We start from the raw sequence: 54,787 nt of genomic DNA, 5'->3' as shown, positions 1-54,787 counted from the left end.
TCGCGGTTGAAGGTCTCGAAGTACTCGGTGTCGATCGGCGGCCGCTTGGTGGCGAAGGGATGGTCCTTCGGCGTCAGCATCTCCGCCACGCGCGGATCGCGGACGATGGTGCGGATCTTGGCGCGGATGAAGTCGGAGGCCGTGTCGTTGGCCGCCTTGTTGGTCAGGAGATCGCGGAAGGCGGCCCGGAAGCGCAGCCCGCCCCTCTCCCACGCCGCCTCGTAGCGCGCCAGCCGCGCCGGCTCGTCCAGATCGAGCGGGGAATCCTCGGCGATGTCGAAGGGATGGCCGTTCGTGGAGCCGCGGGCCTTCTCCCGGATGGCGGCGTAGTTGGCCTTGATCTCGCGCAGCTCCTCCGGGCCCACCGGGCCGTTGCGGGCGGGGATGCTGTAATTCGCGGTGCGCTGGAACACGGTGAGATGCGCCGCCTGCGCCGCGATCACCGGCGCCGCCTGGATGCCGGTCGAGCCGGTGCCGATCAGGCCGACCCGCTTGCCGGTGAAGTCGACGCCCTCCTGCGGCCAACGGCCGGTGTGGTACCACTGGCCGGAGAACCGCTCGAGGCCCGCGATGTTCGGGATATTGGCCGAGGAGAGGCATCCCACGGCGGTGATCAGGAAGCGGGCGGAGAGGCTCTCGCCGGCCTCCGTCCGCAGCCGCCAGAGATTCGCCGCCGCATCATACTCGGCGCTGGCGACACGGGTGTTGAACTGGATGTCGCGCTTCAGGTCGAACTTGTCGGCGACGAAGTTGAGGTAGCGGCGGATCTCGCCATGCTCCGGATAGCGCTCGCTCCAGCTCCATTCCTGCTGCACCTCGTCCGAGAAGGAATAGGAGTAGTAGTAGCTTTCGGAATCGCAGCGGGCACCGGGATAGCGGTTCCAGTACCAGGTGCCGCCGACGCCATCGCCCGCCTCCAGCACCCGGGCCTTCAGCCCCAGCTTGTCCCGCAGCGTCAGCAGCTGGTACAGCCCGGCGAAGCCGGCGCCGATGATCACCGCATCATAGGTCGCCGCCGCCGATGGCGCGGCGGGCCGGCTCTGTCCTGGCGCGAGAGATGCCATGGGGACGCTGCTCCCTGATCTTGTCGTTGCATCGTTGGACGTTCTTGGCCCGGACCACCGTCACGGGACGGCGGCCGGCTGGCATGGCCATGACCCTAGGGGGCTTGCGCCCCGGGGCACAATTTCCAAGACTTCCAAACTGGTGTGAATATCCATCACAGGTGAATGCCATGGATCGTGTCGCCGAGATGGTCGCCTTCGTCCGCTCGGTGGAGGATGGTGGCTTCTCCGCCGCCGGCCGCAGCCTCTCCCTCAGCCCCTCGGCCATCAGCAAGATGATGACGCGGCTGGAGAACCGGCTGGGTGTCGTGCTGTTCAACCGCTCGCTGCGCAGCCTGACCCTGACCGCCGAGGGCGAGGCCTTCTACCCCGCCGCCCGGCGCGCCCTCGAGGCGGTGGAGGAGGCGGAGGCGATCGCCTTCACGGGGGTGTTGCCCGGCGAGGTGCTGCGCATTCGCTCCATGCCGACCTTCGCCATCCACCGGCTGGCGCCGCTGGTCCCCGCCTTCCGGCGGCTGCATCCCAACCTGCGGCTGGAATTCGTCCTCGGCAACGAGGCCGGCAACCTGCTGGAAGGCGGTGTCGATGTGGCGCTCTACATCGGCGAGCTGCCCGATTCCTCCCTGGTGGCGCGCCGCATCGTCAACATGCGCTGGGTCATCTGCGCCGCGCCGCGCTACCTCGCCGAGCATGGCGCGCCCGCCGCGCCGGAGGAGCTGGCGCGGCACGAATGCCTCAACTTCAACAAGCGCATGCCCTGGAGCACCTGGGCCTTCCGCGATAGCGAGGACTCGCTGCAGCGCATCCGCGCCAGCGGCAGCGTGACCGCCAATCAGGGACAGATGCTGCTGGCGCTGGCCCTGGCGGGTGTCGGCATCGCCCGGCTGGCGGAGTTCCAGGTCGCCACCGAGCTGGCCGAGGGCCGCCTCGTCCGCCTCTTCCCGGCGGAGGAGGCGCGCATGGAGGAGAGCATCTATGCTGTGCATCACAGCAAGCGGCATGTCAGCCACCGCGTCCGCGTCTTCCTGGACTTCCTGACGGCCGCCTTCTCCGGCGAGGCCGCGTGAGGCGCCTACCGCCGGGCCGGGGCGCCGGGGGGCGCGCCCCCGCCCGGCCGCGACGCGCTGAGGGCGCGGCGGATCTCCGCCTCGGCCTTCGCCAGCTCCCGCGTCGCCTGCTGCCTTGCCTGGCGGCCTTCCTCGGCGATGCGCAGGCTGTCCTCCAGCGTCGCCACCAGGCTGGCATTGGCGCGCTGCACCGCATCGATGTCGAAGACGCCGCGCTCCAGCTCGACCCGCGCCTCGGCATTGCCCTGGCGCAGCGTCTCGGCATTGGCGGTGAGCAGCTGGTTGGTCAGGTCGGTGGCGGCGCGGACCGCGGAGCCGGCCTCGCGCATGTTCTGGATGGCCAGGGCCTGGGCCAGCTGGGTGCGCCAGAGCGGCACGGTATTGGCCAGCACCGAATGGATCTTGGCCGCCAGCGCCTTGTCGTTCTCCTGGATCAGCCGCATCCCCGGCAGGGACTGCATCGCCACCTGCCGCGTCAGGCGCAGGTCGTGCACGCGGCGGTCCAGCTCGTCCCGCGCGGCACGCAGGTCGCGCAGCTTCTGCGGCGCCACCGGATCGGCGGGATCGGCGGCGGCGCGCTCGGCGGCGGGGATGGCCTCGGCGTCGGTGCGCGCCAGCACGGCCTCGCCGGCGGCGATGTGCTCGGCCAGGGCGTGGAACCAGTCGAGCGTCGCGTCGTAGAGCCGCTCCAGCCGCTCGACATCCTCGAGCAGCCGCGTGCGGTGCTGGTCCAGGCGGTCGCCCACCGCCTCGATCTGGCCGCGCACCCCCTCGTAGCGCTGCACGATGGCGAGCGCCTGGGTCTGCCCCCGGCCCGCCAGCCGGGCGAGGCGGCCCATCAGCCCCGGCTTCTCGGACAGCTGCGTCACGTCGAAGCCGCGCAGGGTGGAGAGCAGGCCGGACAACGCCTCGCCTGCCTCGCCCGTCGCCTGATTGCGCGCCGCGCCGAGCATGGCATCGGCCGCGGCGGTGGCGCGGTTCTGCGCCTCGGTGCCGAAGCGCAGGATGGTGGCGGGATCGGCAAGGTCGATCGCGGCGGCCAGGCTATCGACGCGCTCGGCGGGGATGGCGCGGCTCTCGCTCACTTCGGGGGGGCGCGTCGTGCTCATGCGTAACCTTCCTCGCGCAGGCGCTCGGCCAGCACCTTGACCTGAATCTCGAGCGCCTCGTTCTCGGCATGGACCAGCTTCTCGCGCATCGCGCCGCTGCCCCGCGCCATCTCGTCGATCAGGGCGGGAAGGCTCTCCGGCGGCGTGGCGCCGGCCCGCAGGCGGGTGGCGATCCGCTCCAGCCCGTCCAGCTGCAGGTTGAGGAAGCGGCGCGCCTCGGGCAGGGCGCCGGGGCGCCGGTCCAGCTCGGCCAGCAGGCCGCCCAGGGCCAGCGTCGCCGGCCGCAGGCGTGGATCGGACGCTTGCAGACCCGTCAGCCGCGCGCGAGGAACCGCCAGCGGATCGGGCGCGGGCGGCGCCGGAGGCAGGACGGGCTCGGGCGGCGGCGCATCGGCATAGAGCAGCTGCGCGCCGAAGCCCGCCATCAGGCCGAGGACCACCGCTCCGAGCCCCGGCACCAGCGCCGCCAGATGCGCGGCGAGGCCGGTGGCGAGGCCGGTCAGCACGGCGGCGCGGCGGATGCGGCCGCGCCGCAGGTCGCGCAGCGCGAGCCCGGCCAGGCCGAGGCCGAGAAGCGTGCCGACCAGGCGCCTCTCATCGCCGCCCAGCAGGTTGAACAGCAGGGCCGGCGCCAGCGGCATGGCGAGCACCACCAGCACCGTGCCGCGCAGCCGCCGCAACTGCCGCGTCAGCCGGGCCAGCGGGTCGGTCCGGGCGTTCACGTGAAAAGTCCGATGACCGAGCGGATGAAGGCCAGCACGGCGACCATCCAGAGCGAGCAGATCAGCAGGCCGAGGCCGCCAAGGCGGCGCAGGGTCTCGCGGCCGCTCGGCAGCAGGGCGTCGAGGCCGGGGGGCGTGACCGGGCCGGCCGGGGCCGGGCGCGACGGGGTGGCGGGGCGGTTCATGACCATGAGATTGCCCCGCCACCCCCCCGGATCAAGCCGCCCGGCTCAGCTCCCGATCACGCCGCCGCCCTTGCGGGTGATGGCGATGATCGCCGGGCGCGGCGGCATGCCGGGCTGGAAGTCCGGCCAGCGGGTCGAGGGTTCCTCGAAGCTCGCGCCCTTGTCGTCGCCCGGATGCTGGATCGCCAGGAACATCGTGGTGTCGTCCGGCGTCAGGCAGGGCCCGCAGACCTCGGCCCCGGTCGGCGCCTGGTAGAAGAGCCGGGTCAGCGCCCGCCCCTCGCCCGTCGTGTCGGCGGCGTAGAGGCCATCCGCGACCCCGTGGGTCGAAGGCGCGCCGTCGGTCGCGATCCAGATGCGGCCCTTGCTGTCGAAGGTGCAGTTGTCGGGGCAGGAGAGCCAGCCCTCGGGGCTGGTGCCCTGATGGTACTGCGCCCCGGCATCGACGCCCGGCCTGCCGCCGATCAGGAAGATCTCCCAGCGGCCCTCCGGCGCGGCGTGGTCGGCCTGTCCCGCATCGGCGCCGGGCGGGATCATCTCGATGACATGTCCGCTGGCATTGGCGGCGCGCGGATTGGCGGGGTCCACCTGCTCCGGCTTGCGGCGGGTGTTGTTGGTCAGCATGACATAGACGCGGCCGTCCGCCGGATTGGCCTGGACATCCTCCGGCCGGTCCATCGGCGTCGCCTTCAGCAGGTCGGCGGCGCGGCGCGTGTCGATCAGCACCTCGGCCTGGCTGTCGAAGCCGTTGGCGGCGGTCAGCGGGCCCTGGCCGTGCACCAGCGGCAGCCATTCCATGCGGCCATCCTCATGGAAGCGCGCGACATGGAGCGTGCCCTCGTCGAGCAGGTCGCGATTGGCCGCCGGGTCCCGCGGGTTCCAGGCGCGGGCGGTGACGAACTTGTAGACATAGTCGAAGCGCTCATCATCGCCCATGTAGAAGACGACGCGGCCATCCGGCGCGATGGCATGCGTGCAGCCCTCATGCTTGAAGCGGCCGAGCGCGGTGCGCTTCACCGGAACCGACTGCGGATCGTAGGGATCGTATTCCACCACCCAGCCGAAGCGGTTCGGCTCGTTCGGCTCCTTGTCGAGATCGAAGCGATCGACATGGCGGCTCCAGCCATAGCTGCCCTCGCCGACGATGCCGTAGCGCTTGTACATCGCCGCCTGCGCGCCGGTCGTGGCCGCCGCGCCGCCGAAATACTGGTTGAAGTTCTCCTCGCAGGTGATGACCGTGCCCCAGGGCGTGTTGCCGCCGGCGCAGTTGTTCAGCGTGCCGAGGACAAGGCGGCCCTCCGCGTCGGCCGAGGTGCGCAGCCGCGCATGGCCGGCGGCGGGACCGCTGACGCGCATCGGCGTCTCGCCGGTGATGCGGCGGTTCAGCCGGCTGTCGCGCACCGGCGCCCAGCGGCCGTCCTGCCGGCGGATCTCGACGATGCTCATGCCGTGCGCGGCCAGCTCGATCATCGTCTGCTCGCGCGACAGCCGCCGGCGCGCGCCCTCGCCGAGGCTGACCGCCTTGCCGTCCTTCTCCTCGCGCAGCCCGGCGAACATCAGCTGCGGATCGGTGTACTCGTGATTGACCGCGAGCAGGCCGTGTTCGGCGCCGCGGCTGCCACGCGGCAGCGGGAAGAAGTCGACATAGTCGTTGTTGTAGCCGAACTGCGCGGCCTGCGCGGCGGCGGTCTGGCGCAGCGGATCGAAGGCCGGCGCGTCGGGCAGGACGGCGTCCCCCCAGCGGATCACGGTCTGGATTTCATAGCCTTCCGGCACCGCGTCGCGCTCGTCCATCCGGTGCGCGATCTCGCGGAAGCCGAGGCTGGACGGCAAGGCCGCGCCGCCGGGGGCGGGCTGGGCCGCCGCCGGGACCGCCGCGGCGAGCAGCTGGTCGGAGAGCGTCGCCGCGGCGCCGGCCCCGAGCAGTCCGCGCAGCGCCGCGCGGCGCGAGAGGCGGCGCTCGATCAGCGCGCCGATCGGCTCGCGCGGCGCCGGGTTGCTGCCGATATCCTCGATCTCGATCGGCTTGTGGTCGTCAGGCATGTCTCTAATTTCCTGGCAGGAACGGCGCAGGGGTGCCGCGGCGCGGAAGGACACCAGACTCCGCGTCAGAGCGATGACAGCCTCATGAAGCTTCGGTGACGCCGCCGCGCGTGGCGAAGAAGCGCGCGATGGTCCCCGCCGCGGTATCGAGATGCCGCTCCAGCACGGCGATGGCCGTGCCGGTGTCCCGCGCGCGGGCGGCCTCCAGCATGGCGCGGTGATCCTCCTGCGCCATATGCGCGCGGCCCTGGCTGGCGAGATGGAAGCGCAGGTAGCGATCGAAGGCGATGAGCTGCTGCTCGGCCAGCGCCAGCAGGCGCGGATGGCCGGCGGCGGCGTAGAGGGTCATGTGGAAGCGCCGGTTGAGCAGGCCCATCCGCCCCGCCTCCTGCTCCGCGTCCATCTCGTCGATCAGCGCCGCCGCGTCGCGCAGGGCGTGGTCCGAGAGGCGCGGGATGGAGAGGCGCAGCGCCGCCGGCTCCAGGGCGCGGCGGATGGCGTAGGTATCGGCGGCGTCGGCGGCGGAGATCTCGGTGACCACGGCGCCGCGATGCGGGAGCACGTCGATCAGCGCCTGCGACTCGAGCTGCCGCAGAGCCTCCCGCACCGGCATGCGGCTGAGGCCGAAGCGCGCCGCCAGTTCCTCCTGCCGCAGCGGCGTCCCTCCGGGCAGGCGGCCGTCCAGGATTGCCGCCTTCAGCGTGGCCTCGACGAATTCGGTCGCGGTGCGCCAGCGGAAGGCGAGGCTGGGGCGGAGGGCGTCGAGCGGCGATGGCGGCTTCGGCAATGGAGGATCCAACATCCGGTCGTTGATTGGATCCAATATTACGTTAGTCTGCCATCCGACTTCCAGCGATGAGTCGGGAACAGCGAGCGATGACGCAGCAGCACGAGCGGGGCAACGCGATTCAGCCGGTGGTGGCGGGCGCCCTCGCCTCGGTGGTCGGCTTCGCCAGCTCCTTCACCGTCGTGCTGGCCGGCCTCGCCGCCGTCGGCGCCAGCCCGGCCGAGGCCACCTCCGGCCTGCTCGCCCTCTGCCTGGCGCAGGGCGTGCTGGCCATCCTGCTGAGCCTGCGCCACCGCATGCCGGTGGTGATCGCCTGGTCGACGCCGGGCGCCGCGCTGCTGGTGGCGACCGGCGCGCCGGAGGGCGGCTTTCCCGCGGCGGTGGGAGCCTTCATGCTGACCGGCCTGCTGATCCTGGCGGCCGGGCTGTGGCGCCCCTTCGGCCGCCGGGTGGCGTCGATCCCCCCCAGCCTCGCGAATGCCATGCTGGCCGGGGTTCTGCTCGAACTCTGCCTGGCGCCGATGCGGGCCGTCGGTGCCATGCCGGCCCTCGCCCTGCCGATCGTCCTGGCCTGGGCCCTCGCCTGGCGCTTCGCGCGCCTCTATGCCGTGCCGGTCGCGGTGCTCGTCACCGTCGGGATGATTCTGCTGGCCACCCCCCTGCCCGAGGGCACGCTGGCGCAGGGCCTGCCGGCGCTGCTGCCGGTGACGCCGCACTTCACCGCCGGGGCCGCCATCGGCATCGCCCTGCCGCTGTTCCTGGTCACCATGGCCTCGCAGAACGTTCCCGGCCTGGCCGTGCTGCACGCCAATGGCTACAACCCGGCGCCCGGCCCGATCTTCACCGTCACCGGGTTGGTCAGCGCCCTGATCGCGCCCTTCGGCGCGCAGTCCGTCAATCTCGCCGCCATCACCGCCGCGCTCTGCGCCGGCCGGGACGCGCATCCCGACCCGGCCCGGCGCTGGATCGCCGCCGTGGTGGGCGGCCTCTGCTACATCCTTCTGGGGCTCGGGGCGGGCTTCGCGGTCGCCTTCATCGCCGCCTCGCCGCCGCTGCTGATCCAGGCGGTGGCGGGACTGGCGCTGCTCGGCAGCCTCGCCGGGGCGCTGACCTCGGCGCTCGCCAACGAGCGAGAGCGGCTGCCGGCGGCGCTCACCTTCGCCACCACGGCCTCGGGCCTCAGCATCTTCGGCATCGGCGCGGCCTTCTGGGGGCTGATCGGCGGCGGCGCGCTGCTGCTGCTGGACCGGGCCTGGCGCCGGGCCTAACACGGGACGGGCCGCCAGCCGGGGCGGCTGTAACACCCCGTCATCCGATGTGACCCCGGAGACGGCCCGTGGGCTCGAAAAGATCGCAGCGGCCCTTGCCCGCCGCGGTGGCTGCTCTATCTGGAGCCCCTAAAACGCCACGCCGCCCGCCTCGACGGGCCCTTTGCCCCTCCGCCCGGTGCCCCGGCGCCGCGCAGGACAGGGAGATCTTGCCGATGACCATGCCCACACTGACCTGCCCCTCCCCCGCCGACCAGGCCAACCTGCCGGCGAACCGCCGGCCGGAGCGCGTCATCCCCGCCCTGCTGGCCGCGCGCCCGGCGGCGGCCGCCGCCCTGGAGGACGAGACGCCGTTCCTCTGCCTCTGCCGCGCCATGCTGCGCGCGGCGCCGGCGGGGGCGGCCCATGCGGCGCGGGCCGGGGCCGCGCTCGCCCGCGAGGGATGGACCAGCCCGGCGCGGCTGGCCGGCAGCGACGAGGCGGCGCGCGAGGCGGTGCTGCGCGCCGCCGGCTATGCCCGCTGCGCCGGCCTCGCCGCCCGCCGGCTGGGCGGCATGGCACGGCTGTTGATGGAGGAGCATGGCGGGGATCTCGACGCGCTGCGCCGGCAGGCGGCCGAGGACCCGGCGGCGTTGCGCCGCCTGCTGAAGCGCATTCCGGGTGTCGGCGATGTCGCGGCCGATATCTTCTTCCGCGAGATCCAGCTCCTCTGGCCCGAGCTTTATCCCTTCGCCGACCGGCTGGCGCTGCGCGCGGCGCGGCGCCTCCGCCTGGGCGACAGCGCGGCGGCGATCGCCGGCCTCTGCCCGCGGCCGGACTTCCCGCGCCTGGTCGCCGCGCTGGTCGAGACCGAGATGCGCGACGACTACCTGGCCCTGACCCGGCGCCTCTCGGCCTGACGCGGCGCCGTCACACCACGGGGCTGCGGCCGCCATCCACGTTGATGGCGGTGCCGGTGATGTAGCCGCCGGCCTCGCTGGCCAGGAACAGGGCGGTGGCGGCGAATTCCTCCGGCCGGCCGATGCGCCCCAGGGGCACCGGCCGGCCGGCCTCGGCCTTCCATTCCTCGAAGCTGAGGCCGTGCGGATCGGCGGCATGCCGCCGCACCCACTGGTCGCTCTCGATGATGCCGACCAGCAGCGCGTTCACCAGAATGCCCAGCGGAGCGCCCTCATTCGCCAGAACCTTGGTCAGCGCCATGCCGGCGGCGCGGGAGACGGCGGTGGGCGCGCCCTCGGCCGGGGGCGCCTTGGCGCCGATATTCAGCACATTCAGGACGCGGCCCCAGCGTCGCTCCGCCATGCCCGCCCAGGCCAGGCGCGTCAGGCGGATGGCGGCGAAGAGCTTGAGGTCGAGATCCTGTTGCCAGACCGCGTCGGTGACCTGCGGGAACGCGCCGCGCTGGCTGGTCCCGGCATTGTTGACCAGGATGTCGACACGGCCGAGCACCGCGCTGGCCTCGCCGAAGGCGGCCTCGCACCCCTCGGCCGTGGCGATATCGGCGCGGATCGGAACCGCGCCGGTGGCCGCGGCGGCGGTGTGGAGATCCGCCTCGCCACGCGCGACGATGGCGACCCTGGCGCCGGCCTCGGCGAAGGTGCGCGCCATCGCGAGGCCGAGGCCCTTCGACCCGCCGGTGATCAGCGCGGTGCGATTCTCGAGGGAAAGCTGCATGGGGGACCCTTCCGGGCTGGGAAAGTGGGGCGACCTACGGGACTCGAACCCGTGACATCCACGACCACAACGTGGCGCTCTACCAACTGAGCTAAGGCCGCCATACCACCGTCCCCGGCAACCGCGAAGGGCGCCGAGGTGGGCGGAAATAAGCCGCGTGCGGGCCGGCGTCAACCGGCCTCGCGCAGGGCCCGTTCAGAAGATGAGCTCGCCCGCCAGCAGGGCCAGCAGCAGGGCGATGACGAAGAGCGCCAGGAAGATGCCGAAGAGCAGCTTGGCGATGCGGCCGGCCACGGCGGAGACGCCGGTGAAGCCGACCGCCCCGGCGACGATCGAGATGACGAGGAAGATCACCGCCCATTTCAGCATGTCGCCCTCCCGAGACATCGCCGGCCCCCGCCGGCCACGGGGCTGCAACGCCCAGGGTCAGAAACGCCCAGGGTCAGAAACGCCCAGGGTCAGAAACGCCCAGGGTCAGAAACGCCCAGGGTCAGAAACGCCCAGGGTCAGAAACGCCCAGGGTCAGAAACGCCCAGGGTCAGAAACGCCCAGGGTCAAGCCTGGTTGCCGCTCGCGCCACCGTTCAGCCGGAGGCCGATTCGATCATCGCCATCAGCGTCTCCAGCGCGTCGGCCTCGGCGGCGGGCTTGTCGGGCCGCAGCCGGGCAATGCGGGGGAAGCGCATGGCGACGCCCGACTTGTGCCGCGCCGAGCGCTGCGCGGCGTCGAACACCACCTCCAGCACGAGATGCTTCTCCACCTCCCGCACCGGACCGAAGCGGGAGGTGGTATGGTTGCGGATCCAGCGGTCGAGCCAGACCAGCTCCTGGTCGGTATAGCCGGAATAGGCCTTGCCCACCGGCACCAGTTCCCGCCCCCCCTGCCCGTCCGGCCGCCAGAGGCCGAAGGTGTAGTCGCTGTAGGTGCTGCTGCGCCGGCCATGGCCGCGCTGGGCATACATCAGCACGGCATCGACCGAGAGGGGCGCGCGCTTCCACTTCCACCACAGCCCCTTGGGCCGCCCGGCGAGATAGGGGGCGTCGCCGCGCTTCAGCATCAGCCCCTCGATGCCGGCGGCGCGGGCGCCCTCGCGCAGCGCGGTGAGCTGCTCGAGGGAGACGAAGGCGATCTGCGGCGAGAGGTCCATGCGGTCCGGCCGGGCGCGGGCGAACCAGGCCTCGAGCCGGTCGCGCCGCGTGTCGTAGGGCATGGGCCGCAGGTCCTCGCCGCCTTCGAAGAGGATGTCGTAGAGGCGCAGGCCGGTCGGGAAGTCGCGCAGCATCTTCGGCCCCACCACCTTGCGGTTCAGCCGCTGCTGCAGGTCGGCGAAGGGCGCCGCCTGGCCGTCCCGCATCACCAGCAGCTCGCCATCCAGGACGGCGTCGAAGTCCATGGCCTCCAGGATCTCCGGGAAGCTGCCGCCGATATCCTCGCCGGTGCGCGACCAGAGGCGCCGCCCGCCAGGACCGGCGGAGGCCTGAACCCGCACGCCGTCCCATTTCCATTCCGCGCGGAAGGCGGTGTGGTCCAGCGCGGCGATGTCCGGCGCCTCCAGCGGATGCGCCAGCATGGGCGAGCGGAACACCGGCATGTCCTTCGGGTCGGGCCGCGGGCCGCGTCTCTCCAGCCAGGCGAAGAGCGGCAGGTAGGGCGGCGGCACGCCGTGCCAGACCTCCTCGATCTCCTCGACCGGTCGGCCGGACCACTCGGCCAGGGCCTGCCGCGCCAGCCGGCCGGAGACGCCGACCCGCAGGCCGCCGGTGACCAGCTTGATCAGCGCCAGCCGGCCACCGGGGTCCAGCACATCCAGCCAGCCCTCCAGCAGCGCCGGCACCTCGCCCCGGGGCGCCAGCTCCAGCGTCTCCACCACATCGGCCAGGTCGGGCGGCGGCCGGTTCGGCGGCGGTGAGGGCGCGGGCCAGATCAGCGCCACCGTCTCCGCCAGGTCGCCCACATAGTCGTGGCTCCAGGCCAGCAGCACCGGGTCGATGCGCGTCGCCACCAGTTCGCGCACCAGCGAGGGCTTGGCGGCGGTGAAGGTCAGCTCGCCGGCGATGGCGGCGAGGCCGATGCCGCGATCGGGGTCCGGCTGGGTGGCGAACCAGCGCCGCAGCAGGGCCAGCTTGGCGTTGCGCCCGGGGGTGAAGACCAGCCGCTCCAGAAGGTCGGCGAAGGCGGGCAGGCTCATGCCGCCGGTTCCGCCGCCAGGTCGAGCGGGTCGGCCTCGTCCTCCTCCCGTCCGACGAGGTGCAGGGCGCGGCCCCGCACGCCACGGCCCGCCAGCGCGTGGATCAACGCCTCCTCCCGCCCGTGCGTGACCCAGACCTCCGGCGCCGCGACCTCGGCGCAGGTGGCCAGGAGGTCGTCCCAGTCGGCGTGGTCGCTGATGACCAGGGGAAGCTCCACCCCGCGCGCCCGCGCCCGCTGCCGCACGCGCATCCAGCCGGAGGCCAGCGCCGTCACCGGATCGGCCAGGCGCCGGGCCCAGGGGCTGGCCTCGGCCGAGGGCGGCGCCAGAACCAGCTCGCCGGGCAGCACGGTCTCGCCCCGCCGCGCCGGCCGCGGCACCGGGCGAAGTTCGCCGAGCCCGAGGCCGAAGCGCTCGTAGAGCGCGCACATGGCGGCCTGGGCGCCGTGCAGATGAATCGGCCGGTCCCAGCCGGCACGGCGCAGCTCCGCGATCAGCCGCTGGCACTTGCCGAGCGCGTAGCAGCCGACGAGGTGCGTCCGCTCCGGGAAGAGCCGCAGGCTGTCGAGCAGGCGGCCGATCTCATGCGCGATGGGCGGGTGGCGGAAGACCGGCAGGGCGAAGGTCGCCTCCGTGACGAAGACGTCGCAGGGCACAGGCTCGAAGGGCGCGCAGGTGGGGTCGGGCTGCCGCTTGTAGTCCCCGGAGACGACGATCCGGCTGCCCTCCCATTCCAGCACCGCCTGCGCCGAGCCGAGCACATGCCCGGCCGGCACCAGGGTGACGCGCACGCCCCCCTGCGTCAGCGGCTGGTGGTAGCCGAGCGGCTGCTGGCTGTGCCCGGCCCGGCCCTCGCCCAGCCGCGCGGTCATGATGGCCAGCGTCTCGGGCGTGGCCAGGACGGCATCGTGCCCCGGCCGGGCGTGGTCCGAATGGCCATGGCTGATGACGGCGCGCGGCACCGGCGCGACGGGATCGATGAAGAAATCCCCCGGCTCGCAGTAGAGGCCCTGGGGCGTGATGCGGATCCAGCGGTCCGGGTGCGGCGCGGCCATGCGGGATCAATCCCGGGCGGGCCGAAAGGCTGCACCCCCGGCCGGGATTTTGCGGACGCCGCTCAGGACGGCGCGGGCTTGTCCAGCCAGCCGGGCCTGGGCAGGCGCCGGTAGGCCTCGCGCAGCGCCTCGGACCAGGCCTCGCGCAGCGGGCGGAAGTAGGGGTCCTCCTCGGTGATGCGCCGCTGCAGGCGGATGGCGAAGCTGTCCCGCTCATAGACCAGCAGGTCGAGCGGCAGGCCGACCGTCAGGTTGGAGCGCAGCGTGCTGTCCATGCTGACCAGGGTGAGCAGCACCCCGTCCTCCAGGCCGGTGGTGTGAGAGAGCGCGCGGTCGAGGATCGGCTTGCCGTACTTGTGCTCGCCGATCTGGAGAAAGGGCGTGTCCGGCGTGGCCTCGATGAAGTTGCCGGCGGCGTAGACAAGGTAGAGCTTCGGCGGGCCGCCCATGATCTGCCCGCCCAGCATGATCGAGACGTCGAAGCGCACATCCTGCGCCTTCATCGCCGGCCCGTCCTGCGCGAAGACGGCACGGATGGCGGCGCCGACGAGCTGCGCCGCCTGGAACATGGTCGGCACGCTCCGCAGCGTCTGCCGCTCCTCCCCCTCCAGCGCCAGCCCTTCCTGCAGGCGGCTCCAGACCGCCTGGGTGATGGCCAGATTGCCGGCCGCCATCAGGCAGAGCATCCGCTCGCCCGGCTGCAGCACGGGATACATCTTGGAATAGGTGGAGATATGGTCGACCCCGGCGTTGGTGCGGGTATCGGCCAGCATCACCAGCCCGTCCCGCAGCAGCAGCCCGACGCAATAGGTCATGTCCGGCGTCTCACATCTGGCGGCCACTGAGGTACATCTGGGCGATCTCCTGCCCCAGGGCGATGTTCTGGTCGATGATGCCCGTCAGGAAGTCATGCAGCCCCCCCTCGAGGATGCTCTCGATGCGGCCGTAGCGCAGCCGCGCATGCATGGCGCCCGCCATCCGGTGGCACTCGCCGCGCTGCCCGCCATTGGCGGCGGCGATGACATCGAGCGTGCTCTCCACGCGCCGGTAGCAGGCGAGCAGGGAGCGCGGCAGCTCGGGGCGCAGGATCAGCAGCTCGGCCACGCGCGCGGGATCGAGCCGGGCGTGATAGACATGCTGGAAGGCGCGCAGCGCCGAGACCGAGCGCAGCACCGCCTGCCACTGCGCATAGCAGGCCGCATCGGCCGCCGCGTCGGGGGCGAAGGCGCCGTGCCGCACGTCGAGCAGCCGCGCCGTGTTGTCGGCGCGCTCCAGGATGGTGCCGAGGTGGCAGAAGCGCCAGGCGTCGTCGCGCAGCATGGTGTCGGCGGCGGCGCCGTTGAACAGCAGCGTGCGGGAGCGCACCCAGTCGAGGAAGCCCGGCAGCCGGTCGCCGCGGATGGCGCTGGAGTCCAGGCGGCGGAACTCGATCCAGGTGTCGTTGATCGCCTCCCACATATCGACCGTCAGCGCGGTGCGCACCGTGCGGCCGTTGCGCCGCGCCGCCTCGACGCAGGCGGCGATGCCGGAGGGATTGGCCGGGTCCAGCGTCAGCCAGCGGACCGCCTCGTCCTGCAGGCCGGGCTGCGAGGTCTCGCCCACCAGGGCGCGGAAGCCCGGCTCGCAGCCGGTGGCGATGATGAGGGCGCGCCACTCGCTGTCGGCCCGGCTCACCGGATGCGCCAGCAGCGCCATCCGCAGCGTGGCACCCAGGCCGCGCGCCACATTGCCGGCGCGCTCGGAATAGCGGCCGAGCCAGAAGAGGCTGTCGGCGGTACGGGAGAGCATGGTTCAGCTCCCCCCGCCGGCGGGATCGTTGGCGGGCGGCCCGGGTGGAGGCTCGGCGGCCGCCCGGGACTGGGACTGGGACTGAGACTGAGAGGAGCCGGCGGGCGGCGCCGCCTCGTCCAGCACCCAGGTGTCCTTGGTGCCGCCGCCCTGGCTGGAGTTGACCACCAGCGAACCCTCGCGCAGCGCGACCCGCGTCAGCCCGCCGGGCACCATGCGGATGGAGCGGCCGAACAGGATGAAGGGACGCAGATCGACATGGCGTGGCCCGACGCCGCTTTCGCAGAGCGTGGGCACGGTGGAGAGGGCCAGCGTCGGCTGGGCGATGTAGTCGCCGGGCCGGGCGCGGATTCGCGCGGCGAAGTCGTCGCGCTGCTCCTGCGTGGCATGCGGCCCGACCAGCATGCCATAGCCGCCCGAGCCGCGGGCCAGCTTGACCACCAGCTTGTCGAGGTTGGACAGCACGTAGTCCCGGTCGACATCCCTCTCGCACATGAAGGTCGGCACGTTGGAGAGCAGCGGCTCCTCCTTCAGATAGAAACGCACCATCTCCGGCACGTAGGGGTAGACCGCCTTGTCATCGGCGATGCCGGCGCCCGGCGCGTTGGCCAGGGCGACATTCCCCGCCTTGTAGGCCGCCATCAGCCCGGGCACGCCGAGCGCGCTGTCGGGGCGGAAGGCCTCGGGGTCGAGATAGTCGTCGTCGATGCGGCGGTAGATGACATCGACCCGCCTCGGGCCGGCCGTGGTCCGCATGTAGACGATCTTGTCGCGCACGAAGAGGTCGGCGCCCTCGACCAGCTCGACGCCCATCTCGTCGGCCAGGAAGGAATGCTCGTAATAGGCGCTGTTGTAGGCGCCCGGCGTCAGCACCACCACGGTGGGCGGCCCGCTGCAGCCGGCCGGCGCCAGGCTCTTCAGCGTCTCCAGCAGCTCCTCCGGGTAGTGGCTGACGGGGGCGATGCTGTGGCGGGTGAAGGCCTCGGGGAAGAGGCGCATCATGGCCTCCCGGTTCTCCAGCATGTAGGAGACGCCGGACGGCGTGCGGCAATTGTCCTCGAGCACGTAGAACTCGTCGGGCCCGGTGCGCACCAGGTCGATGCCGGAGATGACGGTATAGACCCCGCCGGGCGGGGTGAAGCCCACCATCTGCGGCAGGAAGCCCTCATTGCCGCGGATCAGCTCGGCCGGGATTCGGCCGGCCCGGATGATCTCCTGAGGACCGTAGACATCGGCGAGGAAGGCATTCAGCGCCCGCACGCGCTGCTCGAGCCCGCTCGCCAGACGGTCCCATTCGGCGCGCGAGAGGATGCGGGGAATGACGTCGAAGGGGATCAGCCGTTCCGGGTCCCCGCCCTCCGTATAGACGGCGAAGGTGACACCGATGCGGCGGAACAGCACTTCCGCCTCGCGTCGCTTCTGGTCCAGGGCGGCCTGTCCGGTCGCCTCCAGGAAGCGCGCCATCTCGGCATAGGGGGAACGGATGCCGCCATCGGCGCGCATTTCATCGAAGGCAGAGGCAGGGCGATCGGCCACGTTGGTTCCGGCGTCCTCGGCGGTTGCGGCATGTTGGCCTACGCGGTTGGTCCTGGTCCCGCAAGGTTCCGCGCAGGAAACAACGGTCGGCTCACATTGAGCAAGGCCGGGTGGCCGGGCGCAAGAGACCTTGCGGCCGGTTTCGCGCCCCCTGGCCCCTGGCTGCCCAGTTCCGCGCCACCGCTGCACAGCGGCGCGGCGCCTTGCCGCTTGACCGCGGGCGGAGGCGGGGCCGAGGCTGCCCCTCACTCATCCTGTGATCCATCCTGGCGGAGCGCCCCCGATGCACCGACGCGGTCTCCTCGCCCTGCCCGGCCTGCTGGCCGCCACAGGCCCCGCCGCCGGGCCGGTGGATGTGGCGCTGGTGCTGGCGGTGGACGCCTCGGGCAGCATCACGGACGAGGAGTTCCGACTGCAGCGCGAAGGCTGCGCCGGGGCGCTGACGCATCCGGCGGTGCTGGCGGCCATCCGGGGCGGGCCGCTCGGCGCCATCGCGCTCGCCCTCGTGGAATGGGGAAGCCCCGGCGGGGCCGCGACGGTGATGCCCTGGCGGCGCATCGGCGGCGCCGGTGAGGCGGAGGCCACGGCCCTGGAACTGCGCGCCGCGCCCCGCTCGCGGCAGAGCTGGAACGCCATCGGCGATGCGCTGGACCACGCCGCCGGCCTGCTGCGGGCGGCGCCCTTCGAGGCCACGCGGCAGGTGATCGATCTGTCGGGCGACGCCCCGGACATGCGTGGCCATCGCCCGGCCGCCGCCGCACGGGACGCCGCGGTCGCCGCTGGCGTGACGGTCAATGCCCTGGCCATCCTGGACGGCCATGCCGACCTCGACCTTCGCTACGAGGCCGAGGTGATCGGAGGGCCGGGCGCCTTCGTCATGCGCGCGGCGGGGCGGGAGGATTTCGCGCGCGCCCTCAGGGCGAAGCTGGTCCGCGAGATCGCGTCGGAGGCGAAAGACTTTCTGGATCTGGCGTAATTTTTGCGGCTAAAGCTGAAACCTCCCTTATCCATTGTGGGTTTTCCCGGGGCGGAAGGCCGTTTTGCTTCCCCTGCCCCGGCGCGCGTGCTAGCCAGGGCCCATGACGCCCGCGATTAGCAGGGCGGTGCCCCCGCGCCGCCCACGCCCCGCGGCGTTCCCGTGCCAGCAGGCACGGAGCGCCTTTCCGCCCCCCGATCGGGGCCAGACACGTCGCCCGCGCAAAGGTCCATGGAAAGCATGGCCGGCGACACTCCTGGGTGCCTTCCTGCTGGGGGCCCCCGCCTTGATGAGCAGTCCGGCCGTGGCCGGTCCCCGCAATGCCTGCCTCGAGGCCGCCCGGGCCGCCGAGGCGAGGTTCGACCTGCCCGACGGCCTTCTGGTGGCCGTCGCGCTGGCCGAATCCGGCCTGCACGCCCATGCCCTGAACATCGGCGGCCAGGCCTACTACCCGGACAGCCGCGCCGAGGCGCGCAACCTGCTCAAGTCCAGCCAGGGCCAGTCGGTCATGGCCGGTTGCGTGCAGGTGAATGCCCAGGTGCATGCCAAGGGCGGCGCCGACTGGCCGCTCGACCCCCGGCGCGCCACCGAATGGGCGGCGCGCTATCTCCGCCAGCACTATGACACCTATGGCAACTGGGCGGACGCGCTACGCCGCTGGAACGGCGCCGCCCCCGGCACCGTCAACAAGCTGGTCTGCCGGGTTCAGGCCAAGCTCCAGGTGGTCAGCCCGGGCAGCGCCCTGCTGAGCGGCAATGGCTGCCGCAACACCGAGATCGCCCGCGTGCGGCGCGATGGCCGGGCGCTCCTGGAGATGGCGGAGGCGCCGGACTGATCCGCGCAGACTGATCCGCGCAGGGGGAGGCGGAGCGCCTCCCCCTCTCTCTCCCTCTAGCTCTGCAGGTAGAATTTCACGGCGGAGGCGGCGGCGATGACCCAGACCGCCCCGCCGACCTGCCGCCCCCGCCCCGCCATCAGCTTCACCAGCGCATAGGCGATGAAGCCGAGGCCGATCCCGGTCGCGATGGAGAAGGTGAAGGGCATGGCGAGCGCCGTCAGCATGGCCGGCAGGTAGTCGGTCGCATCCTCCCAATCGAGGTCGCGCAGCCCCTGGGCCATCAGGCAGGCCACCAGGACCAGGGCCGGCGCGGTGGCGAAGGCGGGGACGCTGGTGGCGAGTGGCGCCAGGAACAGGGCCAGCAGGAACAGCACGGCGACGGTCAGCGCCGTCAGCCCGGTGCGGCCGCCGGCCTGCACGCCCGCCGCGCTCTCGATATAGGACACGGTGGTGGAGGTGCCGAGCATGGCGCCGATCATGGCGCCGCAGCTGTCCGAGAGCAGGGCCCGGCCGAGCCGCGGCACCGAGCCGTCCGGACGCATCAGCCCGGCGCGGTGCGTGGTCGCGATCAGGGTGCCGGCATTGTCCAGGAGATCCACCAGGAAGAAGGTGAAGACGATGCCGACCAGGCCGAAGCCGATGGCGCCGGCCAGGTCCATCTGCAGGAAGGTCGGCGCCAGGGAGGGCGGCAGGGCGAAGACGCCGTGGAACTCGGTGAGGCCGAAGGGAATGCCGAGCAGCGCCGTGACCAGGATGCCGATGACGATGCCGCCCGTCACGCCGCGCGCCACCAGCCCGGCGATGAGGATGAATCCCAGGCAGGACAGCACGGTCGGGATCTCGCGCAACGAGCCGAGGCTGACCAGCGTCGCCGGGTTGTCCACCACCAGCCCCATGCCCCGCAGGCCGATCAGGCCGAGGAAGAAGCCGATGCCCGCGGCGATACCCAGCTTGAGGGAGAGGGGGATGGAGTTGATCAGCCATTCCCGGAAGCCGGTGACGGAGACCGCGAAGAAGATCAGACCCGAGAGGAAGACGGCGCCGAGCGCAATCTGCCAGGGCACGCCCATGGCGCCGACGACGACGAAGGCGAAGTAGGCGTTCAGCCCCATCCCCGGCGCCAGCGCCACCGGATAGTTGGCCAGCAGCCCCATCATGGCGGAGCCGATGGCGGCGGCGATGCAGGTGGCGACGAAGGCGGCGCCATGATCGATGCCGGCGGCCGCCATGATGCCCGGATTGACCACGATGATATAGGCCATGGTCAGGAAGGTGGTCAGCCCGGCCATGATCTCGCGGCGCGGCGTCGTGCCCCGCTCGGCCATCTCGAAGAAACGTTCCAAAGTCGCGGCTCCCGCGGTTGGTGTCGGCACCAGGATAAGAGGGGCGGCGACGGCTCCACAATTGCCCGGCATCGCGAGGCATCTCCCGCCGTGGCATGGAAGTCGCTATGAAGGCGCAGGCCACCATGAAGTCGCGGTCCGCCGCGGGTGCCGGAGCGGTACCGGGGCGACGGCCACCTGGCCGGAACGTCCCGCCGCGTTGAGGAGAGATCGAGGATGCTGTCACGCCGCATGATGGGTGGCGCCGCCGGACTGGCGCTCGCCATGGCCGCCACCGCCGCCCCCGCCGCCGCGCAGGGTAGCCCGGTGGAGACCACCTTCGACCGGATCCGCCGCACCAAGAAGCTGCGCTCGGCGGCGGTGGTGGGCGGCGCGCCCTACTATCACAAGGATCTCGCCACCGGGCAGTGGCGCGGCTTCTATGTCGACCTGCTGAGGATGCTGGCCGAGGAGCTGGAATGCGAGCTGGAGCTCGGTGAGACCACCTGGGGCAATGCCGTCCTCGATCTGCAGTCGAACAAGATCGACATCTTCTTCGGGCTGAACCCGACGCCGAAGCGGGCGCTGGTCGTCGACTTCTCGGTCCCCTGCTTCAGCAACGCCTTCAGCTTCGTCACCAAGCGCGGCTTCCAGGCCAGGACCTGGGACGATCTCAACCGGCCCGAGGTGAAGATCGCCGTCGACACCGGCTCCTCGCAGGACCAGGTGGTGACGCGGCTCTGCCCCAGGGCCAGCGTCTCCCGCTTCAAGAGCGCCGATGAGGCGACGATGGCGGTGCAGTCCGGCCGCGCCGATGCGCAGTGCCTCGTGCTGATCCTGGCGCTGACCGCGAAGAAGAAGCTGCCGACGCTGGGCGATGTGCTGGTGCCGACGCCGGTCTTCGCCACCACCTCCAATGCCGGCTTCCGGCGCGAGGCGGACAAGACCTGGCGCGACTACGTCAACACCTGGATCGAGTTCAACAAGGGACTCGGCGCGGTGCGATCGGCCATCGTCTCCAACATGGAGCTGGTGGGCATCTCCGAGGCCGACTTCCCGCCGGGCGTCACGCTCTGATCTGACCGACCGGCCAGGCGGGGCGCCCCGGGGCGGGGCGCCGCGACCCGATTCAGGACCGCATGCATGTATCAATGGGATTTCAGCATCCTCTGGAGCTACCGCTGGCTGTTCCTGAACGGACTCTGGGTCACGCTCGCCTTCACCGCCGCCATCGTCGTGCTGGGCCTCGTGGTCGGGCTGGTCTCGGGCCTGCTGCGCCTTTCCTCCATCGCGCCGCTGCGCTGGCTGAGCCAGGCCTATGTCGAGGTGTTCCGCTGCACGCCGATCCTGGTGCAGCTGGTCTGGTTCTACTACGCCCTGCCGATCCTGGCCGGGATCGAGATGACGGCGACCACGGCGGCGGTGCTGGCCCTCTCGCTCTATGGCGGCGCCTTCTACGCCGAGATCATCCGCGGCGGCATCAATTCGATCGAGAGCGGCCAGACCGAGGCGGCGCTGGCGCTGGGCATGACGCCGGCGCAGTCGATGCGCCGCATCGTGCTGCCCCAGGCGTTGAAGCGCATGGTGCCGCCGCTGATGAACCAGTCGATCATCCAGCTCAAGAACACCTCGCTCGTCTCGGTGCTGGCGGTGCCCGACCTGCTCTACCAGGGCCAGGCGGCAGCGCATGACAGCTACCGGCCGCTCGAGATCTACACGCTGATCGCCGTCCTCTACTTCGCCGTGCTCTTCCCGCTGACCCTGCTGGTCGGCCGGCTGGAGCGGCGGCTGGCGCGCGCGGACTGAGGAGGGGCCGATGAGCGAGATCATGATCGAGGTCGCGGCGCTGAGGAAGCAATTCGGCGATCATGTCGTGCTGCGCAGCGTCGACCTGAAGGTCGGACGCGGCGAGGTGGTGGCGCTGATCGGGCCGTCGGGCTCCGGCAAGTCCACCCTGCTGCGTTGCCTCAACCTGCTGGTGGTGCCCGATGGCGGCGCGGTGCGGGTCGGCGGGAAGAGCTTCCGCTTCGGCGCCGGCGCCAGCCAGCCGGGCAACCGGGCTCTCGCCGGCTTCCGCGCCGCCACCGGCATGGTCTTCCAGCAGTTCAACCTCTTCCCGCACCGGACGGCGCTGGAGAACGTCATGGAGGGGCCGCTCGTCGTCCGCCGCATGGCGCGCGCCGGGGCCGAGGCGCTGGCGCGCGGCCTGCTCGCCAAGGTCGGCCTGGCCGACAAGGCGGAGCAGTATCCCTCGCGCCTGTCCGGCGGGCAGAAGCAGCGCGTCGCCATCGCCCGCGCGCTGGCCATGCAGCCGGCGGTGATGCTGTTCGACGAGGCGACCAGCGCGCTCGACCCGGAGCTGGTGGGCGAGGTGCTGGGCGTGATGCAGTCCCTCGCCGCGGAGGGCATGACCATGGTGATCGTGACCCACGAGATCGCCTTCGCCCGCGAGGTCGCCGACCGCGTCGTCTTCCTGCGCGATGGCGTCATCGTCGAGGACGGGCCGGCGCGGCAGGTGATCGATTCTCCGCGCGAGGAGGCGACGCGCGCCTTCCTCGCGCATTTCCACCGCCAGCGTGAAGGCTGAGAGCCGATGCATCCGCCCGTCATCGATCGCATGCGGGTCTTTCTCGTGGAAAGCCCGATCAGGATGGCCCGGGCCCAGGGCGTCGGCAATGTGAAGGGCAGCGTGCGGCGCGTGCTGCTGCAACTGACGACGCGGGACGGCCTCGTGGGCTGGGGCGAGGCGGCGCCGTGGGAGGTGTTCACCGGCACGCCCGAAGGCGCCTTCGCCGCGCTCGACCGCTACCTGCGCCCGCTGATCCTCGGCGCCGACGCGCGCCGCCCGCGTGCCCTGATGGCCATGATGGACCGCGCCCTGACCGGCCACCCGGAAAGCAAGGTGGCGGTCGAGATGGCGCTGCTCGATATCCTGGGCCAGAGCACCGGCCTCAGCGTCGCGGATCTGCTGGGCGGCCGGGTGCGCGACACCATCCCCCTCTCCTTCTCCATCGCCGACCCCGACTTCGCGGCCGACCTGGAGCGGATGAAGGTCATGGTCCCGGCCGGCAACCGGCTCTTCAAGGTCAAGACCGGCGTCAGGCCGCATGCCGAGGACATGGCGCATCTGGAGGCCATCCGCGACGCCTTCGGCGAGGATGTCGATCTCCGCCTCGACTACAACCAGGCGCTGGAGCCCTTCCACGCCATGACGGTGCTGCGCGACGTGGACCGTTTCCGCCCCACCTTCATCGAGCAGCCGGTGCCGCGCCGTCATCTCGACGCCATGGCGGGCTTCGCGGCCGCGCTGGACACGCCGATCCTGGCCGATGAAAGCTGCTTCGACGCCACGGACCTGCTGGAGGTGGTGCGGCGGCAGGCGGCGGACGCCATCAGCGTCAAGCTGATGAAATGCGGCGGGCTGCTGAAGGCCCAGGCGATGATGGCGATCGCCGACACCGCGGGCCTGCCCGGCTATGGCGGCACGCTGTGGGAGGGCGGCATCGCGCTGGCGGCCGGCACGCAGCTGATCGCGGCGACGCCCGGCATCTCGCTCGGCTGCGAGTTCTACATGCCGCACCATGTGCTGACCGAGGACGTGCTGGAGGAGCGGATCCCGAACCAGGGCGGCGCCGTGGTGGTGCCCCAGGCGCCCGGGCTCGGCATCCGCATCAGCGAGGCCTCGCTGCGCGACGGCGCCCGGCATCTGGCGGAAGCCTGAACCACGGCGCGGCTTTTTTGCGCCGGCGGCGGACGCCTTTTCGCCCCCGGGGGCGTTGCACCTCCACGGCCGGGCCACGCGGCCCGGCCATCACGCTCCGTGGAGATGCCGCATGTCCGATCGAATCCCGAAGAACGCCCTGGTCCTGGTCGCCGATGGCGGCAAGGCCATGCTGCTGCGCAACACAAGCGCCGAGGCGGTGGTCCGGCTGCAGGAGGTGAGCCGGATCACCCCCGACACGCTGGGCGACCAGGGCCCGTCCGGCGCCCAGCCGCCCGAGCAGTCGGCGAAGCAGACCGCCGAGGCCACCTTCGCCAAGCGGATCAGCCAGACGCTGGAGCAGATGCACCAGCAGAACCAGTTCGAGGCACTGGTGCTGATCGCCGATCCCGAGACGCTCGGCCAGATCCGCGCCGCGCTGCCGCGGACGGTGGAGGAGCGGGTGGTGCAGTCCCTGGCCAAGGACTTGACCAACCACACCACGGCCGAGATCGAGAAGGCGCTGTCGAAATAGACCGCTTCAACGCGAAACGCCCCGGGGTCTCCCCCGGGGCGCCATCCGCATCCGATCCGCCAGGGATCAGACGGAGTAGTACATCTCGAACTCGACCGGGTGCGGGGTGTGCTCGAACTTGTACACCTCGTTCCACTTCAGCTCGATGTAGCTCTCGATCTGGTCCTTCGAGAAGACATCCCCGGCGAGCAGGAAGTCGTGGTCGGCGGCCAGCGCTTCCAGCGCCTCGCGCAGCGAGCCGCAGACCGTCGGGATGCCCTTCAGCTCCTCCGGCGGCAGGTCGTACAGATCCTTGTCCATGGCGTCGCCCGGATGGATCTTGTTCTTGATGCCATCGAGGCCGGCCATCAGCATGGCGGAGAAGGCCAGGTAGGGGTTCGCCGTCGGATCCGGGAAGCGCACCTCGACGCGCTTCGCCTTCGGGCTGGTCGCGTAGGGGATGCGGCAGGAGGCGGAGCGGTTGCGGGCCGAATAGGCCAGCAGCACCGGCGCCTCGAAGCCCGGGATCAGGCGCTTGTAGGAGTTGGTGCTGGGGTTGGTGAAGGCGTTCAGCGCCTTGGCGTGCTTGATGATGCCGCCGATGTACCACAGCGCCTGGTCGGACAGGTCGGCATAGCCGTTGCCGGCGAAGACCGGCTTGCCGCCCTTCCAGATCGACTGGTGCACATGCATGCCCGAGCCGTTGTCGCCATAGATCGGCTTCGGCATGAAGGTCGCCGTCTTGCCGTAGCTGTGCGCGACGTTGTGGATCACGTACTTGTAGATCTGCATGTGATCGGCGTGCTGCACCAGGGGCCCGAAGCGGGTGCCCAGCTCGTGCTGCGACTGCGCCACCTCATGGTGGTGCTTCTCGCCGGCCACGCCCATCTCGATCATGGTCGAGAGCATCTCGGCGCGCAGGTCGGTCTCGCTGTCGACCGGCGGCACCGGGAAGTAGCCGCCCTTGACCACCGGGCGGTGGCCCATGTTGCCCTCGGGGTAGTCCTTCAGGCTGGCGCCGGGCCCCTCGATGCTGTCGAGCTGGTAGATGCCGTAATTGCCGCCGGTGCCGAACTTCACGTTGTCGAAGATGAAGAACTCGGCCTCGGCGCCGAACAGCGCGGCATCGCCGATGCCGGTGGAGGCGACATAGGCCTCGGCCTTCTTCGCCGTCGAGCGCGGGTCGCGGCTATAGGCCTGGCCGGTCGAGGGCTCGATGATGTCGCAGAACAGGATCAGCTGCGGCTTGGCCGCGAAGGGATCCATGCAGGCCGTCGAGGCGTCCGGCATCAGGATCATGTCGGACTCGTTGATCGCCTTCCAGCCGGCGATCGAGGAGCCGTCGAACATGATGCCGTCGGTGAACACCTCCTCCTCGATGGTGGAGACATGCTGCGCGGTGTGCTGCCACTTGCCCCGAGGATCCGTGAACCGGAAGTCCACGTACTCGACGCTGTTCTCCTTGATCATCTCCATGACCTTGGAAACAGCGTTGGACGCTGCGGCTGCGGGCTTCTTCGCCATCGTGTGCGATCCTGTTCCCCAAACGACGCTCTGACAGTAACAGTCGACACGGCGCGGCTTCCGCCTGCTTCCGTGCCGGCGGCGTCCGGCGCTCCTGCGCCGTCCTTCCGCCTTCAGCCAGGCCGGCGCCAGATCGGCACCGGCCGGAATTCCACGCTCAGACCGCGTCCTCGCCCCGTTCGCCGGTGCGGATGCGGATCACCTCCTGGACATCGGAGATGAAGATCTTGCCATCGCCGATACGGCCGGTGCGGGCCGCGGCCTGGATGGCCTCGATCGCGCGCTCGGCGAGGTCGTCCGAGCAGACCACCTCTATCTTCACCTTCGGCAGGAAGTCGACGACGTATTCGGCGCCGCGATACAGCTCGGTGTGGCCCTTCTGCCGCCCGAACCCCTTCGCTTCCACCACGGTCAGGCCCTGCAGGCCGATCTCGTGCAGCGCGTCCTTCACCTCGTCGAGCTTGAAGGGCTTGATGATCGCCTCGATCTTCTTCATCGGCTCCATTCACGGACCCTGCCGGTCAGGGCCGGCCCGTCCTTCCTTCCTCCCGGGTTGCGCCCGCCCCCGTGGCCCAGGGGCGGGAAGCGGCTCGCAGTGGTGTGTTGCATGCCCCGGGCCGTAGGGGCAATGGCATGAGACGGGAATTCGCCGGCTTCGCGACAAGGCCCCGCCCGCGGAAGCGGCAGCCTGCCCGCCGAAGTGGCAGGCATGCGCGGTGGGCGGTTGCACGGCCGCCGGCACATCCGCATATTCGCCGCTCGCCCGGGGCCGGGGCGTGGGGCGTCGCCGCGCGCGCCCCGAGCATCGGGCCGCCTGCCACGGGACCCAGTCATCGCATGAAGCCGCAGAACGACCTGCTCTCCGCCACCGGCACCACCGTCTTCACCGTGATGTCGGCGCTCGCGCAACAGCATGGCGCGATCAACCTCGGCCAGGGCTTCCCGGATTACGAAGGTCCGGAAGACGTGGTGCGCGCCGCGGCCGAGGCGCTGCTGGACAACCGCAACCAGTATCCGCCGCTCACCGGCCTGCCCGAGCTGCGTCAGGCGGTGTCCGACGCGAATCGCCGATTCTACGGGCTGGAGATCGACCCGAACGCCGAGGTGGTGGTCACCTCCGGCGCCACCGAGGCGCTGATCGCCTGCCTGATGGCGGTGCTCAATCCGGGCGACGAGGTGGTGCTGCTGGAGCCGCTCTACGACACCTACCTGCCGGTGGTGAAGCTGCTCGGCGCGGTGCCGCGCCTGGTGCGCCTCTCGCCGCCGAAGTGGGAGCTGCCGCGCGCCGAGCTGGCCGCCGCCTTCGGGCCGAGGACCAAGGCGATCCTGCTCAACAGCCCGATGAACCCGGCCGGCAAGGTCTTCACCGGCGCGGAGCTGGCCTTCATCGCCGACCTGCTGCAGCGGCACGACGCCTACGCCATCTGCGACGAGGTCTACGAGCACCTCACCTTCGACGGCTGGAAGCATATCCCGCTGATGACGCTGCCGGGCATGCGCGAGCGTTGCATGCGGATCGGCTCGGCCGGCAAGACCTTCAGCCTGACCGGCTGGAAGGTCGGCTACATCACCGCCGACCGCTCGCTGGCCCCCAATGTCGCCAAGGCGCATCAGAACCTGACCTTCACCACCGCGCCCAATCTGCAGCGCGCCGTGGCGCTCGGGCTGGCGAAGGAGGACGCCTATTTCACCGGCATCGCCACCGAGCTGCAGGCCCGGCGCGACCTGCTGGCCAGGGGGCTGTCCGAGCTGGGCTTCGGCGTGCTGCCGACCCAGGGCAGCTACTTCATCACCTGCGACTTCACCACCCTGGGCTTCGCCGGGGACGACGTGGCCTTCTGCCGGCACCTGACCGAGGCGGCCAAGGTCACGGCCATCCCGGTCTCGGCCTTCTATGCCGGGTCGGATGCGCCGCGGCACTTCATCCGCTTCGCCTTCTGCAAGCGCGAATCGGTGCTGGAGGAGGCGCTGGAGCGGCTGCGCGCCTGGAAGCGCAGCGGCGCGCTGGCCGCGGCGGGCTGAGGCAAAGGGGGGGGTCAAAGCCCCCCGGCCTTACTGGTCACGCCAGGGCTTGCGCGCCCACATCTCCTTCAGCCGCGCGTCTAGGCCCAGCACGGCCTGGCGATACTCGTCGCCGATCATGGCCTTCGCGGGCAGTTGCAGCCGCTTTGCGTCGGCCAGGAACTCGGGATCGGCCAGGGCGGCGGCGAAGGCCGCGTTCAGCCTGGTCCGCACCTCCTCCGGAATGCCGGGCGGCGCGACGATGCCGCGCTGCGCGCCCGCCACCACCTTGACGCCGAGCTCGGTGAAGGTCGGCACCTCCGGCAGCGCGGGGTCGCGCTGCGCGCCCGCCTGGCCCAGGCAGCGGAAGCGCCCGTCGCGATAGCCTGGCGCCCCCTCGCTGACATTGAAGCAGCCGACATCCAGGTGCCCGCCCAGCACGGCGGTCTGCAGCGGCGCGGCGCCGTTGAAGGGCACATGGCTGAATCGGATGCCCGGCACCGCCTCCTCGATCTCCAGCATGACCAGATGGTCGTCGGAGCCGATGCCCGTCGTGCCGAAGCTCAGCCCGCCCGGGTCCTTCCGCGCCCGCTCCAGCAGATCCTCCATGTCGCGGACCGGCGAGCCCTTGGCGACCCAGAGCCCGCCCGGGTCGTCCACGACATTCGCGACATAGACGAAGTCCTCGACCCTGTAGCGCACCGGCCGCTCGAAGGGGATGGTCATCAGCGCCGGCGAGGTGACGGCGCCCAGCGTGTAGCCATCCGGGCGGGCGGTGAAGGCGAACTCCATGCCGATCTGGCTGCCGGCGCCGGGGCGGTTCTCGACCACGAAGGTCGCCCCCGGCAGGTGCTTCTGCACATAGGGCAGGATGACGCGCGCCATCTGGTCCACCCCGCCCCCCGGCGGAAAGGGCACCACCACCAGGATCGGGCGTTCGGCCGGCCAGGCGGCGGCGGCGGCGTGGCGCGGGGCCCCGAAGGGCGCGGCGAGGGCGGCGGCGCCCAGGCCGGCCAGGGCGCGGCGGCGGATCATTGTCATCTCTCGGTCCTTCTTCCCTTGATACGCGCGCGGGGATACCGCGCGCGGGCGGCGCCTCCCCCTTCTTCGGCGGGGGGCTGGCGCCCGTCCGGTCAGCCCTTCCGGCGGCTGGCCTCGTAGCGCGCCTTGTTCTCGGCGTTGGGCGGATAGAGGCCGGGCAGCGCGGCGCCCTGCTCCACCTCGCCCATGATCCAGCTCTCCTGCGCCTCCTGCTCGGCGGCGAGGTCGGTCACCTCATCGACCAGCGCGGCGGGGATCAGCACGGCCCCGTCATCGTCCACCACCACGACATCGTTGGGGAAGACGGCGACACCGCCGCAGCCCACCGGCTCCTGCCAGTTGATGAAGGTGAGGCCGGCGACCGAGGGCGGCGCCGCGTTGCCCTGGCACCAGACCGGCAGGCCGGTGCCGATGACGCCGGCGCCGTCGCGCACCACGCCGTCGGTGATCAGCGCCGCCACCTTCCGCTTCGCCATCCGGGCGCAGAGGATGTCGCCGAAGATGCCGGCATCGGTCACGCCCATGGCGTCGGCGATGACGATGACCCCTTCCGGCATCGCCTCGATGGCGCTGCGGGTCGAGATCGGGTTGGACCAGGAGGCCGGGGTCGCCAGATCCTCGCGGGCGGGGACGAAGCGCAGCGTGAAGGCGCGGCCGACCAGGCGCGGCTGGCCGGGCTTCAGCGGCCGGGTGCCGCGCATCCACACGTTGCGCAGCCCCTTCTTGAGCAGCACCGTGGTCAGCGTCGCGGTGGAGATGCCGGACAGGGTCTCGATGATCCTCGGATCGAGCGGGGCGACTTCGATGGACATGGCGGTGGTCCTCAGATGCTGGCGATCAGCCCGCCATCCACGCGGATGACGGAGCCGGTGATGTAGGAGGCGCGCTCCGAGGCCAGGAAGGCCACGGCATCGCCGTATTCCTCCGGCCGGCCGTAGCGCCCGGCGGGAATGGAGCCGGTGCTCTCGGCGGCGACCTCCTCGACGCTGCGCCCCTCGCGCTTCGCCTTCTGCTCGTCGAGGAAGCGGATGCGGTCGGTGGCGACGCGGCCGGGCAGGATGATGTTGGCGGTGACGCCGTCCCGCGCCACCTCGCGCGAGAGGGTCTTCGACCAGCCGACGAGCGTCGAGCGCAGCGCGTTGGAGACACCGAGATTGGGGATCGGCGCCACCACGCCGGAGGAGGTGCTGGTGACGATGCGGCCCCACCGCGCGGCCTTCATGCCGGGCAGCACCCGGTCGGTCAGCGCGATGACCGAGAGCACCATGGCGTTGAAGTGCTTGGCCCAGAGCGCCGGGTCCTGGCCGGAGGCGGGGGTCGGCGGCGGGCCGCCGGTGTTGTTCACCAGCACCTGCACCGGGCCCAGCTCGGCCTCGATGCGGGAGACCTGTCCGTCGATGGCGGCGAGGTCGGCCAGATCCCATTCCAGCGTCATCACCGCCGCCGCGCCGGCCGCCCGCGCGGCCTCGGCGCTGCGCGCCAGCCCTTCGGCGCTGATATCGGCCAGCGCCAGCTTCGCGCCCTCGGCGGCGAGGGAGCGGGCGATCGCCCCGCCCAGCCCGCCACCGGCGCCGAGCACCAGCGCCACCTTGTTCCTGAGGCCCAGATCCATGGCTGCTCTCCTATCGTCTCGCGGCCAGTCTGGTGCCGGCGAGGGCAAAGAAAAACCCTTCCATTCCCGCTTTCGGAAGATAGGTTTTCCACTCTCTCGTGAGCAGGCCGATGGACACGCGCTTCCTGGACAGCTTCGTCACCGTGGTGGAGGAAGGCTCGATCGCCGCGGCGGCGCGCCGCCTGCACCTGACGCCGGCCGCGCTGGCGCAGCGCATCCGCGCCCTGGAGGCGGAGCTCGGCGCGCCGCTGCTGCTGCGGGCCGGCCGCGCCGTGGCCCCCTCCGAGGCGGGGCTGGCCATCCTCGACCGCGCCCGCGCCCTGCTGCGCGAGGTGCGGGACCTGCGCGACGGCGCCGCCCGGGGCGGGCTGGCGGGCGAGCTGCGGCTCGGCGCCATCGCCACCGCGCTGACCGGCCTGCTGCCGGGCATGATGGCGCGCATGGCCGGCGCCTATCCGAACCTCGAGATCCATATCTCGCCCGGCATCTCGACCGACCTCTACCGCGCCGTCCTGACCGGCGACCTCGACGCGGCGATGATCGTGCAGCCCGAATTCGCCCTGCCCAAGAGCTGCGAATGGCGGATGCTGCGCGAGGAGCCCCTGGTGGTGCTGGCGCCGGCGGCCCTGGCGGGTCGCGCCCCTCACCGCCTGCTCGCCGAGGAGCCCTTCATCCGCTACGACCGCAACCAGTGGGGCGGCCGCCTCGCCGACCGCTATCTGCGCGAGGCGCGCATCCGCCCGCGCGACCGGATCGAGCTGGACGCGCTGGACGCCATCGCCCTGCTGGTCGATCGCGGCCTCGGCGTCTCCCTGGTGCCCGACTGGGCGCCGCCCTGGCCGGCCGGGACCGCCCTCGCCAAGCATCCCCTGCCCCGCCCCTTCCCGCCGCGGCGGATCGGCCTGATCTGGGCCCGCGGCGGCGCCCGCGGCCGGCTGGTGGAGGCCTTCTGGCAGGCCGGGCGCGAGCTCGGCTGATTTGCGACGCCGCCCCCCTTTCGCAGGTCGGGCAGGGGTGTACAAAGCCGGGCTGGAGACCGGTGGCGCGAGACTTCCGGCCCGCTCGGGAAGACACGCCACGCGCCGCGGGACAGCGGCCCTCCGGGCAGAGGGTCGTCGCCCTCGCCGGACTGGATGGAAAGGATCGTCGTGATGGCTGACACCGCCCTGGTGCTCGGCGCGGGCATGGTCGGCGTCTCCGTGGCGCTGCATCTGCGGCAGCGGGGATGGGACGTGGCGCTGGTGGACCGGCAGGGACCGGGCGAAGGCGCCTCCTTCGGCAATGCCGGGCTGATCCAGCGGGAGGCGGTCTATCCCCACCCCTTCCCGCGCGCCCTGGCGGAGCTGTCCCGCGTCGCGCGCAACCGCTCGGTCGATGTCTCCTTCCACCCCCTCGCCATGCCCCGCCTGGCCTCGCCGCTGCTGCGCTACTGGTGGAACTCGGCGCCGGAGCGCTACCTGAAGGCCGTGCTGGGCCAGTCGCGGCTGGTGGCGAGCTGCCTCGAGGACCACATGGCCCAGGCCCGCGAGGCCGGCGCCACCGAGCTGCTGCGGCCGCTGGGCTTCATCCAGATCTACGGCCAGGAGGGCGCGCTGGAAGCGGCCCGGCGGGAGGCGGAACGGGCCCGGGCCGAGTTCGGCGTCGGCCACCGCCTGCTGGACGGCGAGGCGCTGGCCGAGGCCGAGCCGCACCTTCTGCAACGCAAGGCCGGCGCCATCCACTGGACGGACCCCTATTCGGTGAGCGACCCGCACGGGCTGACCACGGCCTATGCCCGGCTTCTCGAGGAGAAGGGCGGCCGGCTGCTGCGCGGCGAGGCGGCGACGCTCCGCCGCCAGGGCGCGGGCTGGCAGGTGCGGACCGACACGGGGCCGGTGGAGGCGCGCCACGTGGTGATCGCCCTCGGCGCCGCCGCGGGCCAGGTGACGCGGCCGCTCGGCTACAACGCGCCGCTCTTCGGCAAGCGCGGCTACCACCTGCACTACACGATGCAGGGCAATGCGGTGCTGAACCATCCGATCTTCGACGCCGACCTGCGCTACGGGCTGATCCCGATGCGGCGCGGCATCCGGCTGACGACCGGCGTGGAATTCGCCGGCGACGCCGCGCCGCCCACGCCGATCCAGCTGGAGCGCGCCACGCCCTCGGCCCGCGCGCTGCTCCCCCTCGGCGAGCAGGTGGAGGAGAGGCCCTGGTTCGGCGTCCGCCCGTGCACGCCGGACATGCTGCCGATCATCGGGCGGCTGCCGCGGCAGGAGGGAGCCTGGTGCGCCTTCGGCCACGCCCATCAGGGGCTGACCCTGGGCCCGACCACGGGCCGGCTGCTCTCCGCGATGATGGCGGGCGAGACCCCGTTCATCGACCCGGAGCCCTACCGGCCGGAGCGGTTCTGACCCGCCTGCTCGATGACCCCGCCCGATTGACCTGTTCGCCTGGGGCCGGCCTGTCCGTCAGGCCGCCTCGGGCAGCGTCGCCGGCCGCGCCGGCGCCTCGCGCAGCCGCAGCAGCAGCGCCTGCACCGGGTGGCGCAGCGTGACCCCGTCGAGGCGCTTCACCTGGCTGCGGCAGGAATAGCCGCTGGCCAGCAGCCGCTCGCCCCGCGCCGCGACATGCGTCTTCCAGCTCATGCCATAGAGCTGCTCCGAGACGGCGCGGTGCTCCGCCTCGTGCCCGAAGGTGCCGGCCATGCCGCAGCAGCCCGCGGCCAGCACGGTGAGCGGCGCGCCCAGCCGGGCGAAGACACCCTGCCAGTCCTTCACCGCGGCCGGGGCGTTGGTGCGCTCGGTGCAGTGCGGCAGCAGGGCGAAGCCCTCCCCGGCCTCGCGCGCCGGGATGAGATGCAGGCGCCGCGCCAGCCATTCCTGCGGCAGCAGCACCGGCGGCGTCTCGACGCCGATGCCGGGATACTCGCTGCGGTAGCTGAGCGTCATCGACGGATCGACGCCGACGAGGTCGATGCCGCTCGCGGCCAGCGCGCGCAGCAGGGCGGCCTGGGCCTCGGCCTGCCGGCGGAAGGCGCCGAGGAAGCCGTGCACGTGCAGCGGCTTGCCGTTCGGGCGGAAGGGCGCCAGCCAGGGCGTGAAGCCCATCAGCTTCAGCGCCTCGATCAGGTCGAGCACCAGCCGGGTCTCGAAATGGCTGGTGAAGGCGTCCTGCACGATGACGAGATGCCGCTCGCGCTCCGCCTCCGGCACGGCGGCCAGGGCGGCGGCGGAGGCCAGGCGGACACCGCGCGCGGCCGCCTCCCGCCCGAGGTCGAGGCCCGAGAAGAGGGGCGCGTCGACCAGGCCCGCCTTCGCCGCCAGCGCACGCCCCGGCAGGCTGCCCATCACCGCATTGGCCAGGCCCGGCAGGCGCGCGCCGAGCGGCAGCATCCGCTCCAGCCCGCCCAGCAGATAGTCCTTCAGCGGCCGGGCATAGCGGCCGTGATAGATCTCCAGGAACCTGGCGCGGAAGCTTGGCACATCGACCTTGATCGGGCACTGGCCGGTGCAGGACTTGCAGGCGAGACAGCCATCCATCGCCGCCTTCACCTCGGCCGAGAAATCCGGCGTGCCGCGCCGCAGCGCGCGGCTGTTGCGCAGCCGCTCCGGAAGGGCGCGCAGGAAGCCCAGCGCCGAGGCGTCGCGCAGCCGCCCGGCCTCGGCCACCGGATCGACCTCGGCGGCAGCGAGCTGGCGCAGCCATTCGCGGAACAGGCCGGCACGGCCCTTGGGCGAATGCCGGCGGTCCCCGGTCGCCTTGAAGGAGGGGCACATGGCGTCCTGCCAGTCGTAGTTGAAGCAGGCGCCGTTGCCGTTGCAGTGCAGCGCCTCGTCATAGGCGGCGCGGGTGGCGGCGGGGATGGTGCGGTCGAGCTGGCCGCGCATCGGCACGCGGTCGATGGCCAGCAGCGCCTCGCCCTCGGGGGCGGCGATCTTGCCCGGGTTCAGCTGGTTGCGCGGATCGAAGGCGGCCTTGATCGCCTGCAGGCTCGGATAGAGCGGGCCGAAGACCTCGGGGACGTATTCCGAGCGCACGCCCTTGCCGTGCTCGCCCCAGAGCAGGCCGTTGTACTTGCGGGTGAGCGCGAAGACCTCGTCGGAGACCTCGCGGATCATCCGCTCGGCGCCCTCGGCCTTCATGTCGATCGCCGGGCGGACATGCAGCACCCCGGCATCGACATGGCCGAACATGCCGTATTCCAGGCCGCGCCGGTCCAGCGCGGCGCGGAACTCGGCGATGTAGTCGGCGAGGTGCTCGGGCGGGACGGCGGTGTCCTCGACGAAGGGAATCGGCCGCCTCTCGCCCTTCATGTTGCCGAGCAGGCCGACGCCGCGCTTCCGCATGCCCTGGATGCGCTCGCCGTCGCCGTCCCAGGCCAGGGTATGGCCGCGCCGGCCGGAGGCGCGGCCCTCGGCGGCGAGGCGCGCCTCGACCGGGGCGAGCTTCTCCCGCACCTCGGCCTCGCTGTCGCCGACGAACTCGATCAGGTTGATGCCGGCCGCCGGGCCTTCGGGATCGTCGGGGAAGAACTGCCGGATGCCCTCCCAGACGATGTCGCCGCGCGCCAGGCCGAGCACCTTGGAATCCACCGTCTCGACCGAGGCGGCGCCGAGCGCCATCAGCACCCGCGCGTCGCGCAGCGCGGCGTCGAAGCTGTCGTAGCGCAGGTTGATGAGCGCGCTGCACCGGGGGACCGGCAGCACGCGGATCTTCGCCTCCGCGATCATCGCCAGCGTGCCCTCGGAGCCGCAGAGCAGCGCGTTCAGGTCGAAGCGGCCTTCCGCGTCATGCAGATGCGCGAGGTCGTAGCCGGTGAGGCAGCGGTTCAGCGGCGGGAAGCGCTCGGCGATGAGCTGGCGCTCCTCCCGCGCGATGCCGTCGGCGACGCGGTGGATGGCGCCCACCATGTCCTGCCGCCGCGTGACGCGCGCCAGCTCCTCGGGCGCCAGCTTGCGGCTTTCCCAGAGCGTGCCGTCCATCAGCACCACGGTGAGCGACAGCACGTGGTCGCGCGTCTTGCCGTAGAGGCAGGAGCCCTGGCCGCAGGCGTCGGTGGAGATCATGCCGCCCATGGTGGCGCGGTTGCTGGTGGAGCACTCGGGCGCGAAGAACAGGCCGAGCGGCTTCAGCGCCGCGTTCAGCGCGTCCTTCACCAGGCCGGGCTCGACCCGCACCCAGCCCTCGGCCGCGTTGACCTCCAGGATGCGCGTCATGTGGCGCGAGACATCGACGACGATGCCGTCGGTCAGCGACTGGCCGTTGGTGCCGGTGCCGCCGCCGCGCGGCGCGAGGGCGACGCAGTGGAAGCGCGGATCGGCGGCGACGCGGGCGATGCGCCGCAGATCCTCCGCCCCGCGCGGATAGACCACGGCCTGCGGCAGGCGCTGGTAGATGGAGTTGTCGGTCGCCATGACCACGCGGTCGGCGTCGCCGGGCGCGATGTCGCCGCCGAAGCCCCGCAGCCGCAACTCGTCCAGGAAGGCCCGGGAAGGCGGGGCCGGGGACGGCAGGTCAGTCAGGCGGGGAATCATCGGGCAGGCGGCCTTTCCTGGAGCACCGGGGAGGCGGGGGCAGATCCCCCTCCCCGGTCCTGTCATCTGCCCCCGGAAGGCCGAAAAGGAAAGGGGGCCAGGCCCTTACTCACCCTTCCACTGGGGCTGGCGCTTGTTCAGGAAGGCGTCCATGCCCTCGCGGAAGTCCTGGCTCATGTAGCACATCAGCACCAGGTCGCGGCCCTCCTCGGAGGAGATCTGCGGGCGCAGCCGCGCGATCGCCTCCTTGGTGGCGCGCAGGGTCAGCGGCGCGTTGCCGGCGATGGTGCGGGCCAGCTCCAGGGCGCGGGCGGCGAGATCGCCACCTTCCGGCACCACCTCATGCAGCAGGCCGATCTCCTTGGCCTCCTGCGCGTCCAGCAGCCGGGCGGTGAAGATCATCTCCTTGGTGCGGGATGGGCCGATCAGCGCCACCAGCCGCGAGAAGGCGCCCATGGAGAGGATGTTGCCGAGCGTGCGCGCGATCGGGAAGCCGAAGCGGGAATGCGCGGCGCCGACGCGGATGTCGCAGGAGGCGGCGATGGCGCCGCCGCCACCCGTGCAGGCGCCGTTGATCGCCGCGATGATGGGCTTCGGGCAGCTCTCCAGCGTGGCGACGATGCGGCCGATGCGCTCCTCATACTGGATCGCGTCCTCCGGGGTCTTGAAGGCGCGGAACTGGTTGATGTCGGTGCCGGCGGCGAAGGCCTTGTCGCCGGCGCCGGTCAGGATGACGGCGCGGACCGACTTGTCCTCCGCGACCTCCTGGCAGAAGGCGCCGAGCCGCTCGTACATGGCGAAGGTGAAGGCATTGCGCGCCTGGGGACGGTTGAAGGTGACGCGGGCGATCCCTCCCTCCAGCCTTTCGAACAGGATATCGTCGTTCTCGCTCATGCCTCGGGCCTCCTCGGACCGGCCGGCGGGAGACCGGCCTTTCCAGCGGTCTTAGGATGGCATGGCAGGCGTGTAAACAATCAACAACCGACACTTCCGGGGCCGTTCATCGAAACTTCATTCGACCCCCCTGCCCGAAGCGCGCCGTCCCGGCTAGTTCAGCCCTCGCCCGACACCGCCCCTTCCCCAAGGAGATCCCCCGCATGCGGCGCGCCGGCTTCCTGGCCCTCGGCCTCTCCGCCCTTCTGTCGTCCCTGTCGCCGGCCGCCCCGGCCGCGGCCGAGCCGGCGGGCAGCCTGGTCCTCTACACCAGCCAGCTCGAGGAGGACGCCGCCCGCACCTCCGAGGCCTTCCGCAGGCACTACCCGAAGGTGACGGTCGAGTGGATCCGGGGCGGCACCAACCAGATCATGCCCCGGCTGCGCGCCGAGCTCGCCGCCGGCGCGCCCCGCGCCGACGTGCTGCTGCTGGCCGACAGCCTGACCTTCGAGGGGCTGAAGCAGGAGGGGCTGCTGCGCCCCAGCCCCGAGGTCGGGACCGGCGGCGTGCCGGCGGAGTTGATCGACACCGGGCGGCAGTATTTCGGCACCAAGCTGATGACGACTGGCATCGTCATGAACACCCGCGCGCCCTTCACGCCGAAGCGCTGGTCCGACCTGCTGCGCCCGGAGGCCCGGGGCCTCACCGCCATGCCCTCGCCCAGCGTCTCCGGCGCCGCCGCCATTCATGTGCAGGCCCTGGCCGCGGCGCCCGGCCTCGGCTGGGAGTTCTGGGAGAAGCTGGCCGGCGCCGGCGTGCAGCCGCGCGGCGGCAATGGCGCGGTGATGCAGGCCGTGGCCAGCGGCGAGCGGGCCTTCGGCATGGTGGTGGACTACATGCCGATCCGCGAGGCGGCGAAGGGCGCGCCGGTGCGCTTCATCGTGCCGGAGGACGGGGTCAGCGCCATCACGGAGCCGGCGGCGATCCTGAAGTCCAGCCGCAACCCCGAGGCTGCCATCGCCTTCGTCACCTTCCTGCTCTCCCGCGAGGGCCAGGAGCTGGCGGCCGCCCAGGGCTTCCTGCCGGCCGATCCCGCCGTCGCGCCGCCCGCCGGCTTCCCGGACCGCAGGAGCCTGACCCTGCTGCCGCTCGACAGCGCCCGTGCCGCCGCCGAGAGCGGCCAGGACCTGAAGCGCTTCAGCGGGCTGGTCGGCCAGTAGGGCTTGCCGGGGAACGCCGTGAGCCCGGCGGCGCCGGGGCGCCTCGCCGGCCTGCCGCCGCTGGCCTGGCTCGGCCTGGCCTGGCTGGCGGCCATCGGCCTGGCGCCGGCGCTCCGCCTGCTCGCCGAGGCGCTGGGCAGCGATCCGCGTCCGCTGCTCGCCGATGCCGCCATCTGGCGCGCCGTCTGGCGCAGCCTGCTGGTGGCGGGCGGCGCGGCGCTGCTGGCCGCCGCCATCGGCACGCTGCAGGCCGGGCTCCTGCTGCTGCGCGCGCTGCCCGGGCGGCGGATGCTGCTCTTCCTCTGCATCCTGCCGCTCCTGGTGCCGCCGCAGATCCTGGCCCTGTCCTTCATCCAGCTGGGCGGCCCCGCCTCGCCGCTGCTGCTGGCCCTCGGGCTGGCGCCGCCGCTCGGCACGCCGAACCCCTTCTACGGGCCGGGCGGCATGATGCTGCTGCTCGGCATCCAGGGCGCGCCGCTGGTGCTGCTGGCGGTCGCGGCCATGGCGCGGCGGTTGCCGGACGAGTTGATGATCGCCGCCCGCGGGCTCGGGGCCGCGCCGCGCGTGGCGCTGCGCCGCGTCGCCTGGCCGCTGCTGGCGCCGGGCCTGGCGGCCGGGGCGGGGCTGGCCTTCGTCGCCGCGCTGGGCAATTTCGGCGTCGCCGCCCTGCTCGGCATCCCGGGCCGCTACCCGGTGCTGACCGTGCTGATCTGGCAGCGCCTCTCGGCCACCGGACCTGCGGCGCTGTCCGAGGTGTCCTGGCTCTCCCTGCTGCTGGCGCTGCTGGCGGTGCCGGGGCTGGCGGCGCAGTTCTGGGCCGGGCGCCGGTCGGGCTTCGAGGCCGGACGCGCCTTCCGCCCGCTGCCGGCGGGCCGGGGACACCGCGTGGCGCTGCTGCCGCTCGTGCTTTATCTCCTGCTGGTCCTGGCGCTGCCGCTGGGCGCGCTGCTGGCCACGGCGCTGGTGCCGGCCATGGGAGTTCCGCTCACCGCCCAGAGCCTGACCCTGCGGCACTTCGCGGCGATGCTGGCGCCGGGCGCGCAGACCCTGGCGGCACTGGGCCATTCCCTGCTGCTGGCCTGCGGGGCGGCGGCCATCCTCTGCCTCGCCGCGCTTCCCGTCGCGCTCGCCCTGCGCCATCCCGTGCTGCGCTGGGCGGCCACCGGCACCGACCTGTCCTACGCCCTGCCGGGCGCCTGCACCGCCGTCTCCGTCATCCTGCTGGTGCTGACGCTGCCCGGCGGCGGTCTCGTCTACGGCACGCTGGGGCTGATCCTCTTCGCCTATCTGGCGCGCTTCCAGGCACTGGCGCTGCGGCCCGTGGCGGCCGCCGCGGCGCGGCTCGACCCGATGCTGGAGCGCGCGGCCAGCAGCCTCGGCGCCGGCGGATGGGCGCGGCTCCGGCGCATCCATCTGCCGGCCCTTTCCCCCGCCCTGATGGCGGGCGCCATCCTGGTGGCGCTGCTCGCGGTGAACGAGGTGACGGTCAGCGCGCTGCTGTACGGGCCGGGCAGCCGCACGCTCGGCGTGCTGGTCTTCAATCTGCAGGATGCGGGACAGACGCCGCAGGCGGCGGCGGTGTCCTGCCTCTCCCTGGTGCTGGTGGCGGGGTTGATGGGCGCGGCCAGCCTGCTCGGGCGCCGCCTGCCGCCGGGAACCCTGCCCTGGCGGCCGTAAGTCGCGCGGGACAACCGGCGAAAGGGGGTGTTACACAGCCAGCATCCATCCACGGAGAATCCCATGGCTGTTTCCGGCTCGTCTCTCCAGCGCTACGCACCGGCGGCTCTGGCGGCACTGCGCATCATCGCGGCGCTGCTGTTCCTGGCGCATGGCACGCAGAAGATCCTCGGCTTCCCGCCGCCCTCCTCGCCCATGCCGGCCGCCTTCAGCCTGTTCTGGATTGGCGGGATCATCGAGATTGTCACCGGCGTGCTGATCGCGCTCGGCCTCTACACGCGCCCGGCGGCCTTCCTGGCCTCAGGCCAGATGGCCTATGCCTATTTCGCCTTCCACGCGCCGCGCAATTTCTTCCCGGCGCTGAACGGCGGCGATGCCTCCATCCTGTTCTGCTTCATCTTCCTCTATCTGGTCTTCGCCGGAGCCGGCGCCTTCAGCCTCGACGGCAACCGCCGCTGAGGGCCGGCATCCCCCCTCCGACACGAGGGGGGATGTTCCACGGTCAGGCCAGTTCGAGATCCAGCGCGTAGCCGGCGCTGCGGACCGTACGGATCACGTCCGCCTCGCCCTCGCCGTTCACCGCCTTGCGCAGCCGCCGGATATGCACGTCCACCGTGCGCGGCTCGACATGGATGTCGCGGCCCCAGACGGCATCGAGCAGCTGCTCGCGCGAGAAGACCCGCCCCGGATGCTGCAGGAAGAACTCCAGCAGCCGGTATTCGGTGGGGCCCAGGTGCAGCGACCGCCCGTTGCGGGTCACGCGGTGAGAATCCTGGTCCATCGTGATGTCGTGCCAGGCGAGCATGCCCTTGGTGGCGACGCCGCCGGAGCGGCGCAGCAGCGCCCGGATGCGCGCCAGCAGCGCGTCCATCACGAAGGGCTTGGCGATGTAGTCGTCGGCGCCGGTATCGAGCGCCCGCACCGCGTCCTGGTCCTCCGTGCGGGCGGTGACCATGATGATCGGCATGTTGCGCGTATCGGGGCGCCGGCGGAGCTGGCGGCAGACCTCGAGGCCGGACAGCGCCGGCAGCATCCAGTCCAGCAGCACCAGATCCGGCGGCGCCTCGGCCACACGCATCAGCGCCTCCTGGCCATCGGCGGCCTCGTCCACCAGGAAGCCCTGCTTCTCCAGATTGTAGCGCAGCAGCGTCAGCAGCGGCGCCTCGTCCTCGACCACCAGGATGGTGGGACGCGCCATGCCGGTGTTGGGCTCGGCCATGATCGGATCTTTCTTCGCTCTGTCAGGCCGGCGGGCGGACGACAGTGTAGGCTGAGGAGTCCGACTTCGGCCGGTCCTCCGGCAGGGTATGGCCGAGCACGGCGTAGTGCACGGTCTCGGCGATGTTCGTCGCGTGGTCGCCGATGCGCTCGAAGTTCTTGGCGATGAACAGCAGGTGGGTGGCCGCGGTGATGTTGCGCGGATCCTCCATCATGTGCGTCAGCATCTCGCGGAAGATGCCGTTGTAGATGTCGTCCACCGGCGCGTCGGCCGCCCAGACGCGCTCGGCGGCGGCGGCGTCCTCCTTCACCAACGCGTCGATCGCCTCCTTCAGGTTCTCCTGCACCAGCTTGGCCATCCACTGGAAGCCGTTCAGGCTGCCCAGCTGCGGCTGCTGCGAGACGACGATGGCGCGCTTGGCGGCGTTGCGGGCGTAGTCGCCGATGCGCTCGATGTCGGTCGAGACCTTCATGGCGGCGACGATCAGCCGCAGGTCGGCCGCCATCGGCTGCCGCAGGGCCAGCAGGCGGACGCAGAAGTTCTCGATCTCGCGCTCCAGCGCGTCGATCTCGCCATCCCGGCCGATCACGGTGGTGGCCTGCTCCACATCGCGGCGGATCAGGGCGGAGGCGGCGTCCGCGACCTGGCGCTCGGCCAGGCCGCCCATGCGCGCCACCAGCTCGCGCAGCCGCTTGAGCTGCTCCTCGTAGGATCGCACGATATGCTCGTTGGGCATCGTCCTGATGACCTCGCTCAGCCGAACCGGCCGGTGATGTATTCCTGGGTCTTCTTCTGCTTCGGCGCGGTGAACATCTCCTCCGCCGGAGCCACCTCGATGAGTTCGCCGAGGTAGAAGAACGCCACCTGATCGGCGCAGCGCGCCGCCTGCTGCATGTTGTGCGTGACGATGGCGATGGTGAAGTCGCGCTTCAGCTCGTCGATCAGCTCCTCGATCTTCAACGTGCTGATCGGATCGAGCGCCGAGGTCGGCTCGTCGAGCAGGATGACCTCCGGCCGCACGGCGATGGTGCGGGCGATGCAGAGGCGCTGCTGCTGGCCGCCCGAGAGGCCCATGGCGCTGGTGTTCAGCCGGTCCTTGACCTCGCCCCAGATGGCGGCGCGGGTCAGCGCCCATTCCACCCGCTCATCCATCTGCGACCGGGACAGCTTCTCGTGCAGGCGGATGCCGAAGGCGATGTTCTCGTAGATGGTCATCGGGAAGGGCGTGGGCTTCTGGAACACCATGCCGATCCGCGAGCGGAGCGCGTTGATATCGATGTCGGTGTCGAGGATGTTCTTGCCGTCGAGCAGAACCTCGCCCGTGGCGCGCTGGCCCGGATAGAGGCTGTACATGCGGTTCAGCACCCGCAGCAGGGTGGACTTGCCGCAGCCCGAGGGACCGATCATGCCGGTCACCTGCCGGTCGGGCAGGTCGAAGTCGATCCCCTTCAGCGCCTTGTTGGCGCCGTAGTAGAAATCGAGGTTGCGGACCGCGATGCGGGGCTCGTTCAGCGGGGCGTGCGAGCGGGCGTGCAGCTTGCCGGTCTCGGTCTGGGTCTGGGTCTGGGTCATGGAGGCGCTCATATGCGGTTCCTCACTTCCTGCGCAGCAGGCTGCGCGCCACGATGTTGAGCCCGAGCACGCCGAGCGTGATGATGAGGGCGCCGGCCCAGGCCAGCGCGATCCAGTCCGGATAGGGCGAGCCGGCATAGGCGTAGATGGTCAGCGGCAGGCTCGACATCGGGCCGGACAGGCTGAGCGACCAGTTCAGGTTTCCAAGCGAGGTGAAGAGCAGCGGCGCCGTCTCGCCCGCCACCCGCGCCACCGCCAGCAGCACGCCGGTGACGATGCCGCTCGCCGCCGCGCGCCAGCAGACCATGGTCACCATCTTCCACTTCGGCGCGCCGAGGCCGATCACGGCCTCGCGCAGCGTGTCCGGCAGTAGGCGCAGCATGTCCTCGGTGGTGCGGACGACGATGGGAATGACGATGATGGCCAGCGCCACCGAGCCGGCCCAGCCCGAGAAGCCGCCGAAGGGCACCACCAGGATCTGGTAGACGAAGAGGCCGATCAGGATCGAGGGCGCGGAGAGCAGGATGTCGGAGACGAAGCGAACCGCGTTGGCCAGCGGCGAGGACTTCGAATACTCCGCCAGGTAGGTGCCGACCAGAAGGCCGATGGGCGTGCCGATGACGGTGCCGATGACGGTCTGGATCAGGCTGCCGACGATGGCGTTGAGCAGCCCCCCCTCCGAGCCCGGCGGCGCCGTGACGCGGGTGAAGACCCCGAGCGACAGGGCGGAGAAGCCGTTCCAGAACAGCGTGGCCAGGATCGAGAAGAGCAGCAGGAGGCCGAGGCCGGTGGCGCCGTAGCAGGCGTACTTGACGGCCTTGGCGACGCGGCGGCGGCGGCGGCCCAGGGCCTCCGCGACGCGCATGTCCTTGGCCGGGCCGCTGCCGGAGGCAACCTCCAGGGTCGGGTTGGACGCGCTCATGGTTTCAACCCTTCAGCCGCGGACGCAACAGGAAGCGCGAGGCGGCCAGCACGATGAAGGAGATGACGAAGAGGATGAAGCCGAGCCCGAGAAGGGCGGAGAGCTTCAGGCTGCCCATCTGGCTTTCGCCGAATTCCAGCGCGATCAGCGAGGCGATGGTGTTGCCCGGCCCGAAGAGGCTGGTGGAGATGCGGTTGGCGTTGCCGATGACGAAGGTCACCGCCATCGTCTCGCCCAGGGCCCGGCCGAGGCCGAGCATGATGCCGCCGACCACCGAGATGCGGGTATAGGGCAGCACGACATTGCGCACGACCTCCCACTGGGTGCAGCCGAGGCCGTAGGCGCTCTCCTTGTAGACCGGGGGCACGGTGTTGAAGACGTCGCGCATCGTCGCCGCGATGAAGGGCAGCACCATGATGGCCAGGATCAGCGCCGCCGTCAGGATGCCGGTGCCGAAGGGCGGGCCGGCGAAGAGCGCGCCGATCAGCGGCAGCTCGCCCAGCGTGTCGATGGCGAAGGGCTGCACGTATTGCGACATGAAGGGGACGATCAGGAAGAAGCCCCACATGCCGAAGATGATGGACGGCACCGCCGCCAGCAGCTCGACCGCCGTGCCCACCGGGCCGCGGAGCCAGGGCGGCGCCAGCTCGGTCAGGTAGAAGGCGACGCCGAAGGCCAGCGGCACGGCCATCAGCAGGGCCAGCACCGCGGTCACCACGGTGCCGTAGACGGAGACGCCGGCGCCGAAGACCTCCTGCACCGGATCCCAGTCCGTGCCAGTGACGAAGCCCGCGCCGAAGGCGCGGAAGGCCTGCAGCCCACCCCAGAACAGCTCCAGGATAATGGCGCCGAGAAGGACCAGGACCAGCACCCCGGCGGCCCGACAGGCGATCGCGAAGATGGCGTCGCCCGTCGCGCCGGATCCACCTCCGCGGCGCAGGCCGGGACGTGGATCGGGGGCGGCGCCCGTCTCGAGGGGAAGGGTGGCTGCTTGCTGCACGATCAGACTCCGGAAGCTCGGCATGCCCGGCGCCGCGCGGCCCTGGCCGTTCGGTGCGCGGGCAGCCTGCCAGGACGCCCGGGCTGACCGCCCGGGCGCCGCGCGTTCGTCACTTCGCCGGCCAGAGCGGCTTGCCGTCCACCTGCACCTGGGCCCAGGCGGCGCGCACCGCCTCCTCGACCTTCTCCGGCAGCGGGATGTAGTCCAGCTCCCGGGCGGCGGCATCGCCGTCGCGATAGGCCCAGTCGAAGAACTTCATCACGTTCTGCGCCCGGGTCGCGTCCTGCGGGTTCTTCGGCAGCAGGATGAAGGTCGGCGAGACGATCGGCCAGGACTTCTCGCCCTCGGTGTTCACCAGGTTGGCGGCGAAGTTCGGCGTGCTCCAGTCGGCGTTGGACGCGGCGGCCTCGAAGGCCTCGCTGTTCGGCACCACGAACTGGCCGGCCTTGTTGCGCAGCTGGGTGGTGACGAGCTTGTTCTGCGCCGCATAGGCGTGCTCGACATAGCCGATGGCGCCGCGGACGTTGCGCACCGTGCCGGCCACGCCCTCATTGCCGCGGGCACCCGTGCCGGCCGGCCAGCGCACCGAGGTGCCCACGCCGACGCGGTCCTTGAACTCGGACGAGACGGCGGAGAGGTAGGAGACCCAGACATAGGTCGTGCCGGAGCCGTCGGCGCGGTAGACCGGAGCGATGGCGAGGTTGGGCAGCTCGACGCCCGGGTTCAGCTCGACCAGGCGGGGGTCGTTCCACTTGCTGATCTTGCCGAGGTAGATGTCCGAGATCACCTCGCCGGTCAGGCGCAGCTTGTGGTCCTCGACGCCCGGGATGTTCACGATCGCGGTCAGGCTGCCCATGGTGGAGGGGAACTGCAGCAGCTTGTGCTCGGCGAGCTCCTCGGCCTTCATCGGCGCGTCGGAGGCGCCGAAATCGACCGTGCGGTTGCGGATCTGCGTCTGCCCCGCGCCCGAGCCGACCGACTGGTAGTTGAGCTGCAGCCCGATGGCCTCACGCGCCGCGGCACCCCACTTCTGGTACAGCGGATTGGGGAAGCTCGCGCCTGCGCCCGTGATGGAAGCCTGCTGGGCGTTCGCCGCCATGCTCACGCCGATCGTCGCGACCAGGCCAGCGGCCAGGGCAAGAAGCCGATTGCTCACCATGTATCTCCGTCTTTTGGCGCCCATTGGGAGGGGCCGGTGCGGTGGCCGCCTTCTAGGCGCTGGCTGCGACCGTTGGATTGCAGATTTATGAAGCTTCGATGACAGACAAGCCCTCACGGCCAACGGAACCGGGCCTTCACCGGGGCGGCGGAAATGGGATGGCATCGGGCAGCACTGTGGAACGATCCGGAAACCCCTGGCCCCTCCGGAACGTCATGCCTGGGCGCTCCGCGCGGAGCAGTCTCATCACGCGGAATTATTCCCGGAAATGGTCTGTTTTCGATATAAGTCTCCTATTCCTGCCTGAGCGGCACAGATCCGGACCAATCCACCCTTGATTCTCCTTTTCGCCCGCCTTCCCGCCGCCACCGGCGTGCTGGCCAGCCAGTTGACCGGGCTTGCCATCGGGGCGGGAACCACCGCTCTGCAGCATGTCTGGCCGGATTCGCCGGCCGTGGCTCCGCTCCTTCTGGTCGTGGGCGTCGCCCTGGCGGCGGTCATCGGGGGGCGCCCCGCCGGGCTGGCGGCACTTGCCGTCTATGCCCTGCAGGAAGCCTGGCTCGCCATGACGGGAACCGGAGTCGCGGAATGGCGGAACCTGGTGGCGCCGCTGCTCGCCGGCGGCTTCGCCGCCGCCCTGGGCGGCGAGTTCCGCGAGGTGCTCGATCGCGCCGCACCCCTGCGGGAGCAGCGGGACCGGGCCTGGACGCTGGGGAATCTCGGGGACTGGACGTGGTCGCAGGAGGCCAATCGTCTCACCCTGTCACCCATCGCCTGGGCCCTGCTTGGCCGGGAGCCCGAGCCGGAGCCTTCCAGCATGCTCTGGCTGCACACCCACCTCCACCCCGACGACGTCGAGGGCTTCCGCCAGGCCATGCGCGCCGCCCTGGCCGATCCCGCGGGGCGTCTGGATCAGGAATTCCGCGTCATCCGGGCCGACGGGGGCATGCCATGGCTCCGCATGCGCGGCGCGCGGACGAAGGAGGGCGAGCTGGCGGGCATCCTGCTCGACCGCGACGCGCTGCATCAGGCGCATGAGGCCGCCCGCCTGGCCCAGCACCGGCAGGAGCGGCTGCATCACGAGCTGATCTACCGGGTCCGCAGCAACTTCCAGATGGTGACCAGCCTGCTGCGCCTGCAGTCCCGCCGCGCCACGCCGCCCCTGCGGCGGGCGCTGGAGGGGGCCGCCCAGCGCATCCAGGGGATGGGAAGCCTGCACGAGGCGCTCTATCGCGATGCCGATCTCGGGAAGGTCGATCTCCGCCGCTATCTGGGAGAAGTTGCCCGCAAGGCGGTCGAGGGAGAGGACGAGCGGATCCACCTGACGCTCGACATCGGCTCCTGTCAGGCACCGGCGGACCAGGCGCTGCTGCTGGGCCTGGCGATGACGCAGATTCTGGACAACGCCGTGCGCCACGGCTTCGCCGAGGGACGGCGGGGCACGATCACCGTGACGCTCACCGAGGAGCAGGGAGACTGCATCCTCACGATCTGCAATGACGGAGCGCCGTTCAACGAATTCGCCGCGCTCGGCGCGCAGGGCATCGGGATGGTCCTGGTGCAGTCCTGCGCCCAGCAGCTGGGCGGCCAGTTGCTTCTCGAGCGGCACCCGCGCAGCCGCTTCGCCATCCGCTTCCCCCGCGCCGCGCTCTCCCCGCCGGACTGAGGCCTCGCCGGACGGCGAGGTCGTCCGGCGAGGCGTGAGGCGTGGCGGATCAGCCCGTCTTCGCCTTGCCGTCCTCCTCCTTCCCGTCGCCCTCCGGCGCGTCCCAGCCGACCGAATGGCCCGGGCTGGACTGGGCCGGCGGATCGCTCGCCGGGAAGGTATCTTCCAGGGCCTCCTCCAGCGACTCCTCGGCCGCCTTGCCCTGGGAGGGGCGCTTCCCGTCACCGGGCGGCGGCGAGGGCCGCTCGACGCCGGAAGGCTTGGATCCCGACATGGCGTATCTCCTCATCCTGTTGTCCGGGCCCGGCCGGAGCCGGGTCCCTGGACCAGCAACCCGACCCGGGCGGCGGGGTTGCATTCCGGACGGCGGCGGCGCGCCGGGCCAGGGGAGCCGAGGGAGACAGGTCAGCCATGCGAAGCGATCAGTCGGACGCGGAGACGAAGGCGGCCCGCCCCCTGCCCCCCGGGCGGCTGCTGGAGACGGCGCTCTACGTGCGAGACATGGCGGCGGCGCGGCGTTTCTACGAGAGCGTCATCGGTCTGCAACCGCTGTTGGCCAGCCCGATCTTCTGCGCCCTGGGGATCGGCTCCGGCGTGTTGCTCCTCTTCCTGCGGGGCGGAAGCGCGGAGCCGGCCAGGACGCCGGGCGGTACCATTCCGGGCCATGATGCCGAGGGCCGGCAGCACATCGCCTTCCAGGTCCCCGGCGAGGCGCTGCGGAGCTGGGAGGACTGGCTGACCGGCCGGGACATCGCCATCGAGGGCCGGGTGTCCTGGCCGCGCGGCGGGCACAGCATCTTCCTGCGCGACCCGGACGGGCACCTCATCGAATTTGCCACCCCGGGCCTCTGGCCAAATCGCTGAGCCTGGCCGGCGCCTTCGCCGGATCGTCATTCCCCTGCCATTCTACTGTCCCGGATCGGCGGCTAAGCGGACCTCGGCCTGTCACAGGAACGTGCCGATGACCGATGCCCTGCCCCTCTCCACCACGACGGGATCGCCGGACCGCCAGAGCACCGGAGCGCCGCCCCGCGCGGCCGGGGCCGGTCTCTTCCTGCGCCGCTGGCTGGCCAATCCGTTGCAGATGGGGTCGGTGGTGCCGTCCTCGCCCAGCCTGTGCCGGCGCATCGCGGCGCTGACCCGCTGGGCGCCGGGGGAGTATGTGGTGGAGCTGGGCGCCGGCACCGGCGTGCTCTCCCGGACCCTGCTGGAGCAGGGCCTGCCGGCCGACCGGCTGCTGCCGGTCGAGATCGTTCCCGCCATGGCCACGCATCTGCGCGCCACCCTTCCCGGCGTGCCGGTGATCGAGGGCGACGCCTTCGACCGGCGCGGCGCCCTGCCGGAGGCCGCGCGGGGCCGCATCGGGACGGTGATCTGCGGCATTCCCCTGGTGCTGCTGCCGCTGGAACGGCAGCGCCGCTTCCTGGAAAGCGTCGAGGCGGTGGCGCCGGGGCGCGGCTTCCTGCTCTATACCTATTGCATCACCTCGCCGCTGCCCTGGCGCAAGCTCGGCCTGTCGGCGCGGCGGGAGGCCTGGACGCCGAGGAACTTTCCCCCGGCCAGCGTCTGGCGCTACGCGCCGGCCTGAAACGGCGCGAGCTGGGCGCGGAACTGGCGGGCGCTGGCGGACCAGGAGAAATCCTCCGCCCGGCGCCGGCAGGCCTCGCGGTCGGCGCCCAGCGCCGCCAGGCAGGCGCTGCGCAGATCCTCAGCCACGGCGCCGACCACGCCATCGGCACCCTGCAGGATGGCGAGCGGGCCGGGTTGCGGCAGCGCGGCCACCGGCGTGCCGCAGGCCAGCGCCTCGAGCAGCACCAGGCCGAAGGTGTCGGTGCGGGAGGGAAAGACCAGCACATCGGCCGCGGCATAGGCCGCCGCCAGCGCCTCGCGGTGCAGGAAGCCGGTGAAGCGCGCCCGTGGGAAGCCCTGCTCCAGCGCCGCGCGCTCCGGCCCGTCCCCCACGACGAGCTTGCTGCCCGGCAGATCCAGGCCGAGGAAGTCGCGCACCCCCTTCTCCGCGGCCAGCCGGCCGGCGCAGAGGAAGATCGGGCGCGGCAGGTCGGGGAAGGCGTCCCGCGCGCCGGGGCGGAACAGCGCGGTGTCCACCCCGCGCGACCAGTGGCTGAGATGGCGGAAGCCCTGCGTCTTCAGCTCGCGGCGCAAGGCCTCGGTCGCCACCATCGTGGTCGCGGCGGGGGCATGGAAACGGCGCAGCAGGGGCCAGGACAGACGCGGCGACAAGCCGAAGCGCGCCCGCAGGTAGTCCGGGAAGCGGGTGTGGAAGGCGGTGGTGAAGGACCAGCCCCAACGGCGGCAGAGGGCGCGCATGGCCCAGCCCAGCGGCCCCTCCGTCGCGATATGCACCGCATCCGGCCGGAACGCGCGCGCCAGGCCGGCCAGGCGGCGGCGCGGCAGCAGCGCCAGCCGGATGGCGGGATCGCCCGGCGCGGGCCAGCTGGGAAAGCGATCCGGGCCGATCACCTCGACCACGTCCCCCTGCCGCCGCAGCGCCTCGCTGACCATGCCGAGCGTCCGCACGACGCCGTTCACCTGCGGCGTCCAGGCATCCGAGACGATCAGCAGGCGCATCTCAGCCCTCGGCCACCGGCAGGGAGGCCTGGGGATGGGGCGCCGGCGGGATCAGGGCGACGGGGGCGGCGACGGGGGAGACGACGGGGGCGGCATGGCGCCGCCGCTGTTCGGCGGCCCAGTCGATCAGCTCGAAGCGCCCGTCCGCATGCTCGGCGAGCGCGGTGCAGCTCTCCACCCAGTCGCCATCGTTCATGTAGGTGACGCCGTGCACCTGCCGCATCTCGGCATGGTGGATATGGCCGCAGATGACGCCGTCCAGGTCGCGCCGCCGCGCCTCCTCGGCCAGTGCCTCCTCGAACCGATCGATCGCCTTGACCGCTTCCTTCACCTGAAGCTTCAGCCATTGCGACAGCGACCAGTAGGGATAGCCGAGGCGCCGGCGCACCGCGTTGAACCAGCGGTTCAGGCGCAGCGCGGCGTCGTAGGCCCAGTCGCCCAGATGCGCGAGCAGGGTCGCGTAGCGCACCACGCTGTCGAACTCGTCGCCGTGCATGACGAGGAAGCGCCGGCCATCGGCCGCCTCGTGCACCGCCTCGCGCACCAGCGAGACGCCGGCGATGACGAATTCCGGCCCGGCCCAGTCGCGGAAGACCTCGTCATGATTGCCGGGGATATAGGTGACGCGGGTGCCGCTCCGCGCCATGGCCAGGATGCGGCGGATCACCTGGTCATGCACCGGGTCCCAGTACCAGGAGCGGCGCAGGCGCCATCCATCGACGATATCGCCCACCAGGTAGAGCTGCTCGCACTCCACCTGCCGCAGGAAGTCCAGCAGCAGGTCGGCGCGGCAGCCCCGCATGCCGAGATGCGTGTCGGAGAGGAAGATCGCGCGGTAGCGGCGCGGGGCGGGGATCGGTGCCATGGCCGGCTTCCCTTCAGCTGGCCCCTTCCCCCGCGCGGCGAGTCCGTGGGGAGCAGGAACGTTGCGTGCGGGAAGCCCTTAGCCGAGAGCTGCGACGGTACCGTGTCCGCAATGTTGCAGGGAGTTGACGATCGTTGCGTAGCCGACGGGCCAGGCTGTTCAACCGGATGGCGTGAACGCGCCGCCCAGCACATAGAGGCAGTCGCCGCGCAGGGTCCGGCCGGGCTGCCGCTTGCAGAGCACGAAGCCGTCGCGCGCGAAGACCGCCTCGGCCGGCGGCGCCCAGGGCGTCTCGGGCGTGTGGATGCGCGCCGCCGGCTGGCCGGCCCGCACCGTCTCGCCCGGCTCCGCCAGCGGCTCGAAGACACCGCCTTCCGGCGCATAGACGAAATGGTCCTGCCCGCCGAGGCCGTAGATCCGCGTCTCCTCCGCCGGCTCGCGCTCCGTCTCCGGCAGGATGCCGAGATGGACCAGGAGGTTGCGCACGCCGCGCCGGGCGATGGCCAGGCCCTCGGCCGAGACGGCGCCGGCGCCGCCCAGCTCGGTGCCCAGGGTGACGATGCCGCGCCGCTCGGCGACACCGCCCAGGGTGAGGTTGCCGCCCTGCCCCTGCGCCCTTCCCTGCACATAGCCGAGCGGCGCGCCGAAGGCCCGGAGCGCGGCGATCTGGCGGCGGAAGAGGTCCGGATCGGCGACGTGGTTGGTCAGGGAGCAGGGCGTGTAGAGCAGCGAGGAGCCGCCGGAGTGCAGATCGCAGACCAGATCGGCGCGCGGGATCAACTCGCTGCTGATGAAGTAGGCGATCTGCTCGGTGACGCTGCCATCGGGATCGCCGGGGAAGATGCGGTTGAGGTTGAGGTTGTCCACCGGCGAGACGCGGTTGCCGGCCAGCGCCGCCGGATAGTTCGCCGTCGGCAGGATGATGACGCGGCCGCGGATCCGCTCCGGATCGAGCGACTGCGCCAGCCCGCAGAGCGCCAGCTGCCCCTCGTACTCGTCGCCGTGATTGCCCGAGACGAAGAGCGCCGTCGGCCCCTCGCCGTTGCGGAGCACCACGATCGGGATGGGCAGGAAGCCATAGGCGGAGACGTGCGAGGAGTGGAACAGGCGCAGGAATCCGGTCTGCCTCCCGTCGCGGTCGAAGTCCACATCGCAGAGAACGCGACTCTTTCTGGTCTCGGACATGCTTCCCCCGGGAGGTCAGTGCGTCGGTGCGTGCAGGTGGCAGGCGGCGAAATGCCCCGGCCGGATCTCGGCCAGCGGCGGCGACACCTGCCGGCAGACCGCCATGACGTGCGGGCATCGCGTGTGGAAGCGGCAGCCGGGCGGCGGGTTGATCGGGCTCGGCAGGTCCCCGGAGACCTTCGCCCGCCCGGCCCGGCGGGCGGCGCGGCCGGCCGGATGCGGCGTCGGCACGGCGGCGATCAGCGCCTGGGTATAGGGATGCAGCGGCGTGTCATAGATCGCGGCCTTCGGCGCCAGTTCGACGACGCGGCCGAGGTACATCACCGCCACCCGGTCCGAGATATGCCGCACCACCGAGAGGTCATGCGCGATGAACAGGTAGGTCAGCCCCATCTCGCGCTGCAGGTCCTGCAGCAGATTGACGATCTGCGCCTGCACCGAGACATCCAGCGCCGAGACCGCCTCGTCGCAGACGATGAAGCTCGGGTTCAGCACCAGGGCGCGGGCGATGCCGACGCGCTGCCGCTGCCCGCCGGAGAACTCGTGCGGGTAGCGCAGCGCCGCGCGGGCCGGCAGGCCGACCTTCTCCAGCATCTCCCCCACCCGCGCCCGCGCCGCCGCATCGGCCTTCGCGCCGTGGATCAGAAGCGGCTCCATGACGATGTCCTCCACCGTCATGCGCGGGTTCAGCGCGCCATAGGGGTCCTGGAAGACGATCTGCATGGAGCGGCGCTTCTCGCGCAGCACGCGCGGCGGCAGGCCGCTGATATCCGCGCCGTCGAAGAGAACCTGGCCGTCGGAGGGCTCCATCAGCCGGATCAGCAGCCGGCCGAGGGTGGACTTGCCGCAGCCGGACTCGCCGACCAGGCCCAGGGTCTCGCCTGGCATGATGCGGAGCGAGACCTCGTCCACGGCGCGCAGCAGGCCGGTCGGCCGGCCGAGCCAGCCGCCACTGAGGGGGAAGTGCTTGGACAGTCCGGCGGCCTCGACCAGCGGCCGCGTCGCCGCGGAGGGGTGGGTGGCGAGGCTCATGGGGCGGCGATCTCCGGCACCCGGATACAGGCGGCGCGGTGCGAGGGCGCATAATCGGCGAGCGGCGGGATGGCCTCGGCGCAGGCGGCCACCGCATGGCCGCAGCGCGGGCGGAAGCGGCATCCGCTCGGGCGCCGCGCCGGCTCGGGCAGGCTGCCGGGGATCGCGACCAGCCGGGGCCTGTCCTGCTCCAGCGAGGGCACGCAGTCGAGCAGGCCGCGCGTATAGGGATGCAGCGGCCGGTCGAAGAGCGTCGTCACCGGCGACTGCTCGACGATGCGGCCGGCATACATCACCATGACCCGGTCCGCGGTCTCCGCCACCACGCCCATGTTGTGCGTGATGATCATGATGGCCATGCCGAACTCGTCGCGCAGATCCATCAGCAGGTCGAGGATCTGGGCCTGGATGGTCACGTCGAGCGCCGTCGTCGGCTCGTCAGCGATCAGCAGCTTCGGGTTGCAGGCCAGCGCCATGGCGATCATCACGCGCTGCCGCTGCCCGCCCGAGAGCTGATGCGGATAGTCGTCCATCCGCCGCGCGGCGGAGGGGATGCCGACCTTCTCCAGCATCCTCAGCGCGCGGTCGCGGAGCGCCCAGGGCGAGAGGCGCTCATGCGCGCGGATCGTCTCCATGATCTGCTCGCCGATGCGGAAGACCGGGTTCAGCGAGGTCATCGGCTCCTGGAAGATCATCGCGATGCCGGGGCCGCGCACCTTCTGCATCTGCCGCTCCGACAGGCCGGTCAGCTCCTGCCCGGCGAAGCGCACGGAGCCGGAGACGATGCGCGCCGGCGGGCGCGGCAGCAGCCCCATCACGGTCAGCGCAGTGACGCTCTTGCCGCTGCCGGACTCGCCGACGATGCCGAGGATCTCGCCCTCCTCCAGGGAGAAGGAGACATCCTCGATCGCCGTCACCTCGCCACGCTCGGTGGCGAAGGCGGTGGTGAGGTTGCTGATCTCAAGGAGGCTCATTGCTGGATCCTGAGCCGGGGGTCGAGCACGTCGCGCAGCCCGTCGCCCAGCATGTTGAGACCGAGCACGGTGATCATCAGCGCCACGCCGGGGATGCAGATGATCCAGGGCGCGTCGCGCATGAAGTCCCGCCCCTCGGCCATGATGTTGCCCCAGGTCGGCGTCGGCGGCACGGCGCCGAGGCCGAGGAAGGAGAGCGTCGCCTCCGAGAGCACGGCATAGGCGAAGAGGAAGGAGAGTTGCACGATCATCGGCGCCATGGCGTTCGGCAGGATGTGATGCCGCAGGATGCGCCAGTGCCCGGCGCCCGCCGCCACCGCCGCCTGCACATACTCCATCTCCCGCAGCACGATGACCGAGGCGCGGACGATGCGCGCCGTGCGCGGGATATAGACGATGCCCAGCGCCAGGATGACGTTGAGGGTGGAGGGCCCCAGCATGGCGGTGACGCCGATGGCGAGCAGGATGGCGGGAAAGGCCATCAACGCGTCGTTGATGCGCATCAGGAGATTGTCGACGCGGCGGAAATAGCCGGCCAGCGCGCCGATCAGCGTGCCAAAGACTGCGTTCAGCGCCACGACGGAGAGGCCGATGATGACGGAGAGCTGCGCCCCCCAGACGGTGCGGGACCACAGGCTGCGGCCGAAATTGTCGGTGCCGAGGATGTAGTCGCCGCCCGGCGGCAGGAACTTGTTGCGCATCGCCAGCCGGTTCGGATTGGCCGTGGTGATCCAGGGCGCGAGCGCCCCCATCACCGCGATGATGCCGAAGAGGATCAGGCCGGTGACGAAGAGGCGGTGCCGGAACAGCCGGCGCAGCGTGGCCCAGGCCGGGCTGCGGCGCTTCGGCTCCGCCGCCGGCCCGGCGAGATCAACTTCCAGCGGCAGGGCTCCCGTCTCACTCATAGCGCACCCTCGGATCCAGGAAGGCATAGAGGACGTCGATGCCGATATTGACCAGCACCAGGAAGCCGGTGACCAGCAGCAGCCCGCCCTGCACCATCGGGTAGTCCCGGTTCAGCACCGCCTGCGTCAGCAGCTGGCCGATGCCGGGGATGGAGAAGATCGCCTCCGTCACCACGGCGCCCGAGATCAGCAGGCTGACGATGATGCCGACGACGGTGGTGATCGGGATCATCGCGTTGGACAGCGCGTGCCGGAAGATGATGCTGCGCTGGCTCAGCCCCTTGGCGCGCGCCGTGCGGATATAGTCCTGCCGCATCACCTCCAGCATGGTCGAGCGCGTGATGCGGGCGAGCAGCCCCGCCTGCAGCAGCGCCAGCGAGACGGCCGGCATGGTCGAGG

At 71.6% G+C, this 54,787-nt stretch carries 54 protein-coding genes and 1 tRNA gene (2 of these 55 only partly in view); 19 read left to right on the top strand and 36 right to left on the bottom strand.

What is annotated here, in order from left to right:
- Positions 1–1,064 carry the 5' portion of an NAD(P)/FAD-dependent oxidoreductase gene (locus tag D9598_RS02590; protein WP_198364821.1) on the bottom strand. 583 nt of this gene lie to the left of the window's left edge, so only the first 1,064 of its 1,647 coding nucleotides appear in the window; it begins with the start codon at positions 1,062–1,064; the stop codon falls past the left edge of the window.
- Between the two features lie 170 nt (positions 1,065–1,234).
- On the opposite strand from D9598_RS02590, the gene D9598_RS02585 reads away from it, so the two are divergent.
- Positions 1,235–2,131 carry a LysR family transcriptional regulator gene (locus tag D9598_RS02585; protein WP_198364820.1) on the top strand — a complete coding sequence of 299 codons (897 nt, stop codon included), beginning with the start codon at positions 1,235–1,237 and terminating at the stop codon, positions 2,129–2,131.
- 5 nt (positions 2,132–2,136) lie between these two features.
- On the opposite strand, the gene D9598_RS02580 is transcribed toward D9598_RS02585, so the two are convergent.
- From D9598_RS02580 to D9598_RS02560, 5 genes are all read right to left on the bottom strand, one after another.
- Positions 2,137–3,240 carry a toxic anion resistance protein gene (locus D9598_RS02580; RefSeq protein ID WP_198364819.1) on the bottom strand — a complete coding sequence of 368 codons (1,104 nt, stop codon included), beginning with the start codon at positions 3,238–3,240 and terminating at the stop codon, positions 2,137–2,139.
- Complete coding sequence (locus D9598_RS02575; protein WP_198364818.1) at positions 3,237–3,962, bottom strand: hypothetical protein; 726 nt, start codon at positions 3,960–3,962, stop codon at positions 3,237–3,239. Before D9598_RS02575 ends, D9598_RS02580 begins: the two co-directional genes overlap by 4 nt.
- Positions 3,959–4,147, bottom strand: coding sequence for a hypothetical protein (locus D9598_RS02570; RefSeq protein WP_198364817.1), 189 nt, complete (start codon positions 4,145–4,147; stop codon positions 3,959–3,961). Before D9598_RS02570 ends, D9598_RS02575 begins: the two co-directional genes overlap by 4 nt.
- Positions 4,148–4,192: 45 nt before the next feature.
- Positions 4,193–6,190: a PhoX family phosphatase gene (locus tag D9598_RS02565; RefSeq protein ID WP_198364816.1), complete on the bottom strand. Its 1,998-nt coding sequence runs from the start codon at positions 6,188–6,190 to the stop codon at positions 4,193–4,195.
- An 82-nt stretch (positions 6,191–6,272) separates the two neighbouring features.
- Complete coding sequence (locus tag D9598_RS02560) at positions 6,273–6,977, bottom strand: GntR family transcriptional regulator (RefSeq protein ID WP_232476809.1); 705 nt, start codon at positions 6,975–6,977, stop codon at positions 6,273–6,275.
- A gap of 89 nt (positions 6,978–7,066) precedes the next feature.
- Between D9598_RS02560 and D9598_RS02555 the strand changes: the two genes are divergently transcribed.
- Both D9598_RS02555 and D9598_RS02550 read left to right on the top strand, forming a co-directional pair.
- Positions 7,067–8,245 (top strand): benzoate/H(+) symporter BenE family transporter, encoded by a 1,179-nt coding sequence (locus tag D9598_RS02555; RefSeq protein ID WP_198364814.1) that lies wholly within the window; start codon positions 7,067–7,069, stop codon positions 8,243–8,245.
- 215 nt (positions 8,246–8,460) lie between these two features.
- The gene (locus D9598_RS02550; protein ID WP_198364813.1) at positions 8,461–9,144 is read left to right on the top strand and encodes a hypothetical protein; all 684 of its coding nucleotides are present in this window, start codon (positions 8,461–8,463) and stop codon (positions 9,142–9,144) included.
- 10 nt (positions 9,145–9,154) lie between these two features.
- On the opposite strand, the gene D9598_RS02545 is transcribed toward D9598_RS02550, so the two are convergent.
- The 8 genes from D9598_RS02545 to D9598_RS02510 all read right to left on the bottom strand — a co-directional run bounded on the left by D9598_RS02545 (position 9,155) and on the right by D9598_RS02510 (position 16,453).
- Complete coding sequence (locus D9598_RS02545) at positions 9,155–9,919, bottom strand: SDR family oxidoreductase (protein WP_198364812.1); 765 nt, start codon at positions 9,917–9,919, stop codon at positions 9,155–9,157.
- 25 nt (positions 9,920–9,944) lie between these two features.
- Positions 9,945–10,020 (bottom strand) — tRNA-His (locus D9598_RS02540).
- Between the two features lie 94 nt (positions 10,021–10,114).
- Positions 10,115–10,288, bottom strand: a complete 174-nt coding sequence (locus tag D9598_RS02535) for a DUF1328 domain-containing protein (RefSeq protein ID WP_198364811.1) — start codon at positions 10,286–10,288, stop codon at positions 10,115–10,117.
- A 214-nt stretch (positions 10,289–10,502) separates the two neighbouring features.
- Complete coding sequence (locus D9598_RS02530; RefSeq protein WP_198364810.1) at positions 10,503–12,107, bottom strand: cisplatin damage response ATP-dependent DNA ligase; 1,605 nt, start codon at positions 12,105–12,107, stop codon at positions 10,503–10,505.
- On the bottom strand, positions 12,104–13,162 hold the full coding sequence (locus D9598_RS02525; protein ID WP_198364809.1) for a ligase-associated DNA damage response exonuclease: 1,059 nt from the start codon (positions 13,160–13,162) through the stop codon (positions 12,104–12,106). The genes D9598_RS02530 and D9598_RS02525 overlap by 4 nt, the downstream gene beginning before the upstream one ends.
- Before the next feature lie 62 nt (positions 13,163–13,224).
- The gene (locus tag D9598_RS02520; RefSeq protein WP_198364808.1) at positions 13,225–13,977 is read right to left on the bottom strand and encodes a proteasome-type protease; all 753 of its coding nucleotides are present in this window, start codon (positions 13,975–13,977) and stop codon (positions 13,225–13,227) included.
- Between the two features lie 10 nt (positions 13,978–13,987).
- Complete coding sequence (locus D9598_RS02515) at positions 13,988–14,950, bottom strand: alpha-E domain-containing protein (protein ID WP_198364807.1); 963 nt, start codon at positions 14,948–14,950, stop codon at positions 13,988–13,990.
- A gap of 3 nt (positions 14,951–14,953) precedes the next feature.
- Positions 14,954–16,453, bottom strand: a complete 1,500-nt coding sequence (locus D9598_RS02510; RefSeq protein WP_198365013.1) for a circularly permuted type 2 ATP-grasp protein — start codon at positions 16,451–16,453, stop codon at positions 14,954–14,956.
- A gap of 316 nt (positions 16,454–16,769) precedes the next feature.
- On the opposite strand from D9598_RS02510, the gene D9598_RS02505 reads away from it, so the two are divergent.
- Together D9598_RS02505 and D9598_RS02500 are read left to right on the top strand one after the other, a co-directional pair.
- A complete protein-coding gene (locus tag D9598_RS02505; RefSeq protein ID WP_198364806.1) occupies positions 16,770–17,462 on the top strand; it encodes a DUF1194 domain-containing protein in 693 nt (230 codons plus the stop codon).
- A 304-nt stretch (positions 17,463–17,766) separates the two neighbouring features.
- Entirely contained in the window at positions 17,767–18,297 is a 531-nt protein-coding gene (locus D9598_RS02500; RefSeq protein ID WP_370591918.1) for a transglycosylase SLT domain-containing protein, read from the top strand.
- A gap of 56 nt (positions 18,298–18,353) precedes the next feature.
- Here D9598_RS02500 and D9598_RS02495 read toward each other — a convergent pair whose 3' ends face one another.
- Positions 18,354–19,643 carry an NCS2 family permease gene (locus D9598_RS02495; RefSeq protein WP_232476808.1) on the bottom strand — a complete coding sequence of 430 codons (1,290 nt, stop codon included), beginning with the start codon at positions 19,641–19,643 and terminating at the stop codon, positions 18,354–18,356.
- A gap of 216 nt (positions 19,644–19,859) precedes the next feature.
- On the opposite strand from D9598_RS02495, the gene D9598_RS02490 reads away from it, so the two are divergent.
- The 5 genes from D9598_RS02490 (at position 19,860) to D9598_RS02470 (ending at position 23,857) form a co-directional block, all read left to right on the top strand.
- Entirely contained in the window at positions 19,860–20,699 is an 840-nt protein-coding gene (locus D9598_RS02490) for a transporter substrate-binding domain-containing protein (protein ID WP_232476805.1), read from the top strand.
- Between the two features lie 66 nt (positions 20,700–20,765).
- Entirely contained in the window at positions 20,766–21,428 is a 663-nt protein-coding gene (ehuC, locus tag D9598_RS02485; protein ID WP_198364803.1) for an ectoine/hydroxyectoine ABC transporter permease subunit EhuC, read from the top strand.
- Positions 21,429–21,438: 10 nt separating this feature from the next.
- Positions 21,439–22,209: an amino acid ABC transporter ATP-binding protein gene (locus tag D9598_RS02480; protein WP_304621590.1), complete on the top strand. Its 771-nt coding sequence runs from the start codon at positions 21,439–21,441 to the stop codon at positions 22,207–22,209.
- Between the two features lie 6 nt (positions 22,210–22,215).
- Positions 22,216–23,343 (top strand): enolase C-terminal domain-like protein, encoded by a 1,128-nt coding sequence (locus D9598_RS02475; protein WP_198364802.1) that lies wholly within the window; start codon positions 22,216–22,218, stop codon positions 23,341–23,343.
- Positions 23,344–23,455: 112 nt separating this feature from the next.
- Positions 23,456–23,857, top strand: a complete 402-nt coding sequence (locus D9598_RS02470; RefSeq protein WP_198364801.1) for a host attachment family protein — start codon at positions 23,456–23,458, stop codon at positions 23,855–23,857.
- Positions 23,858–23,923: 66 nt separating this feature from the next.
- On the opposite strand, the gene glnA is transcribed toward D9598_RS02470, so the two are convergent.
- Both glnA and D9598_RS02460 read right to left on the bottom strand, forming a co-directional pair.
- Positions 23,924–25,360, bottom strand: coding sequence for a type I glutamate--ammonia ligase (gene glnA, locus D9598_RS02465; protein WP_198364800.1), 1,437 nt, complete (start codon positions 25,358–25,360; stop codon positions 23,924–23,926).
- Positions 25,361–25,517: 157 nt separating this feature from the next.
- Positions 25,518–25,856 carry a P-II family nitrogen regulator gene (locus D9598_RS02460; RefSeq protein ID WP_198364799.1) on the bottom strand — a complete coding sequence of 113 codons (339 nt, stop codon included), beginning with the start codon at positions 25,854–25,856 and terminating at the stop codon, positions 25,518–25,520.
- 341 nt (positions 25,857–26,197) lie between these two features.
- Here D9598_RS02460 and D9598_RS02455 point away from each other — a divergent pair, with 341 nt between their 5' ends.
- Entirely contained in the window at positions 26,198–27,382 is a 1,185-nt protein-coding gene (locus tag D9598_RS02455) for an aminotransferase (protein WP_198364798.1), read from the top strand.
- A gap of 30 nt (positions 27,383–27,412) precedes the next feature.
- On the opposite strand, the gene D9598_RS02450 is transcribed toward D9598_RS02455, so the two are convergent.
- The 3 genes from D9598_RS02450 to D9598_RS02440 form a co-directional block, all read right to left on the bottom strand.
- Positions 27,413–28,402 (bottom strand): tripartite tricarboxylate transporter substrate binding protein, encoded by a 990-nt coding sequence (locus D9598_RS02450; RefSeq protein ID WP_198364797.1) that lies wholly within the window; start codon positions 28,400–28,402, stop codon positions 27,413–27,415.
- Positions 28,403–28,494: 92 nt separating this feature from the next.
- Positions 28,495–29,214 (bottom strand): ribonuclease activity regulator RraA, encoded by a 720-nt coding sequence (locus D9598_RS02445; RefSeq protein ID WP_198364796.1) that lies wholly within the window; start codon positions 29,212–29,214, stop codon positions 28,495–28,497.
- 11 nt (positions 29,215–29,225) lie between these two features.
- On the bottom strand, positions 29,226–30,014 hold the full coding sequence (locus D9598_RS02440; RefSeq protein WP_198364795.1) for an SDR family oxidoreductase: 789 nt from the start codon (positions 30,012–30,014) through the stop codon (positions 29,226–29,228).
- Positions 30,015–30,124: 110 nt separating this feature from the next.
- On the opposite strand from D9598_RS02440, the gene D9598_RS02435 reads away from it, so the two are divergent.
- Positions 30,125–30,991 (top strand): LysR family transcriptional regulator, encoded by an 867-nt coding sequence (locus D9598_RS02435; RefSeq protein WP_198364794.1) that lies wholly within the window; start codon positions 30,125–30,127, stop codon positions 30,989–30,991.
- Between the two features lie 174 nt (positions 30,992–31,165).
- Positions 31,166–32,407 carry an FAD-binding oxidoreductase gene (locus D9598_RS02430; RefSeq protein ID WP_198364793.1) on the top strand — a complete coding sequence of 414 codons (1,242 nt, stop codon included), beginning with the start codon at positions 31,166–31,168 and terminating at the stop codon, positions 32,405–32,407.
- Positions 32,408–32,464: 57 nt separating this feature from the next.
- Here D9598_RS02430 and D9598_RS02425 read toward each other — a convergent pair whose 3' ends face one another.
- Together D9598_RS02425 and D9598_RS02420 are read right to left on the bottom strand one after the other, a co-directional pair.
- Positions 32,465–35,530, bottom strand: coding sequence for an FAD-binding and (Fe-S)-binding domain-containing protein (locus D9598_RS02425; protein WP_198364792.1), 3,066 nt, complete (start codon positions 35,528–35,530; stop codon positions 32,465–32,467).
- A 105-nt stretch (positions 35,531–35,635) separates the two neighbouring features.
- Positions 35,636–36,424: an enoyl-CoA hydratase/isomerase family protein gene (locus D9598_RS02420; protein WP_198364791.1), complete on the bottom strand. Its 789-nt coding sequence runs from the start codon at positions 36,422–36,424 to the stop codon at positions 35,636–35,638.
- A gap of 203 nt (positions 36,425–36,627) precedes the next feature.
- Here D9598_RS02420 and D9598_RS02415 point away from each other — a divergent pair, with 203 nt between their 5' ends.
- From D9598_RS02415 to D9598_RS02405, 3 genes are all read left to right on the top strand, one after another.
- The gene (locus D9598_RS02415; RefSeq protein WP_198364790.1) at positions 36,628–37,623 is read left to right on the top strand and encodes an ABC transporter substrate-binding protein; all 996 of its coding nucleotides are present in this window, start codon (positions 36,628–36,630) and stop codon (positions 37,621–37,623) included.
- Positions 37,624–37,641: 18 nt separating this feature from the next.
- Positions 37,642–39,300: an ABC transporter permease gene (locus D9598_RS02410; RefSeq protein ID WP_370591917.1), complete on the top strand. Its 1,659-nt coding sequence runs from the start codon at positions 37,642–37,644 to the stop codon at positions 39,298–39,300.
- 63 nt (positions 39,301–39,363) lie between these two features.
- Positions 39,364–39,759: a DoxX family protein gene (locus tag D9598_RS02405; protein WP_198364789.1), complete on the top strand. Its 396-nt coding sequence runs from the start codon at positions 39,364–39,366 to the stop codon at positions 39,757–39,759.
- 43 nt (positions 39,760–39,802) lie between these two features.
- Here the strand turns inward: D9598_RS02405 and phoB are convergent, their stop codons facing one another.
- The 6 genes from phoB to pstS form a co-directional block, all read right to left on the bottom strand.
- The gene (gene phoB, locus D9598_RS02400; protein ID WP_198364788.1) at positions 39,803–40,519 is read right to left on the bottom strand and encodes a phosphate regulon transcriptional regulator PhoB; all 717 of its coding nucleotides are present in this window, start codon (positions 40,517–40,519) and stop codon (positions 39,803–39,805) included.
- Between the two features lie 22 nt (positions 40,520–40,541).
- Positions 40,542–41,255 (bottom strand): phosphate signaling complex protein PhoU, encoded by a 714-nt coding sequence (gene phoU / locus D9598_RS02395; protein WP_198364787.1) that lies wholly within the window; start codon positions 41,253–41,255, stop codon positions 40,542–40,544.
- Between the two features lie 17 nt (positions 41,256–41,272).
- Positions 41,273–42,091 (bottom strand): phosphate ABC transporter ATP-binding protein PstB, encoded by an 819-nt coding sequence (gene pstB / locus D9598_RS02390; protein WP_232476804.1) that lies wholly within the window; start codon positions 42,089–42,091, stop codon positions 41,273–41,275.
- A 22-nt stretch (positions 42,092–42,113) separates the two neighbouring features.
- The gene (gene pstA / locus D9598_RS02385) at positions 42,114–43,013 is read right to left on the bottom strand and encodes a phosphate ABC transporter permease PstA (protein WP_198364786.1); all 900 of its coding nucleotides are present in this window, start codon (positions 43,011–43,013) and stop codon (positions 42,114–42,116) included.
- A 4-nt stretch (positions 43,014–43,017) separates the two neighbouring features.
- Positions 43,018–44,013 carry a phosphate ABC transporter permease subunit PstC gene (pstC, locus tag D9598_RS02380; RefSeq protein WP_370591916.1) on the bottom strand — a complete coding sequence of 332 codons (996 nt, stop codon included), beginning with the start codon at positions 44,011–44,013 and terminating at the stop codon, positions 43,018–43,020.
- A 109-nt stretch (positions 44,014–44,122) separates the two neighbouring features.
- Positions 44,123–45,172 (bottom strand): phosphate ABC transporter substrate-binding protein PstS, encoded by a 1,050-nt coding sequence (gene pstS, locus D9598_RS02375; protein ID WP_198364784.1) that lies wholly within the window; start codon positions 45,170–45,172, stop codon positions 44,123–44,125.
- 334 nt (positions 45,173–45,506) lie between these two features.
- Between pstS and D9598_RS02370 the strand changes: the two genes are divergently transcribed.
- Positions 45,507–46,838 (top strand): sensor histidine kinase, encoded by a 1,332-nt coding sequence (locus D9598_RS02370; RefSeq protein WP_198364783.1) that lies wholly within the window; start codon positions 45,507–45,509, stop codon positions 46,836–46,838.
- A gap of 49 nt (positions 46,839–46,887) precedes the next feature.
- On the opposite strand, the gene D9598_RS02365 is transcribed toward D9598_RS02370, so the two are convergent.
- The gene (locus D9598_RS02365) at positions 46,888–47,112 is read right to left on the bottom strand and encodes a hypothetical protein (protein ID WP_198364782.1); all 225 of its coding nucleotides are present in this window, start codon (positions 47,110–47,112) and stop codon (positions 46,888–46,890) included.
- A gap of 137 nt (positions 47,113–47,249) precedes the next feature.
- Here D9598_RS02365 and D9598_RS02360 point away from each other — a divergent pair, with 137 nt between their 5' ends.
- Complete coding sequence (locus D9598_RS02360) at positions 47,250–47,702, top strand: VOC family protein (RefSeq protein WP_198364781.1); 453 nt, start codon at positions 47,250–47,252, stop codon at positions 47,700–47,702.
- Positions 47,703–47,799: 97 nt separating this feature from the next.
- Complete coding sequence (locus D9598_RS02355; protein WP_198364780.1) at positions 47,800–48,426, top strand: class I SAM-dependent methyltransferase; 627 nt, start codon at positions 47,800–47,802, stop codon at positions 48,424–48,426.
- Here the strand turns inward: D9598_RS02355 and D9598_RS02350 are convergent.
- From D9598_RS02350 to D9598_RS02320, 7 genes are all read right to left on the bottom strand, one after another.
- Positions 48,411–49,427, bottom strand: a complete 1,017-nt coding sequence (locus tag D9598_RS02350) for a glycosyltransferase family 1 protein (protein ID WP_198364779.1) — start codon at positions 49,425–49,427, stop codon at positions 48,411–48,413. The two genes, D9598_RS02355 and D9598_RS02350, sit on opposite strands and share 16 nt — an antisense overlap.
- A gap of 1 nt (position 49,428) precedes the next feature.
- Positions 49,429–50,292, bottom strand: coding sequence for a UDP-2,3-diacylglucosamine diphosphatase (locus D9598_RS02345; RefSeq protein ID WP_198364778.1), 864 nt, complete (start codon positions 50,290–50,292; stop codon positions 49,429–49,431).
- A 159-nt stretch (positions 50,293–50,451) separates the two neighbouring features.
- Positions 50,452–51,477: a succinylglutamate desuccinylase/aspartoacylase family protein gene (locus D9598_RS02340; protein WP_198364777.1), complete on the bottom strand. Its 1,026-nt coding sequence runs from the start codon at positions 51,475–51,477 to the stop codon at positions 50,452–50,454.
- A 15-nt stretch (positions 51,478–51,492) separates the two neighbouring features.
- Positions 51,493–52,509 (bottom strand): ABC transporter ATP-binding protein, encoded by a 1,017-nt coding sequence (locus D9598_RS02335; RefSeq protein ID WP_198364776.1) that lies wholly within the window; start codon positions 52,507–52,509, stop codon positions 51,493–51,495.
- Positions 52,506–53,483, bottom strand: a complete 978-nt coding sequence (locus D9598_RS02330) for an ABC transporter ATP-binding protein (protein WP_198364775.1) — start codon at positions 53,481–53,483, stop codon at positions 52,506–52,508. Before D9598_RS02330 ends, D9598_RS02335 begins: the two co-directional genes overlap by 4 nt.
- A complete protein-coding gene (locus tag D9598_RS02325; RefSeq protein WP_198364774.1) occupies positions 53,480–54,388 on the bottom strand; it encodes an ABC transporter permease in 909 nt (302 codons plus the stop codon). The genes D9598_RS02330 and D9598_RS02325 overlap by 4 nt, the downstream gene beginning before the upstream one ends.
- On the bottom strand, positions 54,381–54,787 hold the 3' portion of the coding sequence (locus D9598_RS02320) for an ABC transporter permease (protein ID WP_198364773.1). The gene runs 538 nt beyond the window's last position; only the last 407 of its 945 coding nucleotides appear in the window; its start codon lies off the right edge, out of view; its stop codon occupies positions 54,381–54,383. Before D9598_RS02320 ends, D9598_RS02325 begins: the two co-directional genes overlap by 8 nt.

This window comes from Roseomonas sp. KE0001 (assembly GCF_016107285.1).
In the GTDB taxonomy this organism is placed as follows: Bacteria; Pseudomonadota; Alphaproteobacteria; order Acetobacterales; family Acetobacteraceae; genus Pseudoroseomonas.
Note: the sequence above shows the minus strand (reverse complement) of the source record. Positions and strands in the feature narration are given on the sequence as shown.

Bases quoted from the DNA above. Each gene is read 5' to 3' on its own strand.
- D9598_RS02585 (WP_198364820.1), top strand. From the start codon at position 1,235: ATGGATCGTGTCGCCGAGATGGTCGCCTTCGTCCGCTCGGTGGAGGAT.
- D9598_RS02580 (WP_198364819.1), bottom strand. From the start codon at position 3,240: ATGAGCACGACGCGCCCCCCCGAAGTGAGCGAGAGCCGCGCCATCCCC.
- D9598_RS02570 (WP_198364817.1), bottom strand. From the start codon at position 4,147: ATGAACCGCCCCGCCACCCCGTCGCGCCCGGCCCCGGCCGGCCCGGTC.
- D9598_RS02565 (WP_198364816.1), bottom strand. From the start codon at position 6,190: ATGCCTGACGACCACAAGCCGATCGAGATCGAGGATATCGGCAGCAAC.
- D9598_RS02555 (WP_198364814.1), top strand. From the start codon at position 7,067: ATGACGCAGCAGCACGAGCGGGGCAACGCGATTCAGCCGGTGGTGGCG.
- D9598_RS02550 (WP_198364813.1), top strand. From the start codon at position 8,461: ATGACCATGCCCACACTGACCTGCCCCTCCCCCGCCGACCAGGCCAAC.
- D9598_RS02545 (WP_198364812.1), bottom strand. From the start codon at position 9,919: ATGCAGCTTTCCCTCGAGAATCGCACCGCGCTGATCACCGGCGGGTCG.
- D9598_RS02535 (WP_198364811.1), bottom strand. From the start codon at position 10,288: ATGCTGAAATGGGCGGTGATCTTCCTCGTCATCTCGATCGTCGCCGGG.
- D9598_RS02530 (WP_198364810.1), bottom strand. From the start codon at position 12,107: ATGAGCCTGCCCGCCTTCGCCGACCTTCTGGAGCGGCTGGTCTTCACC.
- D9598_RS02525 (WP_198364809.1), bottom strand. From the start codon at position 13,162: ATGGCCGCGCCGCACCCGGACCGCTGGATCCGCATCACGCCCCAGGGC.
- D9598_RS02520 (WP_198364808.1), bottom strand. From the start codon at position 13,977: ATGACCTATTGCGTCGGGCTGCTGCTGCGGGACGGGCTGGTGATGCTG.
- D9598_RS02515 (WP_198364807.1), bottom strand. From the start codon at position 14,950: ATGCTCTCCCGTACCGCCGACAGCCTCTTCTGGCTCGGCCGCTATTCC.
- D9598_RS02510 (WP_198365013.1), bottom strand. From the start codon at position 16,453: ATGCGCGCCGATGGCGGCATCCGTTCCCCCTATGCCGAGATGGCGCGC.
- D9598_RS02505 (WP_198364806.1), top strand. From the start codon at position 16,770: ATGCACCGACGCGGTCTCCTCGCCCTGCCCGGCCTGCTGGCCGCCACA.
- D9598_RS02490 (WP_232476805.1), top strand. From the start codon at position 19,860: ATGCTGTCACGCCGCATGATGGGTGGCGCCGCCGGACTGGCGCTCGCC.
- ehuC (WP_198364803.1), top strand. From the start codon at position 20,766: ATGTATCAATGGGATTTCAGCATCCTCTGGAGCTACCGCTGGCTGTTC.
- D9598_RS02480 (WP_304621590.1), top strand. From the start codon at position 21,439: ATGAGCGAGATCATGATCGAGGTCGCGGCGCTGAGGAAGCAATTCGGC.
- D9598_RS02475 (WP_198364802.1), top strand. From the start codon at position 22,216: ATGCATCCGCCCGTCATCGATCGCATGCGGGTCTTTCTCGTGGAAAGC.
- D9598_RS02470 (WP_198364801.1), top strand. From the start codon at position 23,456: ATGTCCGATCGAATCCCGAAGAACGCCCTGGTCCTGGTCGCCGATGGC.
- glnA (WP_198364800.1), bottom strand. From the start codon at position 25,360: ATGGCGAAGAAGCCCGCAGCCGCAGCGTCCAACGCTGTTTCCAAGGTC.
- D9598_RS02460 (WP_198364799.1), bottom strand. From the start codon at position 25,856: ATGAAGAAGATCGAGGCGATCATCAAGCCCTTCAAGCTCGACGAGGTG.
- D9598_RS02455 (WP_198364798.1), top strand. From the start codon at position 26,198: ATGAAGCCGCAGAACGACCTGCTCTCCGCCACCGGCACCACCGTCTTC.
- D9598_RS02450 (WP_198364797.1), bottom strand. From the start codon at position 28,402: ATGACAATGATCCGCCGCCGCGCCCTGGCCGGCCTGGGCGCCGCCGCC.
- D9598_RS02445 (WP_198364796.1), bottom strand. From the start codon at position 29,214: ATGTCCATCGAAGTCGCCCCGCTCGATCCGAGGATCATCGAGACCCTG.
- D9598_RS02440 (WP_198364795.1), bottom strand. From the start codon at position 30,014: ATGGATCTGGGCCTCAGGAACAAGGTGGCGCTGGTGCTCGGCGCCGGT.
- D9598_RS02435 (WP_198364794.1), top strand. From the start codon at position 30,125: ATGGACACGCGCTTCCTGGACAGCTTCGTCACCGTGGTGGAGGAAGGC.
- D9598_RS02430 (WP_198364793.1), top strand. From the start codon at position 31,166: ATGGCTGACACCGCCCTGGTGCTCGGCGCGGGCATGGTCGGCGTCTCC.
- D9598_RS02425 (WP_198364792.1), bottom strand. From the start codon at position 35,530: ATGATTCCCCGCCTGACTGACCTGCCGTCCCCGGCCCCGCCTTCCCGG.
- D9598_RS02420 (WP_198364791.1), bottom strand. From the start codon at position 36,424: ATGAGCGAGAACGACGATATCCTGTTCGAAAGGCTGGAGGGAGGGATC.
- D9598_RS02415 (WP_198364790.1), top strand. From the start codon at position 36,628: ATGCGGCGCGCCGGCTTCCTGGCCCTCGGCCTCTCCGCCCTTCTGTCG.
- D9598_RS02405 (WP_198364789.1), top strand. From the start codon at position 39,364: ATGGCTGTTTCCGGCTCGTCTCTCCAGCGCTACGCACCGGCGGCTCTG.
- phoB (WP_198364788.1), bottom strand. From the start codon at position 40,519: ATGGCCGAGCCCAACACCGGCATGGCGCGTCCCACCATCCTGGTGGTC.
- phoU (WP_198364787.1), bottom strand. From the start codon at position 41,255: ATGCCCAACGAGCATATCGTGCGATCCTACGAGGAGCAGCTCAAGCGG.
- pstB (WP_232476804.1), bottom strand. From the start codon at position 42,091: ATGACCCAGACCCAGACCCAGACCGAGACCGGCAAGCTGCACGCCCGC.
- pstA (WP_198364786.1), bottom strand. From the start codon at position 43,013: ATGAGCGCGTCCAACCCGACCCTGGAGGTTGCCTCCGGCAGCGGCCCG.
- pstS (WP_198364784.1), bottom strand. From the start codon at position 45,172: ATGGTGAGCAATCGGCTTCTTGCCCTGGCCGCTGGCCTGGTCGCGACG.
- D9598_RS02365 (WP_198364782.1), bottom strand. From the start codon at position 47,112: ATGTCGGGATCCAAGCCTTCCGGCGTCGAGCGGCCCTCGCCGCCGCCC.
- D9598_RS02360 (WP_198364781.1), top strand. From the start codon at position 47,250: ATGCGAAGCGATCAGTCGGACGCGGAGACGAAGGCGGCCCGCCCCCTG.
- D9598_RS02355 (WP_198364780.1), top strand. From the start codon at position 47,800: ATGACCGATGCCCTGCCCCTCTCCACCACGACGGGATCGCCGGACCGC.
- D9598_RS02350 (WP_198364779.1), bottom strand. From the start codon at position 49,427: ATGCGCCTGCTGATCGTCTCGGATGCCTGGACGCCGCAGGTGAACGGC.
- D9598_RS02345 (WP_198364778.1), bottom strand. From the start codon at position 50,292: ATGGCACCGATCCCCGCCCCGCGCCGCTACCGCGCGATCTTCCTCTCC.
- D9598_RS02340 (WP_198364777.1), bottom strand. From the start codon at position 51,477: ATGTCCGAGACCAGAAAGAGTCGCGTTCTCTGCGATGTGGACTTCGAC.
- D9598_RS02335 (WP_198364776.1), bottom strand. From the start codon at position 52,509: ATGAGCCTCGCCACCCACCCCTCCGCGGCGACGCGGCCGCTGGTCGAG.
- D9598_RS02330 (WP_198364775.1), bottom strand. From the start codon at position 53,483: ATGAGCCTCCTTGAGATCAGCAACCTCACCACCGCCTTCGCCACCGAG.
- D9598_RS02325 (WP_198364774.1), bottom strand. From the start codon at position 54,388: ATGAGTGAGACGGGAGCCCTGCCGCTGGAAGTTGATCTCGCCGGGCCG.